Raw genomic sequence first — 57193 nt, forward strand, 5'->3', positions numbered from 1 at the left:
GTAACGTCCTACCTGCATGGAGGCCGCCGGCGAGCGCCGGGGGCCTGCACCATCACGGCACGGTGGCCAGGGTGGGGGAATTTACGTGTCGATCAGTGGGGGAGTTCGGGTGTCGTTCGGGGCCCAGGACACAGGAAGGCTATGTCCGGGCCGTTCGCAAGCTCGCGGCGTTCCTCAAGCGCTCTCCCGACACCGCGACGGTGGAGGACCTGCGCGCCTTCCAACTGCACCTAGTCGACAGCGGCACCTCGCCGTTCACGCTCAACGCCACCCTGACGGCGCTGAAGTTCTTCTTCGACGTCACGGTGCGAAGTCCCAACTTGATGGTCGGGATGCAGTCGGTGCGCCTGCCGCAGAAGTTGCCCGTGGTGCTTAGCCGCGAGGAGGTTGCGAAGCTGATCGCTGCGGCGTCCAACCTGAAGCATCAGACCGCCCTGGCCCTGGCGTACGGCGCGGGCCTGCGCGTCAGCGAGGTCGTCGCGCTGAAGGTCGGCGACATCGACAGCCAGCGCATGACGTTGCGCATCGAGCAGGCCAAGGGGCGCAAGGATCGCTACGCCATGCTCTCGCCACTGCTGCTGCAGCGACTTCGCACATGGTGGCGCGTCGCCCATGCTCAAGGCAAGATGCTGCCGGGTGGCTGGCTCTTTCCGGGCCTGAACCCGGTCGAGCCGCTGACGCCGCGGCAGCTCAACCGTGCAATCCACGACGCCGCCGATGCCGCCCACATCGACAAGCGCGTGACGATGCATTCGCTCAGGCATGCCTTCGCCACGCACCTGCTGGAACAGAAGGTCGATATCCGGGTGATCCAGGTCATGCTGGGTCACAAGAAGCTCGAGACCACGACCGTCTACGCGCACGTCGCCACCGAAGTCCTGCGCGAGGTGGTCAGCCCGTTGGAGGTCCTGCCCGCACCGTAGGTCGCGCTCGTGGGGCGGCTCGCTCTGGAGGTCGCCGACATCTTCCGCATCCACGGCCCCGGTTGGCGTGAGGTCCAGCGCGGCCATTTGAGCCTCGCGCAACTGAAGGTCATGTCGGCCATCACCCAGTGCCGCAGCGCGGCGCTGGGCGGACATGTCTTGCGCTGCATCGGCTGTGGCACCGAACAGATCTCGTACAACTCCTGCCGCAACCGGCATTGCCCGAAGTGCCAGAGCAGCGCGGCCCAGCGTTGGCTCGAGGCGCGACAGGCTGATCTGCTGCCGGTCGAGTACTACCACGTCGTCTTCACGCTGCCGGCGCCGGTGGCGGACATCGCCTATCAGAACAAGACCGCGATGTACGGCCTGCTGTTCGACGTGGCCGCGGAGGTGCTGCAGACCATCGCCGCCGATCCCAGGCATCTGGGCGCACGCATTGGCGCGACGCTGGTCCTCCACACCTGGGGCTCGGCGATGACGCACCATCCGCATGTGCACGGCATCGTGCCCGGCGGCGGGCTGGGGCCGGATGGCACGCGCTGGATCGCCTGCCGACCTGGCTTCTTCCTGCCCGTGCGTGTGCTCTCACGGTTGTTCCGGCGGCGCTTCCTCGAAGAGCTGCAGCGGCTGCACGAGGGTGGCAAGCTGAAGTTCTTCGGCGAGCACGTGAGCCTGGCCGACGCTGGGGCGTTCAGGGCTTGGCTCTCGCCGCTGCGCCGCAGCGAGTGGGTCGTCTACGCCAAGCGGCCTTTCACCGGGCCGCAGGCCGTGCTGGCCTACCTGTCCCGCTACACGCACCGCGTGGCGATCTCCAATAGCCGGCTGCTGGGGATGGACGAGCGCGGCGTCACTTTCCGCTGGAAGGACTACCGCGCCAAGGGCAGAACGCGCCACAAGACGATGACGCTGGCCCCGGAGGAGTTCATGCGTCGGTTCCTGCTCCATGTCCTGCCTTCCGGCTTCCACCGGATTCGGCACTATGGACTGCTGGCCAACAGCAGCCGGAAGGGCAACCTGGCGATGGTGCGCGAGATGCTGCACGTAACGCCGCCAGCACCCGCCGAGGAAGCCGACGAACTCGCGGCGACGCCCACTCCAACCTTCACCTGCGCGCACTGCGGCCACGCGATGGTGGTGCTGCGAGTCTTCTCGCGTGGCGATTCAATTCGTGGGCCGCCTGCATGATGAAGACGCACCATCATCTCCGACTTACGCGACTTCGACTCGGGCGCCGGGTGGAGAAATTCGTGTGCGGCTCAAGTCAACTTCCGCGTCGGTCAAATGCAGGCCTGCACTGCATCGCAACCTTGTGCATTCGCATCCCTCGCGTGGTCTGCGCCCTATCGACCAGGCTTCGCGCGCAGTGCCATCACTGCGACGCCGGGGTCCAATCGCCATAGCCACCGCACCAAAGGGCCACCGTGGCATTCGCCGCGGTTTCCTCCCTAGAGGCTTATGCAACACCTGCCAGGAGGCACCGCGGCTGCGCCATCGCCGGCGCAACGGCAGGTGTCGCACAACCCTAAACTCAAGCGGGCGTTGAAGGACTGCCCATGGTCAATGTCGGGCAGGGGTGGTCTACCGCGCGTCCTTCGCTCCAGAAAACCCCCTCCTCATCTGCTCCGCCCTCCTTCGGTCATCGGTGTGCAGATAGATCGACGTCGTCGACACCGACGAATGCCGCAGGTTGTCCCGCACGGTCGTGAGCTCCACCCCACGCTCAAGCGCGTGCGTCGCGTGGGTGTGCCTCATCCAGTGCGGCGTCGCCCGCCTGAGTTTCTCGGCCAGCGCCGGGTGCACCTCCTGCAGCTCGCCGGCGGCAGTCGCGAAGAACCGCTTGGTGAGCGCCCAGAGCCGCCCGGTGGTGATGCCGCCGGCTTCATCCGCCTCGCCAACCGCAGCCGGGATGTTGCCCAGCAGCCGGGTGGATGAGGCCCACTTCGCTGGTGTCACCGGCAGCCCGCGCTGGGCCAGGTAGCGATCCAGCGCTTCGCGGGCGATCGGCGGCAGAGAGACCTTGCCCGCCTTGGATCCCTTGCCGACGACACGCAGCCAGTGATCTCCGTGCGGATCGAGCTCGATGCGGCCGAGCTTGGCGCCGACCAGCTCGCTGGCGCGCAGGCCCGTCCCGTACCCGAAGTCCAGGATGAACCGCAGCCGCTGCGCGGCCGGCGCCTCCCAGCCGTAGGACCACTCCAGGCCGTCGGCGAGCGTGCGCACCAGGTTCCACTCCGACTCGGTGAAGGCCCGGCCGGCGTCCAGTACGGCAGCCTTGGTGCCCCGCACCTTGAGCCCCGCGAAGGGGTTGGCCAGCATGTAGCGCTGCTCGATGAGCCAGCGGAAGAGGGCGTTCAGCACGGACAGGGCGTAGGCCGTCGACCGCGCCGACAACGCGCCGGAGAACGGCCGCCAGTCCGGCGCCGTGCGAGGGCGGGGCGGTCCGACCCAGCGGCCCCGAGGGCTCGGATGACGCAGGAACGTCCGGTAGGCCACCGCGTCCTCGGTGGCCAGCGACGACAGCGCGCAGCCGCGCTCGACGATGGCCCAGAGGATCAGCCGCTCGGCCTCCTTGCGGTAGGCGCGCTGGGTGGCCGGCGCCTCGTGCATCGACAACCAGGCTTGTACGGCCTCGTAGTCATTGCTGGCCCGCAGGGCACACGACTCGCGTGGCGCCCGATGCAAGCCCCGTGACCCGTCCACCTCTTCCGGAACGACGATCCGTTCCCAGGGTGAGACGTCCGAGGGCGCCGGCAGCACCACCAGCGCACGGGCCCGCTCGGTCAGGTCTGGATGAGCCGCAAAGAATGCCTCGATCTGGCGCGCATGCGCGACGCCGAGCCCGGCGATGGCACTCCACCAACGCCGGCGCCGCGGCACCCGAACCGTCAGGTCTGCGAGCGTGCGGATTCCCGCCGCGTGGAGCGGCTCGATCGTTCGAGGCGGCAGCCAACGCTCGACGTCGTCGCCGATGAGCGGGCGGGGCAGGGCGGTCGTGCGCAGCGCCTCCACCGCCGCGACGACCCGGCGCGCGGCCGCCGCACTGTGCTTCGCCGGCCCCTCGAAGAGGGCGGCCAGGTCGTCGCGGTGTCGCACGCGCGCGAACGCAGCGATCTGGCGACGGATCCTGCCGATCACGCCGCGGGCAGACTCACCGGCCGAGCGCACGCCGGGCAAGAACCGCTCGACGGCGTCGCGTGAGCTGAACCCTTCGTGCCAGGCGCGAAGCGCCGAGATCTGACCGCTATCCGGCAGGGCGTGGCCAGGGGCTTCATCCGTCTGGACGCTCGCTGTTACGGACGGGCGTGTTTTCACGCGAGGCAGTTTACTGCCGTGGCGTTGCTAAGGCGATAAGAAGACTTATCGCAATAGTCGTTTGGAACAGAGAAGGACGTCCCGATCTCCGCCACGGACACAAGCGGACCTATGTTCTTCTAGGTCATCGGCGAGAAGAGCCCTTTGAATCAAGGGCGCTGGAGAAAGGGGCCCCCGCGTCGGCACCCCCTCCGGTCAATCAGAGAGCAAACGCAGGAGATGCACCCGGCCGGTCAAGTCGAACATGAGCAGTCTTTGCCGGTTCACATCGGCGACAACCGCCGTGGACGTTGCGTCCGCGAGATAGACGTCGATGCAGTTGCCTTTGTCGATATCCCACAACCTGCAAGTACGATCGTTCGACCTTGACAGCACCTGCGGTCCCAAGAGCGTGGCACCGATGACCGCGCCCTCATGGCCTGACAGCGTGCGCAGCAGCAGACCACGCTCCAAGTCCCACAGCTTGAGCGTGCGGTCGACCGACCACGACATCGCCTGCCGGCCCTCGGCCAGCAGCATCGCGCCGATGACCCAGTCCTCGTGTCCGGCAAGGTTGCGCAGCAGCTCGCCGCGCTGCAGGTCCCACAGGTCGAGCGCGCCCCTGCTCGACCACGACAGCGCCTGCCGGCCATCGGCCAGCAGCGTCGCGCCAGTGACCGATCCCCGTCCCACGAAGTCGTGCAACTGCTCTCCGCTCTGCAGGTCCCACAGCTTGAGCGTGTGGTCTTCCGACCACGACAGCACTTGCTGGTCCTCGGCCAGCAAAGTCGCGCCTACGAGCGGGGCGCGGTGGCCGCCAAAGCTGCGCAACCGCTCGCCGCGCTCCAGGTCCCACAGCTCGAGGGTGCCGTCGCCCAGCCATGACAGCGCCTGCCGGCTCTCGCCCAGCGGCAAGGCGCCGAAGACGGGGGACTCGTTGGGGAGGTCATGCAGCAGTTCGCCGCGGTCCAAGTCCCACAGCTTGAAGCTGCCGTCGGGGGACCACGACAGTGCCTGCCGGCCACCGGCCAGCAACGTCGCGCCGACCCCGTACTCATGTCCCGGAAGGTTGTGCAGCAATTCGCCACGCTCCAGGTCCCACAGCTTCAGCGTGCCGTCGTCCGACCACGACAGTGCCTGCCGGTCAGCGGCCAGCAGCGTGGCACCCATGACCGACTGCTCGTGACCGGCAAAGTTATGCAGCAACTCGCCTCGCTCCAGATCCCAAAGTTTGAGCGTGCGGTCGTCCGACCAAGACAGCGCCTTTCGGCCCGAGGCAAGTAAAGTGGCACCGATGACCGAGCTTTCGTGACGAGTGAGGTCGTGCGGCGGCTCGCCGCGCTCCAGGTCCCACAACTTGAGCGTGCCATCGTGAGACCACGACAGCGCTTGCCGGCCCTCAGCCAGCAGCTTCGCGCCCGTGATCCACTGCTCGTGGCCGTAGAAGTTGTGCAACAGCTCGCCACGCTCCAGGTCCCACAGCTTGATCGTGAGGTCGTTCGACCACGACAGTGCCTGCCGGCCCCCAGCCCCCAGCGTCGCGCCAATGACCGCGTCTTCGTGGCCAGCGAAGGTGTACAACAATGCGCCGCGCTGCAGGTCCCACAGTTTGATCGTGTAGTCTGCCGACCACGACAGCGCCTGCCGGCCATCGTCTAGCAACGCCGCGCCGTTAACCATGCTCGCGTGGCCGACGAGGTCGCGCAACAACTCGCCGCGCCTCAGGTCCCACGCCTTAAGAAGGTTATCGTACGACCAAGACAGGGCCCTCCGGCCGTCGGCCGTCAAATTGACGCCGCGGACCCAGCTCTCGTGGCCAACGAGGTTGTGCAGCAACACGCCGCGCTCTAGGTCCCATAGCTTGAGCGTGCCGTCCCTCGACCACGACAGCGCCTGCCGGCCTTCCGCCAGCAGCGTGGCACCCCAGACCCAGTCCTCGTGGCCGGCGAGGGTGTGCAGCAGCTTGCCGCACTGGACGTCCCACAGCTTGAGTGTGCCGTCGTGCGACCAAGACAGTGCCTGCCGGCCCTCGGCCAGCAGCGCGGCACCGTTGACAGACTTCTGGTGGCCGGCGAGGGTGCGCAGCAACTTGCCGCGCTGAAGGTCCCACAGCCTGAGCGTGCGGTCGTGCGACCAAGACAGCGCCTGCTGACCCTTCGCCATGAGCGTGCCGCCCAGGACTTCGTTCTCGTGACCGGTGAGGTTGCGCAGCAGCTCGCCGCGCTCTAGGTCCCATAGCTTGAGCGTGCCGTCCTTCGACCACGATAGCGCCTGCCAGCCTTCCGCCAGGATTGTGGCGCCGTCAACCCCGCGGTCGTGGCCGGCGAGGCTGTGCAGCAGCTCGCCGCGCCGAAGGTCCCACAGTTTTAGCGTTCTGTCGGGCGACCACGACAAGGCCTGCCGGCCTTCGTCCAGCAGTACGACTCCTCCGATCGACTCTGTGTGGCCGGTCAATGTCAGCGCTAGCGGTCCTGGTGGTGTCAGGCCGGGACGCAGGGGGAACAAGGCGCGGTGGGAGGCGCGACTGAGAGCTCGATCACACAGCGATTGAAGGGCCTGCGCTGCACTCCTTCCCAAACGACCATACAGCTGCAGAGGCAATTGATCGGGCGACGCAACCAGCACATGCGTCGACATTTGCAGGGCATGTCTGATGAGCGTGAGGTCTGGTTCCGGAGCCGCCTCGTCGAACGCAGACAGGAGTCCGAAGACATCGGACCGCGCGTTGTCCCTCGCACCGCGCGCCGTGAGCCGAACTCGCATCCAATCGGGATCCAGCAGCAAGCTACGAAGGTCGGCATGCCGCCCCGCCGCCGCCAGATGCCGTGCAAGGTGCTGATGGACATAGCCGTCGTCGTCCACCTGGTGCCAAGGCCGCCCCGGCGCCTCATACGACGCGAGCAGCTGGCCATGACGCTGCGCTAGCGACCTTCTTCCAGGCCGTGCGATCAGCCAGGCTCTGATCGCATCGTGCAAACGGACAAAACGCTCGTCCAGATCCACTTGTACCAGCAGTGAATCATCGAACAGGCGCAGACAGGTCTCATCGGTCTGCGTCAAGTCCAACCGACCAGTATGCGACCAGAAGCGCTCCAGGACGTGCAACGGAATATCCATGTCCTCTTCGAACACGGCCAGTTCCAGCAGCCGCTGCCGGTCCGACGAGCCGAGACCTGCGTAGCTCAGCTCCAGCGTCTTCGCCGCAGCATCGTCCCGTTCCTCCGCGATTTGAGGGTCGAACGCCGTCACCCCACGTTTGGTCAAATCCTCCGCGATAGCGCCCAGGGCTTTGACAAAAGACTGGCCGTGGTGAATGCGCTTGCGCAGCAAGGAATTGGCCAGCTTTAGCAGCAGCGGCCACTTTCCCAGCCGAGCAGCCAGGGCGTAGATCGCCTCGTCGTGTCCCACGGGTAGGCCCTTGCGAAGCAGCTCGGCCGCTTCGGTGCCGCTCATCTCGTCGACCGGAACCTTGGTCGCGTCGTTTGGCAGCGTGCCAGCCCGGCGCGTCGTGATCAGCCGAGCGCAACGTGCTCCGCCCTTGAGAAAAGGCCGCAGGTCCGCAGCCCGCCAGACATCGTCAATGACCAAAAGGATGTCGCGGTCGGCCAGCAGTTCGCGCAAACGCGTCGCGGCGGCATCGAGGCCTTCGAAAGTCGGCCGCTCGTCGCTGAGCGTCCTGATCAGGTCGTTGAGTTTGCCGAGCAGTGCCGGTGTGTCGGGCGCTTCTCCCAACGTAACCCAGAGCACGCCGTCATCGAACGCGTTCTGCACGTCCTCGTCGCAGCAGATCGCGCGCGCGAGTGTGGTCTTGCCGTACCCACCGGCGCCTCGAAGCCCCGCTGTGATCGCCACTGGCTCCTGGTTGCCGGGCGCGAGCAGCAGGCGCTTCAAGCGCTCGAAGGGGACGCTGCGCGGAACGTAATCCGCCGGCAGGGGCTCCGTCATGAAGGGCACACGTCGCCGTTCGCAACGCGTGTTGAGGTCGTTGAAGAAGCGGGCCTCCTGGTGCGCCAGGTCGTACCAGTGCACGCTGCTCATCCAGCGCGGCAACCCGGCGATGTCCAGTCCCGGCTGCGCGATCACAGGGTAAACGCAGACGCCCTGCTGGCGGGCGTAGCGCCATTCCTTGCGAACGACGTCCGACTGCAATGCCGCGGGCGTCATCACCAGCACTATGAACTCGACGCGGTTCAGTGCTTGCTTGATCTGCTCCCACCAGTCGCGGCCGCCTTCCATGCCGATGCGGTCGTGCCAAACGACGATGCCCCGTTCCTGCAGCCTCGTTCGCAGGTCATGGGCAAACGCCTCCCCGTCCTTGCGGGAGTAGGAGACGAACACGCCTGACCGAACGCTGTGCTCTTCAACGCTGGACATGGAGCTGCACCAACGCCGCGATTTTCCGATAGATGGCGGTTGATGGTCGAGTAGCTCGGCTACGACCAGATGGTGGGTCGGCGGCGACCGGTGTCAAGGGCCGGCTTTACGTCAGGCGCGGCGCGACCGCTACGCGGTTGTCACCGGCAACCTGGTCCCGGGCTCGCCGGCATGTCTGCACCCCTCCCATCCAAATCGGCGGAGCGGGTCACGCACCGTAAAGGGCGAGGCACCGTTCGTCCGGGCCTCGCGGCCGAGGCTCAGGGCGGGCGAGGCTTGTCCTCGTGAGAAGTCCAACCGTTGGAGAGGGCTCCGCACATCATCAGAATTGATGATGCCGGTCAGCTGTCGCTCGCCGGCATCCGCTCACGGCTCATAGCCGACACCCGAGGTGGCGCTGCGAAGCCGACCTTCAAGTGCACCCGAACCACAAGAATCGTCCGCCGTTCCGATCCCATTGCCGTATAGCCGCCGGTGCGACCCGCACACAGGCATCCGTTGGCGGCCCTGATCGTCGGGCACACATCGGCGGACAACACTTGTGGCGATTGAGGCGCGGAGCAGGGCTTCAGACCATAAGGGCTCACCACCGCGGGCACCATCGTGCGAGCCCTCGGCCGGCAGCACCGGCGGGCGCGGATGGCGACCGGTTCACTATGAGCGCCGCGGAGCAGACGACGCTGTACTGACTGGCCCAGGAGCACCGCGGCCGACTTCATCGCGAACACCGAGGTCAGCGCCCGATCGGATCTGCTCGGGTTCATTTGAGACAAGCTCGATCCCTTCCTTGACTTCGGCATCCTGGCGCACGGCTTCCTGAGGCGCGGACGTGATTGCCTCGCCCTTGGGCGCCCTGTAAGCTGCCGTATCGAGAAGCGGTGAAGAAACGAAGATGGCGAGCTTCGCCGACCGACTGATTTGCGCTTGACGGCATCACTGCCGGCGCGGCGGCCGACGCGCGCGGCAGTCAAGTCTGGTCGCCGTCGCCTGGGGCGGCGTGGCGCGCGATTCGCGGCCTCAGCGGATCGATCAGCGGACTCGTGCTCGCCAGTAGCGACGACGCCAGCGCGCCGCGGCTGGTGTCAGACGTGCCATGCATTACTAGGGTGGTCGCGTTCGACAGCAACTCCCGCGCGGTCGAGTACTTGGTACGACAGCGCGCGCTCGAGCAGGACGACAGGTCCTGCACCGTTCCCAACGCGGTCGACAGCCGCCTGCTCGGCCCGGTGCTGCGCCGGCTGCGCGCCGAACACGGCGCGACTTCGCCGACCTCCGACGCGCACTTGCTGTTCGGCGACGTCAACACCCGCCTCGCCGGCAACGCCGCCGATCCATGAACGACGCTGCTGCCGCGCGCACGACGTCTTCCTCAGCTACCGCAGCAGCGACCGAGAAGCGGTCGCCGAGATCGCTGACGGCCTGCGCGCCGAAGGGTTCGGCGTCTGGTGGGACCAGCAGATCCCCGGCTCGGCCGAGTGGCGGCACACGATCGAGCAGCACCTCGGCGCCGCGCGCTGTGTGGTCGTCGTCTGGTCGGCCGCGGCGGTCGACCCGGTCGAAGGCCGCTGGGTGCAGCAGGAGGCTGACGAGGCCGAGCGGCTCGACCGCTGCGTGCCGGCGCACATTGACGACGTGCTGCCGCCGCTCGGGCTGCGGAGCCGGCAGTCGATCGACCTCATCGACTGGCACGGCGACCGCGCCGACCCGCGCTGGCGCCAGCTCGTCGAGGCGATCCGCGCGGTGCACGAGCAGCGGGCGCCGCAGCCGGTCCCGCCGTCGCCGCCTGTCTCGCCGCTGCGCGGCCGCGGCACGCTGCTCGCGCTGCTTGCCGGCGTCGCGGCGCTGGTCGCCACGATCGCCGCCCGCTTCGGTCTCGCGCCGGCGGCCGGCGTCGCGCTCGCGCTCGTGCTCGGCTACGTCGCGCTCGACGTGCTGCGGGCGCGCCGGCGCGGCGAGCGCGCGGCGTCGAACTTGCTGCGCCGGCTGCTGCGCGGGTCGGCGGTCGCCGGCAGCGCGGCGGCGCTCGTCTGGACCGCGGTGCTGCTGGTCGCCGCCTCGCCGCGGATCGAGTCGGCGCTGTACGCCGAGTTCTTGCTGACGGTGCAGGACGAGGCGCTGCGCCCGCTGCCGCAGGCGGTGGTGACGGTCGGCGCCGGCGACGACGTGCGAACGCTGACCCCTGGCGCCGACGGCCGCCTGCGGATCCGCTGCTGGCGCCTCGGCAGCCGCGGGCTGGTGCTAACGTGCCGATCGACGAGATCCGCTACGCGCTCGCGGTCGGCGCCGGCTTCCGCGCGGCCGACGATGCCGCGCCGGCCGCCGAACGCGACGCAGGCGTCGAGCGTCGGCAACGTGTCGACCTCGATCCGCTGCCTGGCGGCGTGCTCAGGCCCGGCGAGGCGATCGTCGTGCCTCGGCGCTTCTTCTTCAAGGTGCCGAAGCCGGGACCGGAGCCGCCGCCGGCGCTGCCGGGTGACGACGCGGCGCAGCTGCCGTTCGTGCTGTCGAGCAGCAGTACGACGAATCCGGCCAGACCGTCGTCGGCCGTCGCGAGCACCGCTTCTCGATTGCGGCCTCGCGGCTGCGCCGCGCGCCGCCCGGGCCCGAGGAAGAGCCAAAACGCAACCACGCCGACGACCGCTCGTTCGTCGTCGGCACCGTCGTCGAGTCTGTCTCGGTGATGGTCAACGGCGTGCCGGTGCCGACCCGCGACGACAGCGGCCGAGTGCTCGCGCTGCACGCCAGCCAGCCGTGGGGGTCGTGCCCGTTCGTCTTCGCCCGCCACGACGGCCAGCAGGTCTGGCGCAACCACGGGATGACGATCCCGGACCAGATCGGCGCCGCCGCTGAGACGACGCACCGACTCTCGCTCGGCCGCCGCGTACGCGAGATCCAGCTGCGTGAGGTCGAGCCTGAGGTTTCGCACATCAATGCCGTGCGGCTCGTTGTGCGGTCGGCCGACGGTCGCGTCACCGTCCACTCTGCGATCGACCCGCGTCTGGCGCGGCGCGATCGGAACTACGCGGTGCTGCGGCGCGGCGAGGTACTCGACCTGCGCTTCCACGGGTGGAACCGCGCGCGCGGACAGCGACGAGGTGACGATCGAGGTCACCGGCTGGTACGAGCCAACGCCGGCGCGGATTGCTGAGCGGCCGCGGCGGCGGCCGCTGTTCTGACCGAACCGCGCTGCGTCAGCCTCGGGTTGTTCAGCAGCCGGCACAGTGACCGGTTCGGCGGCCGATCCTTGCTGGCGCAGATCAGCATCGCCCGCTCGGCCACTGAGTTGCCGCATTGGCGGTCCGATGCAGCTGGACCGCGCGCAGGTGGAGGAAGCCATCCTCGAGACCCGGCAGCACGGCATTTCGCGCACCATCGGGCAGCCGATTCCCGGCATCAATGCGTTCTGTGCGCCCGTCTTCGACTCTGCGGGCAACCTGGTGCTCGGGATCACCTGCATGGGCCCCGAGGCGACCTTCGACAACGACTGGAATGGCAGGGTCGCGTCGCCGTTGAGAGCCTGCGCGGTCGAGGTGTCCCGTCGATTGGGGTACCTCGAAGCAACATGAGCTTCGAGGCGGGAGCGGCGCCGGCGCCAACGCGTTCGATTGCGGCTGCCCGTGGCAGTGACGTGTTATTAGAGCGTTGCCGCTATACTTAAATCATCGTCAAGAGAACTTATGTAAAGTCGTGGATGATCCTCAGCAGGCGAGTGGAGGAAGCCCACTTCGCCAGCGTCACTGTAAGCCCGCGCCGCGCCAGGTCAGGTGGTCAGGTAGCGATTCTGCGCTTCGCGAACGATGGGAGGAAGGGCCACCCTTGCCACCTTTGAGCTCTTGCCGACGATGTGCAGCCAGTGGTCGCCGTGGGGATTGGCCTCGATCCGTCCGAGCTTGGTGGCGACCAGCTCGCGGGCGCGCAGACCAGTGCCGTAGCCGAAGTCCAGGATGAACCGCAGCCGCTGTGCGGCCGGAGCCTTCCAGCCGTAGGACTACTCCAGGCCGTCGGCGATCGTGCACACCAATCTGCCCGAAAAGCGCGACCACCCGACCAACCCAACGCGGCCGGCATTCCTGGCCGTTATCCCCTCAGTGGTTCAGGTCGGGCAGCTCGGAGCGATATCGGTCCCAGAACCAGCGTGGTCGGACTTCGCCTTTCGGCGACATGCGAATGCTGTGAGCGGCTCGCCGCAGCAAGGGCAGGCCTTCGGCCCTGCGACCCAGTTGCACAAGGGCCAGCGCATGTTCGGCCTGGGCCATGTGAAGCATGATTCCTTCGCCTTTGGCAAGATCGTCGTGTCGCTCAGCGAGCAGCGTCGCCATGAGGTCGAGCGCGTCGCTGCTCCGGCCGGTCCGGTTCCAGGCAGCGGCCAAGTGGATGTCGAGCGGTGGATATCGACCGCCCGTGGCGTTGGCGTTAAACCACGTGCGGTTGCTTTCGTACAAGTGGCGCGCCTGTTCGAAGCGGCCCTCTCCCAATGCAGCATCCCCCTGGTTCTTCAGCGTGACACGCGTCCACTGGTGATCGAGCCCCAGCGTAGCGCCAAAGCCGTGCGCAGCCTTCTGGTACTGTTCGAGCGCGCTCTGCATCTGCTCCTCCCCCTTGAAGACATGTCCTCGGTCGGAGTCGATGTAAGCGATGTGCAGCAAGCTGGGCACCGGTACCTGCGTCAATCGCTCCCGCGCTTGCACCAGGATGGCATGCGCAGGCGCCCAGCGTTTCGCGTCACGGTGCTGCGCGGCGCGGAAGATCGCGGCGCGCGCCATGGCGATGGCGGCTTCGTTGGCGGCGACTGCGGAATCGGCAATGTTTTCCTTCAGCAAGGTTTCAGCGGCTTCAGGTTGATCCGTCAACCACAGTATCTGCGCGAGCAGCCTCCACGCCGTGTTGCGAAGCTCGGCGTCAAGGTGCGGCGTGCGGTCGGCACGCGCTTTCAGTCCGCGCGCCTCGACCAGTGCTTCGTCCCAACGAGTTTCGGCCAGGGCTCGCGACACCCTTGCACGCTGGACAAGAAATGACAACTCCGCGCCGGACTCCAGGTCGGCACCACCGACCAAACCTTGGATCCGATCCAGTTCACGCCGAGCGTCGTCATGCTCGTTCATTTCAAACAGCAACTCCGCTCGTTCCAACCGCATCTCGAGCACCTTCGCCCGATCGCGCGCGGTTCGCGCGCTTGCGTTCAGCAACTCGATCGCACGATCGAACTGTCTCAACGCGTCATTGGTGCTGAGCATGCGCTGATACAGGCGCGCCACGTGACGGCGCAGCTCGGCTTCGGCCCGCGGGTCGTCCTTGAATCGGTCGCCCGCTGCCGTGGCCGTGTGGTGAAGTACTTCGAACATCGATCGAGGCCGACCCTGCGCGCTCTTGAACAGGTCTGGCGTTGTGAGCACATCCTGGACTAGGAACTCGGTGACGCGGTGGGCTTGGCGCTGAGATAGCTCCGCTGCATGCAGAGCTGTCCTTTCCCGCTGCAATTGCCAAAGGCTCAGCCCCAGACCCAGAAGCAACAGGATCGCACCACCCAGTGCCCAGGGACGCTGCAGCGCCCGGCGCTGCTCGCGTAGCTTCAGCGTCTGCAGCACGGAAGCTTCATGGGCAGCAGCCTCGGCGGCCGCTCTGCGCTCATCCATCGTGGACAACCGGTGCACGAGATCGATTGCGCTGGCGAGGCGATGCTCGGGTTCGCCCTGGGTGGCGGAATCGATGTCCTGAACCAGCAGCGGATCGACGATGTGCCGCTGCCAGCCGCTGGCCATCGGTCGCCGCAGGTCACCTGCAACCACCTGGTACAGCAGTATGCCCATGGCAAAGATGTCGCTGCGCGTCGTCGGCGGCTCACCGGAGAGCAGTTCGGGCGCAAGGTAGAGTGGTGTACCGCTGAGCACCTCGGGGTCGATGCCCTGCGTGACGGTCAGTCCCATCGCGGTGAGCCCCATGGCCCTCAGACGTTCTGCATCCAGGGCGCGCGCGCTGCCGAAGTCGGTCAACCGGGCTCGCCACGCGTCACCGTCACGGTCGATGAGCACATTGCGCGGTTTGATGTCCTTGTGCAGGACACCCACACGGTGCGCAGCTGCCACGGCGCCGGCGATCTGCACGAAGAGCGCCAGACGCTCCTTGAGTGGCATCTCGGTCAGGCGGGCGCCACCGTCCGACCAGGCGAGGAGGTCTTCGCCGCCGTAGACGCACTCCAGGAAGTAGGGCTGGTCCGAGAAGTTGTAGTCGACGACCGCGGCAAAACCGGGATGCTCGCCGAGCTCGCGCTGAAGCAGCCGGTACAGCATGTACTCCCGCTTCAGCGCGCGCAGGGACTGCGCATCGACGGCGAACTTGAACACCCGTCGATGGCCCAGCTTGCCATGTTCGGCCAGCCATACGCGGGACGACGACGCATCGCCCAGCGGCCGACGGAGGGACCAGCCGGACCGGCCTGGAACGGCCATGCCGGCCTCCAAGGGGAGAGGGGATAGCGGCACCGAACCCACGGCGACGCGCTCGACCCGCCCCGTAAGCCGGTAGCCGATCCGGGGCACGCTTCGCAGACAGCCGGCGGCCACGCCGCCCAAGGCTTTGCGCAACTTGGTGATCGCGTTGGCGAGCACGTTGTCGACGGTGATGCGCTTGTCCCACACGGACTCGAACAGCTCGTCCTTGGTCACGACCTCGTTCGGATGCTGCAGCAGCATGAGCAGGACCCGCGCCGGCAGCGGTTCGATCGCAACCGGCCTTCCGTCGACGAGCAGCTCGCCGGTGGCTTCGTTGAACTCGGCGCCGGCGAAGCGGTAGAGAAACTGGCTGCTGGGTACTTTCATGGACGCAATCGGCCTGGTGGACAGCGCAGCGTCCGCCTTTCCCGAATCGACCGACCGATCCTAACCACGGTTAGGACGCTCGGGAGGCACGAGTGCAATCGTGAAGGTTTCGTTAGGGGCCCGTTAGCCGCAAGGCGGGGGCCTTCCGAATACTGGTGGCGCGTGGATCAACCCACAACCGGCCCCCGCCGATCCACGCTGGCGGCGGGCTCCGGGAAGGAAGATCCGCCTTGAATACCTCCGCGCTTGCGCCGAATTGTGTCCCCACTGCTTCGCTGCTGCTGATGGCCCTGGCCTTCAGCGGACTGAGCGGCTGCATCGCGAGCGCGCCGCGATCGAGCAGCCTGGCCTCGGCCGGGCAGACCAGCGTCGGCGCGGACGAGCAGCTTCAGCGCTGCCAGCGTCCCCTCGGAACCCTCACGGTGGACGACGGCCGTCGCAGCACCTGGTGGGGGGGCTTCGTGCAGACCTCCAAGATCACGACGATCGAGCCGCTCGTGCGCACCCTTGTGCAGCAGTCGAACTGCTTCGTGCTGACGTCCGTCGGCAATCTCGACCGTTCGGCCGTGCTCGACGCCGTCGCCAATCGGCAGACGAAGGACGGCGTGCGACCCGGCTCGAACCTCCATGGCGGACAGGTCGTGGCAACCGACTACTTCATGACGCCGTCGATCATGTTCTCTGAAGGAGAGAAGACGAACGTCAATCTCACTGGCGTGCTAGGCAAGGTGTTCGGGAACCCGGTGCGGGCGTTCAAGCAGGACTCGAGCGTGTCGGTCGTGCTCAGCATCGACGACATCCGCAGCCGGGTGCAGGTTGCCTCCGGGCTGGGCAACGGCACTGCGACGTCCTGGGGAACCGGCCTGACCGGAACGCTCTCGACCGATGGCGGTGGCCCGCTGGCGGCCTACAGCCAGACGCCAGCCGGAAAGGCCACGGTCGCTGCCTTTGCGGAAGCCTACAACGCCATGGTCGTCTCGCTGCGTAACTATCGGCCGCAAAACGTCGATGGCGGGCTCGGCACTGGGGGCCGGCTGAAAGTGGGGAGCTGACGATGATCCGCCCCGAACATTCTTGCGGTCGCCTGCATACGATTCTGATCGCGCTCCTGCTCGCGCTCGGAGCGCCTGGCGCGGCCATCGGTGCCGACGGGCCGGGCAGGATCCGCCTCTGCGACGAGACAGGCTGCCGCCTGGTTTCGTCGGACCACGCACAGCGCGACGCCGGGGCGGTCACAGGCGGCGCCGAAGCCACCGCCGATGCGGACCTGTGGCGAGGCGAATCGCTGGGCGACCTCGCGCCAGCAGCGGACCAGCTCGATCCGGCGGCGCTCTACAAGATGGGCCAGATCCACCTCTTCGGCCTGGCCGGTGTGCCCCGAAACCCGGCCGCGGCGCGGCGCCACTTCGCGGCCGCCGCCGAACGAGGCCATGCGTGGGCGAGCTTCCGTCTTGCCGAGATGGTCCGGGATCGCACGCTGCCTCCTGATCCGGCCTTGCAGGCGCGACTGCTGTTCGCTGCGGCTTCAGGCGGCGTCGCCCCGGCGGCCTACAACGTCGGCATGGCGTACGTCAACGGGACCGGCGCGCCGCAGGATGCCGCGGAAGGAGCCCGCTGGCTCGAGAAGGCTGCGAACGGCAGCGTTGCCGAGGCCCGATACGCCCTAGCGCTGCTGCACATGCGCGGCGCGGGCATCCCGCGGCAGCCGTTCGCTGCCCTGCGCCTGATGCGCGAGGCCGCCGCAGGCGGACACGTTCCGGCGCAGGCGGCGCTCGGGCGCATGTATGCGACGGGATTCGACTCCATGCGTCAGGACATCGCGCAAGCGAAGACGTGGCTCCGGCTGGCGTCGGACGCGGGCGACGCCGAGTCGGCAAAGCTGCTGCGTTCGATCGAACACGAGGAGCGCGTGAATCTCGAACACCAGCGGGAGCTTCAGCGCCAGCAGCCCCAGATGATGGGCGCCCTGATGCAGTCGGTGGTCGCGGCATGGCTCTCGCCGCCGCCGGTGCGCGTGATCGTTTACTGACACGTCACGTCCGATTGGTTGTCGACGAATCTACGAGCGCCAAGGAAGGAATCTCAAACATGAAGCCGTTTACCCGCAGCCGCCCTGATCGATCCGCTGCATGCGTTAGGACCGCTCTTGCCAGTGGGCTGCTCGGTATCGCGCTCACCTTTTCGTCCCCTGTTCATACTGCCGACAACTCTATAGCGGCACTCACCCCACAGAGGCTGTTTGACTGGGCGGAGGCTGCGCATCCGCATCTCCTGCCGTCACGTCAGTCCAATATCGCCTATCCCCCGTATGTCTACCGGTACTACCCGGAGACCCAGAGCTACCTCGCGGTCGACGGGAACAACGTCCTATTTCTGGGCCCGGCCACGGGCCATCAGATCCTGCCAGTCGGCAAGATGTCAGACTTTGCCTGCCTCGTATCGAGCGAGACGTGTTCCGCAAGCCCGCTGGCCAACCGAACCTGGGAACCGGGGCGCAAGATCGCATCAGGCGAAGCCGACATCGAGGACTTGTCGGCCGGGTTGGCAGACAATGGCGACGCTCACGTGATTTTCGTCCGGATGGCCAACGGCAGGCCGGTGCTGCATGCCGTCCAGGGTAGTCCGGGTCCCACCGCGGGCGCATCCTCATTCGGTCCGGTGGTAGCCATCGATGGCGGCTTAAGCCCGTTGGGCGCCCCTCGCCTTGCGGTCGCTCCCAATGGCGATGCAGTGGTGGTCTGGCGCGCCTCCGCTGCATGCAACGCGACCACCTACAAGACCTCTGGCAGCTGCAACTACCTGCACTTCGCGCGCTACTCCAGTGCCACGGGCTCCTGGGGCGGTGTCGTGCGGGGCCCGGACTCGCCCGCCGATCCGGGCTCAATCGTCCTGAGCAGCCGTGGGGATCTTGCCTTTCTGATGACTGGTTGGACGCGCCGCGGGACGTCGTTACATGATGCGCACGAGACGGTTGCCTGGCAGGCGAGCGGAAGCGCGACCATTCGGCAACGCCTCTTCAGCGACGTCCGCCTGTCCAAGCTCACTCTGGCCATCGATGGCGCAGGCGACTGGATACTGGCAGCCGAGGCGTCGCAGAATGCGACGAAGGACATCGTGGTCTATCGCGGGACCTCAGCTTCAGTCGGGCCGCAGGAAGTGTTGGATACGCGCGGTGCGGAAGCCGGACTCGGGTCGGTGGCACGGGGCCTGCGTGGCGAAACCCTGGTGATCTGGCGCCAGAACAATGGAACGCGCCCGGCGAACTACGCCGCCTCCAGCGCGACGTCGCAAGGACCGTTTCAGGTCCAGGAACTCGCCTTCAGATTGACGGGGGGGCTCACGAAGGCGGTGGTGACAGACTATGGCGCAATGTATGCGTACGAGTTCTCAACCCGCCAAGTTCAACGCATGTCCGAAGGTGTGTGGTCGTCGGTCGAGGCGTTGCCCACGAGCCTGGCTGATGGGGCCAGCTACAACAACACCTTCACGCGAAACGGCCAGTTGTTGACCGTCAAGGACTTTCAAGGCTTCTGCCACAAGGGACTATGGAGCGCCTACGACCCGGAGTTCGCGGGCATGGTTCGCCCGATGAACTCGAGTGGCGGTTCGGACAACTGGGTGCTGAAGTTCAACACATGCACGAAGGGCATCGGAGAACAGGCTCCCCTGGTGTCGACGAGCGGCGTGGGTCTGCAACTCATGCGCAACAGCTTCGATACCCTGCCCTCGCCCGCAGAGCCGAACGGAGATCTTCGAACTGGCATTCGGAACCTCTGGGGCGTATTCTTCCGGTGAGGAGAATGGTGGCATGGCTGACGCTCGCTCGGCCAGACGCTCCGCGAGTGGTCGATGCATTTCTCTCACCGCTGGTGAGAGTTTTGCGCGACGGCTCTCAGCCATCTGAAGCCGCTCGAGGTGCCTTCAGTCGGCCGCTCGTCGATCGCCTGGTGCGACGCGTCTGCGCGGACTCGACAACGAATGTCTGCGCCGCGCCTGCCGTTCAAAGCGCTCCCGCTTCGCAAATCGCCGGTTGGTCACGAAGGCATGTGCACTACCAAAGCGGTCGGCTGCTCCCCTGGTAAGACGTTCAAACCCTTGCCTCTCGCCGAGCGTGGGCAGAGCGGCGATGCCGAGCGCGCGATCAGTTACTACGAGCGCAGTCTCGAAGCATGCGAAGTGCTGCTTCGCGCGAACCCCAGCTCCGGCCAAGCTGCCCGCCATGTCTCGTTCAGCCTAGAGAGGTTGGCGGCGTTTCTTGCCACGCGCGGCCAGAGCGGTGCTCTCGAGCGTGCGCTCAGCTACTTCGAGCGCAGCCTCGAACTCCGCGAAGCACTGGTTCAGGCGAACCCAGGCTCCGCACAGGCCGCGCGCGATGTTACCGTCAGCCTCATCAATCTCGCGGGCCTTCTTTCTTCGCGTGGCCAGCGCGATGCGGAGCGCGCGCTCATCTACTATGAGCGCAGCCTCGAAGTCGACGAAGCGCTCCTTGACGCTAACTCCCGGTCTGCCCAGGCCGCGCGCGGGCAGGCTGGAGACGCTGAACGCGCGATCCGCTATTACGAGTGCAGTCTCGAAGCCGGCGAAGTGCTGCTCGGTGCCAATCCCCAATCCGCTCAAGCCGTGCATGATGTCTGGGTCAGCCTCGTCAAGCTTGCGGAGCTTTTCACCGCGAGAGGCCAGGCCGGAGACGCTGAATCCGCACTCGGTCGGCGAAGCCAGCGAGTCCGCCGAGCGCCTGAGCGAGCTGACGGACGTGCTCGCTGGTTGGCAACAGCGCGGTGGCGTGCTTGACCTGGCGTTGGCGCAGCTGGTGGAGCATCGCGGACCCGGCTGAGCAGCAGCGAGGTTCAGACAGCTGATCACTCCAGCTCCCGTTGGAAGGATTCGGGACCGAGCGGTGCAGGAGACAGCACGAGTCGCCGGTGCACCGGTGCAGAAAGGATCTCCCCTGGGTCGATGCCCGAAGGCGTCAAAACCGGCACGCAGAAGGTGACTAGGATGCGCTCGGTAGTCGGTCCTGAACGACCCGTTTAGGGTCTCGCGGTGGTCCATCAGCTTCCCAGAAGCTGAACCAGGTCCGCCGCATGGCCGGAGAGGTCCATCCCCCGCTTGGGAAAATACCCGTTCGCCAGCGTCCACCACATCATGTATCGCCTGAGCTGCCGGCGCGTTGACAATTTGGCAAATCCCTGGTCCTTCGGATCGTTGGCGGAACGCTTGCGGAGCTCTGCCAGTGCCGCTCGTGCGTCGGCCAGGCCTGTAGGTCCCGTCGTAAGCGACTCCAGCATGATCGCCTCTGCCAGCGTTCCGCAGGCCCAATACTCCTTCGGGTCCAGGTCGATGGCGTTTCTTGCCGCGTGCCGAACGAACATCAACTCGACGGGATTGGCCAGCTGCCCCGTCAAGGCCATCTCGAGCGCGAGCTTCTGCATGCCTTGCCAATGCCGCGACAGGTCCTGCAGATACGCTTGTCCGTACCACTTCACCGCCTCCTGGAGGGCCTCACGGCTGAGGCGCTGAAGCTCCTCCCGGTCTGCGGGAAAGCAGGCCGCCTGCATGAAGCGCAACTCGGCGAGGCTCTTGTTGGCGGATGCCAGAAGCCCGACACACTCGGCCCGCACCGCCCTCTGCTGAGGGTCGTTCATTCCAGCAAACTGAGCCTGGAGCTGCGCGATCCGCTCCTGAAGACGGTCGCCGATTCGATCGAGGTCGTCTCGGACAGGCGAACTGTTCCCGGAAAAGAGAGCCTCGGCGTCATTCCGCGCAGCTTCCAGCATGCGGAGTTGGACCCTCAAGCTGAACGCCTCCAGGTAATGAGAATAACCCTCTGGCGGCAAACGCACATAGCCGACAAGACTCAGCCAATCGTGTTCTGCCTCTTTCGCTTCGCGTGCCTTCTGCCGAAGTGCGACGCGGGCAGCGTGGAGGGCAATACGAACGTCACCGCCGGACAGCAGTTCTCGATAGAACACCTCGGCCAGCGTCACCGAGCCTGGCTTGGTCAAAGGAAACTGCGATCCGATGACCACCGGAATGCCGTTGCGGTGCAGCGTCTCGACGAGGCTGGAGTTTCCGAGCTCCGTGCGATCCGCGTTTCCACTGTCGCAGGCTGCGAGCGTGACGACCAGCGGATGCTGATCCTGAGGCTGCAGCGCACGAGCAATCTCCTCCGCGGAGACTGCCTGGGATCCGGGCTGGCCCAGACGCAGTCCCCACTCGCATTCGGACTCGTCCAAGCCCTCGTCGTCCACTCGGGCTCCGTGAGCGAGCACATGGATGTAGCTGAACTTGCCGCGCGCGCGTGCCGTCCCCAACTTCGCAATCGAATCGATCGCTTGAACGACCAGCAGGGATTTCTTTTCCAGGGTGCTGGCGTTTCCCCACGGCGCCAGCGCCTGCGTCAAGGCCCGCACATGCTTGTCGACGAGGTCCTGCGACAGGTCGTGCGCCAGTTCCGCATGGACGAACAGGACGGAGGGCATCTCCGGCCAGGGCGGCACCTCTTCGGAGAAGTTCGACCGGATGCGGCGCGTGAGGATGACGCCGCTTTCGGCTGAAGCCAGCACGCTGTCGGGTAGGGTCGCGTAGAGGGCCTCGAAGGGATAGGCGCGCAACTCGGACGCGTGCGTCACGATGTCCAGCTGATGCAGGGCCTCAGCCCGCCCTGGAACCCGTTGCGACTGCGCCAGGAAGTAGTCTGCTTCCTTGCCGAGCGATGTCTTCGCCGCGGCCACGGTTTCTGGCGTCCGGTCGATGTCATACCGCAGCCGGTTCAGGTTGCGCCGGAACTCCTTTGGATCGATGCGAACAGCGACCTCTTCGGCAGCCTTCTGATAGCCACAGGTGCGGATGTACTTCTTGTCCTTCAGCAGGACGTCGCCCTCGCCACCGAAGCGGTGAAACTCGATCGTGGTGGAGGTCAGTTTCGCCGGCATGTCAGGACCGGGTCGGCGTAGCGCCGAGGTTCAGCACGAGCGGACCGGTTTCGGCCTTGTTGTAGAACGCCTGGTAGTTGCGTTGCTTCTGCAGGTCCGCATCCTCCCACCGCTTGTTGAAGTCGGTGTGGTAGTTGAAATGCAGCTCAAGCTGCCGGCCGCCGGCCTTGTCCAGGACACGCGCGACGGTCTCTTCGTCGGGATGCTGGAATTGGGCACCGTTGCTGCTGAACAGGTATCGCGGGCTGTCGATGAGGCCCAGGAGCTCTTCGCTGGTGTTGTTCTTGCTGCCGTGGTGAGCGACCTTCACCGCATCGACCACGAGTCGATCGATGCGCCGCTCCTGCAGCAGGCGCTTCAGGGATGCCACGATGGCGTCGGGGTGAGCGTCGGCTAGGAACAGGCAGCTGCCCGCGGCATGCTCGGCAAGGAACGCGATGCTCGCGCCGTTTGCGGCGGCCTTGTCGGGCTTGAACTGCGCCTTGAGCAGGTTGGCGATGTCGGAGTCGCTGCTGCTCATCAGACCTTCGTCCGGCAGGTACCGCTTCTGGCCGCTGAGCTCTTCCCAGGCGGCGTCGATGTCACCGGGCTTGATGCCGGACTTCTTGAGATCCTTGCGCCAGGCGTCCCGCATCTTCTCGAGCTTCGAGGGCGTCGGCGACAGCAGCGTGAGCTTCATGTCGCCGCGCAGCACCGCGAACGGCAACGGACCTTCCGGCGGCACGACGACGGCTTCGGAACCGAACGCGTTGTTCCAGGCCCCCACGGGAAGCCGGTGCGTCAGCAGGGCACTGAAGAATTCGCCCTGCCGACCGCCCAGCACGCCGTTCATGTGGTGCCAGCCGTTGAACCAGACGTCCTTCACGCGGAAGGGCCACCGATCCCGCGGTTCCGCCAGAAGGCGCACGGCGCCTTCGATGTGATCCGTATCCACGTGGGTGAGCGCGATCAGCTCGAACTGCCGCTCTTCATCGGACAGCTCGGCCATGCGCCGGGACAACTCCTCGTAGGCGCCGATCGGGCCGCCGTCGATCAGCATGCGATGCCGTTCGGCCGGTCCACCCCATTCGACGAACAGGCAATCGCCGTGCAGCGCCTTGCCCATCTCGATCCGAAGGAATTGAGAGCTCATTCCATGCTCCGCAAAGAATTTAGTCGAGCGGAAACTTTGGGTAGGGCAGCTGTGGAGCCGATTCCCTGGCGATGACCTGTGGCGAGTGGGCACGAACGGCCGCATCGCACACGGCGTAGCCCCAGTTGATCAATTCGCACTGCTCCTGCTCCTTGAATCGATCCAGGCGCGTGCGAATGGCGCTCAAGTCGGCGATCTTTTCGGGCGAGACGCGCAGAGCGGGCGGACTCGGCGAATAGTCCGAGATCGGGGTATCGATGGCCCAGAAGCTACCCTTCAGCCGACCGGACTGGTACTCGTTGATCAGCATGCGCTTGCGCAGCGCCAACGCCTGGTTGAGCGCGATGTCCATGACACGGAAGATCTGCTTCGGCGCCAACGAACTGACGCCCGCGTCGAGCTCGAAGGGCTTGCCGGCGTCGCTGACCAGCACCGTGTCATAGCGCCCCCAGACCGTTTCCAGGCCCAGGTTGTCATAGACGCCGCCATCGGCCAGCTGCAGCCGTTGACGGAAGCCCGGGCGATCCCACAGATCGGCACCCTTGACATGCTTGAAATCTTCCGGATCGACATCCACTTCGACGGGGGCCAGCACCGGCGGGAACGCGCTGGAGCAACAGACCGCGGTGGCGACATCGAAGGTCGGGTTCTCGATCAGGCCGATGCGATAGTCGCCGGCATACGGCTTCGAGAACCGGAAGCTCACGCCGGAGGCGTAGTTCGTCGAATTGAACACGAAGCGCGGCGAGTCGGACAGGCTCTGCAGGGATGCGCCCATCTCCAGATGCTTGCGATAGGCATCCGCCACCTCCTCGCCTGCCGACTTGAAGGGATTCAGCGCACCCGACAGCACGGAGGCCACGTCGATGTTCCTGGTGCAGAAGCTGCGCAGGGGATCGACGACCCGGTCCTCGAAGTTCGACGCGAGGCCGGTGGAGTCGAATTGCAGGGACTTCCATCGGATGGCGAGGAGCCCGCTGGTGATGGAACCTCCCGATACGCTCGAGATCCGCGCAAGCCGCCCAAGAACGCCCATCTGGTTGAGGCGCCACAGCACGCCGACGTGGAACAGGACCGCCCGAAAGCCACCGCCCGACAGGGCCAGGGCAATGCCGCCTTCCTTGCCTTCAGTTCCGAATGGCATATCGCCTCCCTGCGAGACCGGTGCGGCGCAGTATCTTCCTAGTGAAACCGGTTGCCAAGGTCGACCGGGTCGTTTGGCTGAGGTCTCGTCCCCACTTTTGATCAGGCCCTCCTCCGCCGGAGTCCTTCTTTTCCCCAAACCCTCGAATCACGAAACAATCCATCGCGCGCCTCCCTTGGCTTGCTCGACCTTGTCACTCGTCCAGTTCGTACGACTCCTCGAACTTCTTCCCGCTGACGGCGTAGGCATCGGACCCATCCTCTTCGTTGGACACAAGCCAGTCGCCCGACGCGTAGTTCGTGCCGCCTTCCTTCGTCGCCACGGAACCGCCTTCAGTCGCCTGTTCGGCCCAGACCTTGCCGGACTTCACATACGTGCCCTGGCCTTCGGCCGTGTAGGTGCGCGCGAAGGAGTCAGCGTCCACCGTGTACACCTCGCCGTCGTTGTCCACCAGCCAGTCGTTGGCCTTGCAGCGCTGCTCTTCGCCCCATTTCTGGTACCTGAAGCCTTCCGTGTCCAGCTTGAGCTGCACCGCGACCACCGGCTGGCCCGGCCGGCGGCGGTAGCGTAGTCGTTCACCCATGAGAGATCCTTTGATCCGCTTGAAAGCTTAGTGAGTTTGCGCCTTCCGCACCTCCTACGGATTGCGGAGCCGGCGCTTGACACGCCCGGTGGGCTTGGCCCGTGGGAATTAGCGCGCCCCCACTTCCGCCAAGGCCGGTCCAGCGGGTCCGCGCCCATGGCCTGGGTGGTCACCGACTCGCCGACCGTTCAGCGGTAGGAGTTAGATTCGCCAGTCTCCCGATGCCTTTGCGCACTGGCTGCCGCCCAACGGCTTCACGGCCGCGTGCATTCGATGGAAGCGACCGTCGGCGGCCGCTAGCGCATGTCGTTTACCAACTTCACGTCGGGCAACAACCACGCCTTCGGCGGCCAGTACCTCGAGCTGGTGCCCAGCGAGCGCGTGCGCTACGACTGCCGCTTCGAGGATGCTGGCCTGCCCGGCCTGATGCAGACCACCGTCACGCTGAAGGCGGTGTCGGTCGGTACCGAGGTGCACATCGCGCAGGAAAGCGTCCTGGAGATGCACCCGCTGGAGGCTTGCTACCTCGGCTGGCAGGAGTCGTGCGCCACCCTCGCAGATGGACAGTCCGCCACAGCGAAGCTACGCGGGTGCCCACCAAGCAACCGCGCCTTCGGCGATGGCCCTTTCCGGTGACGAGTCCGCGTTCCGCGTCTACCTTTCGTCCACGGTGGACGACTTGAGCGATGAACGCGTGCTCGCCGCGCGCATCATCGGTTGCCACGCGCGCGTCGTCGACAGCTACGCCGCCGGCGTGCACTCGACGGTGGTCAACTGCCTGCGCGATGCCCGGCATTGCCACTTACATGTCGTGCGTACTCTGCGATAGCTGGCCCACTCAACCGCCGAAATCACCTTCACGTTGGCCCGAGGCTCAGAAACAGCGCGAGGCCGTGGCACATCGCGCAGCGCCTGGTCGGAAGCCGCGACGCTTACGTGGGTGATCCGACGCACAGCCTGAAGAGCAATTTTCGCCGGCTCGGCTCTCTTCGCGCGTACCGACATCGGTGCAGGGCTCAGTCATCGGCCGCTACGCCGGCCGGCACTTCGACGGCACCGTGCTGACCGCTGTCGCGCACATCGATGGCGCGGGAAGCGCTCCCCGTCCTGCCGACTCCCCTCATCACAGCGTGGTCAGCGCCGGCGGCTGGGGCAGGTCGCCATCGATGTTCAGCAGGACGCCGGCCAACTCGAGCTTGCGCCACAGGGACGGCGGCACCGCCATGTCCCCTTCTGGAGTGCGCGCTCGGGCGATCCAGGCGCCAATCTGGGCGTGGTGGTCGGCGGTCAGGAGCATGCGGTCCCGCATCTCGTCAAGCGTCGGCATGGTTGTCGTTCCCTCGAGGAAGTCGAGCTGGACCCGTCTTGCCACCCACCTTGGATGCTGCCACGACAGGCGGTCTGGGCGCTGCACCTGGGCATGAAGGATGCGGTTCTAGGCGACGATGTGTGCGGCAATGCGCACTGACTGGCAGCCCGCACGAGAGACACCGGCCTTCCGAACGCGCCGAAGGCGCGAAGATCACCGAAGCCACGGCTACCCGTCAAGCGCCTGTTCGGCACGATCGTGCGCGACATATATGACAAATGCGCGCTCGGCGCACGCAAGGACCGTGCCTCACTGGCTGCGACGACATGTCGGGGGGGCCGAACGGGCGTGGGCGGAATGGTCGCTGGATACGCAGGGATGTACGTCAGCAGGCTGAAGCAAGGTTGACGGAGTCGAACTTCAAAGGTCACCTGCCGGTCACTAGCTGTTTCGTTGATCAATGGCAGCTTTGCGCCCATGTTCGCCGCAACCGGCATTGGCGAGTGGGTCCTGAAGTCGAGACGTGCAGCAAGGCTTCCCTGATGCATCACATGCCAGCTGCCGTCCGGCGGAGGGCTGGCCGCACGGTTCGCAGGCCTGCGGGTTGGAATGCTGCGTGGCATCGTAGGCGCGTGGGCGCCGCCTCACGAACCGCCTCGCATGCCACCTTTTATCGCGACGTCACTTCGCCGGATGCCCTCTACCCTAACGATCGACCTTCGTGTAATCTCGTCAGCACCTCCAGCCTGATGTTTTGTACTGCGCAAGGGGCCGACGGCCATCCGGACGATGGCCTTAAAGACCTTTCGAATCCCATGGCAGATCCTTATGCATTGGCCGCCGCAAGAAAGGGCGGGAACGCACTCATGAAGTGGCAGTTTGCCGAGTCGGTCGAACACGTGGACTTGTCCGGCGCTGACTTGCAGGGCCTGGACTTCAGGTGGACCAACTTCGCAGGCGCCGACCTCAGCGGCGTGAACCTTCAGGGCGCCGACCTCACCGGGGCCTACTTCGGACCGGGCTCGTTCAGTGACAGGCCCCCCTTCGTCTCGCAGATTAACTACCCGGCGCGATTGGAGCAAGCCCGGCTGGCGAAGGCAAACCTGCTGGCTGCAACCTTCAATTTTGCGGAGTTGCGCTCGGCGTCGTTGTCGGACACTTACCTTGGCCTGGCCACGTTTCGCGATTGCGAACTAGCGAAGGTCGACATGCGGGGCGCGACGCTCATACGAACCGCCTTCTTGAACTGCGATCTATCTTCGACCATCGACTTGCCCACCGCGAGACACCACGGCCCCTCGCACCTAGACATCGCAACGCTCAGCCGATCCGGGACACTGCCCCGAGAGTTTCTGCGGCAGGTCGGCCTGTCAGAGCTGCAGATCGACTACCTGCCTGAATTAGTACGAGACACCGCTCCCATCTCTTTTCATTCATGCTTCATCAGCCATTCAAGCCGCGACCGGGAATTCTGCGACATGCTCTACGAGCATCTCGTCCAAAACGGCGTTCGCACCTGGTATGCGCCTGAAGACATTCGGGGCGGCGAGAAGCTTATTCCGCAGCTGACCAAGGCAATCAACCTATATGACAAGCTCATCCTCGTCTTGTCGGAGACGTCGATTGCAAGTCCGTGGGTCTTGAATGAAGCCTCGTGGGCGCTGGCGCGCGAGGCAACCACGGGGCGCCAAACCCTGTTTCCCATATCGTTGCTTCCCTTCGATGTGCTTTTGCGATGGTCATTGGTCGATCCGGATACCGGACAGGATATTGCAAAAGCGGTTCGCAGCTACTTTATTCCAGACTTCTCACGGTGGAAGGTGGACAAATCCCTCTTTGCAAGTCCCTCACGACTGCTTAGGGACCTTCAAGCCACGGAGCCCGTGCCCACGGTCACGAAGGCCTAATCTTGCTGTGTCATGAAGTGCGCGGCACTCGTTTCCGCATCCCCAGCATGGACACTGGCGTAACCGAGTGGATGAGTTCATGCGCGAGACGGTGGCGCAGCGAGGGGATCGAGGTATGCAATGGGATGGACGCTCCCACCTCGATCTGGCCAGGAACGTCTTCCAGGTACACGGCGTCAACGCGCACGGCAAGGTCGTGCTGCGCAAGCAACTGCGACGCGGCCAGGTTGCGGCGTTCTGCCAACCTTCCCCCTTGCATGATTGGCATGGAGGCCTGCTCGAGTGCCATCGCTGGGCGCGCAAGCTGGGTCGATGGGCCACACGCCGCGGTTGATGGCTCCGCAATTCGTCAAGCCGTACGTCAAGAGCAACAAGAACGATGCGGCTGACGACCTCGACAAGCGACTTCCAACACGGCCCAACCCCTTTCCCCGCAGGAATGTAGGTACGCTTTGGCATCGGCGGTAAACGCCTGCGATAGCCCGTCACACCTATGACAACGGGTCCAGCCACGGGACCAACCGCTTGCGAAAAGGCCGGACCAGGCCGCAGAATCGGCATCCGACGAGAACGATACAACAAGACATGCCTCAGTTGCGCAACTATGACATCTTCATCAGTCACGCTTGGCGGTACGGCGATGCGTATTACCGACTTGTCGACCTGCTTGACGCTGCGCCGTACTTTCAGTACCGCAATTACTCAGCACCTGAGCATGATCCACTGGCCGATCCGAACACCACAGTCGGGCAGCGCAAGTTGGAGGCCATGATCAATGCGCAGGTCCGGCCGGTGCAATGCGTACTCGTCATCGCTGGGATGTATGCGGCACATCGCTTCTGGATTGACAAGGAGATCGCATACGCCAACTACTACAGCAAGCCCATAATCGGTGTCATCCCTTGGGGACAACAACGAGTTCCCCAATCAGTTCAGTTCTCTTCTCACGAGATGGTGCACTGGAACACCGACTCCATTGTTAGCGCCATCCGCCGCCAAGCGCTGTGAGCGCTGCGTCCCAGCCTTGTACAGAGGAAGGATCGAAGCGCCCTGTTTGCCTTGCGAGAGGTGATTTCCCAATCCCATTTGTTTGTCTCGAACGACCCGCTTAAATTTGCCAGCCATCTAACGTCACTGGAGCACTCGAATGCCCGCCTTCATCAGTCACAGCTTCCAAGACGCGGCGATCTATTCCACGCTGTGTCTGGCGTTGGATGCGGCTGGAATCGACAGATGGGATCCTGAAACGATGGCTGGTGGCGAATCGTTGGCCGAGCAACTTCGAACAGCGATCAATTCTTGCGAGGTTTGCGTGAGCATCGCAACACGGCGCTCGATCGAGTCGCCGTGGTGTCTGGCAGAGCTTGGCGCGTTTTGGGGAGCTGGGAAGCGCGTTCTTCTGTTCATTGTTGACCCTGACCTGTCCGATGCCGTCCTACCTCCGCAGTTCAAAGGAAACCTGCGCTCCCACACCGCACAAGAGCTGATCGCATCTATTCTTGAAGCTCAATCCGCGGATAGCGCGCACGGGCGCACAGCCGTGGAGTTCTTTGAATCGTCCGCAGTCTTCGGCGCTGACTCTCAATGGAGACGGATCGTGGAGCAGGCAAACAGATCGGTTTGCATGATGGGGGTCTCCTTGAACGCTTGGGTAAGAACTCAGGACTTCGCTAGCCTTATTCGACGCCGCGCGGAGAAGGACGGGATTCAGTTTCGCTTCTTAACGTTGCACCCCGAAAATCCGTCGATTGACGACTTGGAGCGCAGCGCGCAAGCGAATGAAGCGGCCATGGTCGTTCGCGCCCAGATTGCCTTTTCTTCCAAGTCCTTTAGTGAACTAGCTTTGTCAAGCGACCTGATCGAGTACCGTCAACTTCGAACTCGCACTCCCAACTTTGCCCTGACGCTTACCGATCATTCGGCCGTACTGGTTCAGTACCTTCACGCCCTCAACTGGGGTGCTGGACCCGTGATGCGCTGCCTCACAAGCTCGCCATTCTTCTCGATTCTCCACCGGGAATTCGACGAGCTATGGCGTCAGGCCAGTCCTCCAATTTCTGCCGGTGTTCAATAGGGGCCCCTCGTTGTTCTGCGCGGAACAGGCCAAGCGCGGACGCGCGCGGGTTTCGCAGTCGGCGCCGAAACCGGCCAGGCGCCCAGAAAGAGCCGCTCCCCATGGGCTCCGATGCGGCAATTCTACTTGGCGAAAACCCGACATTGCCAATCGGCGCCTACATTGTGTGTGTCAAGGCCAAGTTGAAGTGTCGCCCTGCTGGCCAAGTTCAAATGTCGCATCGGTGCATTCGCAGGTGAGGGCGGTGCGGCGCTGCAGATAACTTGTCCACCGGCGGCGTGGCGCCTCGCGCACGCAAGACGCCGACGGGGGGCAAGTCGTTCAGCGCTCGGCGGTGGCCAGGGCTTTTGCCCGGCGTGCTTTCAAGGCGAACGGTGGCTTCTTCGGGACGACAGGGATACAGACCTGCTCGTTTCCCATCCGCCGCGCCGCGTGGCCCACACCCAGCATCCACGACCGCCTGGATCGTCTTCAGCCGATCCGCTTCGCGCATGCTCATTGTGATGGTTCCGTCGTAGCCATCGCTCCTTCCCCCTCGGACAGGGGCCACGATGCGACATTTCTACTTAGCCAAAACCGGACATTACTATAATAATCAGCCGCACAGAATCATGAGCGACAAGGTTCTATGTTGAACGGCCGGGGAGCAGCACGACCTCGCGTGTTCTGCGCCTCAATCAAGTTCTTGGCTCTTGATGCCTGTCGAGTCGAGACCTTGGTCACGGAGTGATTCTGATCAGCACGTTGTCGCGACTGGACCGCTGAGCCTCCAGAAGCAATTTCCCCGCGAGCTGCGCCTTTTCCCTGTCTCCAAGATACCTGTACAACAGCCCCAGGTTTCCGAGGAGCTCGACATTCAGCGGGTCGTCCTGCAGGGCCTGTGCAGCTCTGACGGTGATTTCACGTATGCGGCGGGGGTCAAACCTCTGCTCGTCATAGGGGGTTCTAGTGCGAACGAAGCTCCTATCAGCCAGCCCGGCCACCTTCACTATCAAGTCCAGGTTGAAGCTTCCAGCACCGAACGAAGGAGCGACACCGCCAGGGCCGGGCGCGGCAGCAGCCCACCGATCTAATTGGTTGGACATTGCTCGGTCGCCATACATTGCGAATTGATCGAGGGTCTGCGCCTGGTCGACAAACTCACGGACCGCGCTGCTTAGGCCTGGTGTGAACTTCGGGATTTGTCGCGCGGCACGCTCAAAGTCGAGGACCTTCCAATCCATGTAGCGGACGAGCGATCCGAGAAACGCTCCGACTTCCAAGATCGATGCACACGAGTCCTCGCATCCGGTGCGCATCGGAACCCAGCCTCGCGCGTTCCCCTTGCGGAGCAAGACCCATCCCGGACGGGATTTCTTGTCGAGAACCGACCAACTGCCATCCGTTGCGCCCAAAGCGCGCGCGTCTGCGTCAGGTTGCGACCGCGCGTGGGTAAGCACTTCGGCGCCAGTCAGCAGTTGATTCACAGCCTCTTTGCTCAAGACTAGTCGTTGGAGCAGCATTCGATCGGAACCAAGGCGGCCTATCAGTGTCCCGCGGCCCATTGCATCCGGCAGGCGGAACCTCGCTCTGAGATACGTAGACGCAACGTTCGCTGGAATCTGGAGATAGGATTCGATGGCCAGCTCTTCTCCGATCGCGCGGATCGTCCCCCAAACCGTCAGCGTCGCCCTCTGCGCGTTCGCAAGCAACTCGACTTGCTCAAAGTAGTCGCCAACGTCGCGAGTATCAGCGCTACCCAGGCGTCCAAATCGGATCACGCCGAAGCTCAGGTCGCTATTGGCAATCACCAACTCCCGACCAAGCAAGCGCGCTATCACTTCGCCAAGTCCAGTCTCGTCAGGATCCTCGTAGCTGAACAGAGCGACCCTGTATTTTGCATGGTCGAGATACCGCGGGATTGGCTTACCTTCTCGCACCAACTCGAACGTCTTCGCCATCGGTGGTTCCGTATGTGCACTGGCGAACTGCCAAGCCATAAGAATCGCAAGCACCAGCGCAATCCTGCCCAGTACGCGAGTCATTTCAGATCTCCCGCAATGAGCCTGGACGAGCCCTGGCTCGCTTTGCATTTCTCAGATACGGCCTCTACTTCCCGCGGAAGACCTTTCGGGAACAGCTGCCGGGCGGCGCGTGATATCTCCACGCACTCTGCAAACTCGCCGGCTTCCAGATAGCCAGACACGAGCCCGAGGACCACACCCGACAGTAGTTCGTTCGACAGCCGAGCGGCGGTAGGTCGGTCCAGGTTCACATTGGAACTGCTGACTCTGCGCCTTTGAGCATTGTCCGGCTCATGCTGGGATCCGAGTGATACTTCGAGGTCGAACTTTGGCGGTTGGCTTGCTTTCGCCACACTTCCCGCAACTACCGCATCTGCCTTGAGCACCTTCGCGTAGCGTGGCAAGAGTTCCAACTTCTTGATTTCGGAGCACGCGACGTAGTCGGGGCTGGCACTGCGCCGAATGCGCGACAGGTTCAGATCCTTCAGTGCGAAGCTCAATGCGTCCAACACTTGGGCGTTGAAGTCGCCTGACCCAGGCAGGTCCGCAGGGGGGCGGAAGCTGCCCACGACGACGCGTCTTGCGCGCTTTGAGGTGCAATCCGCCAAGGCTTTCGGCTGCAGAACGAAGTTGTAGCGAGAATCAATGGTCTTTCCGGCAACCACGGTCACGACCTGCGCCGAGTCGATGTACCCTTCCTTGCTGACTGCCAACTGAAGATTGGTCGTCCTGGTGCCAGATGCTATCGGGACTATCAGTTCGAAGTTGCCACTTGCATCGGAAGGAACGGATGCAATTTCTTGGGTGTCGCGCCTGACATCGATGCGAGCGCCCTCGAGCGGGGCGTCCGTCAACCTGTCCATGACGGTTCCCATGATCGCCGTTTGTGAATGTACTGCAGTTGCTTGCGCGATGAGTAGGCACAAGAGAATCACCCGACGCGCTGCCGTCCATAGGAAGATCGAGGCCCTCATCCGCCACCTCGCGAAAGTTGAATGTGTACTCCATCGACGCTGCGATAGTCCCTCGATTCGTAGGGGCACCCTTCAATGTCAAACGACGCGATAGGATCTCCCCCGGCGGCTCTGAGCAACAGATTCCAATTCCGCGACCGCTGCGAATCCTGACTGATTTCGAACACTGCTTGTAGCCGCTGAGAGAACCGATGCGCGCGCGTCTCTCCCGACATCGTGACTTCGGCGACAACGGGTTCGACCGGTGCCTCGACGACTTTCAGCCTAAGCATACAGGACGACTGAGCTAGGGGCCACGCCCAAGTGAATGCTCCTATGGCTGCCACCGCGGCAGACAAACCCAGTGCAATACGCCGGTCCCGACGTGAGCGATCGGCGCTGGAGTTCTGTTGAGGCTCCGTTTGATGGTGAAGGCTTCCGCCGCAAGTCAATGTCTTCGCCCATTCAGCTATGCGGGCAAAGTCTCGGTCTGCGCGGAAGTATGGGTATTGCCTCAGACCTTGTGATATGTGCGCAGCATCGGCGTCGTCGAAAATGACGACGCGGATTCCCTCTGCCCGGCCGCCGGCCTCGTAGATCCGGGTGCGGATGTCATCTGCCTCGCACGCCGAGCCCAGACCCGCGCCGGCCAGGCGAGGCATCTTGTCGAAGCTGTCGAACCATCCGACCGTGCCGATGATCAGAACGCAGGCAGATTTCGACGCGTGGTCGCTGCTCCACTTCGGCCAGCCTTCGTCAGGCCCTGTGTGATGCTCGTCAAGAAAAAACTGGTCGAGTGCTACATCGACGCCAGCATCACGGAGTCGCAAGGCGAAGGCCCTGACGCGCGTCCCATGTTGTGCGTCGAGATGGCGATAGCTGATGAAGGCCTTCGGAATTCTGCGTGGCATGTGATTTCCGGCCGTGCGCACCACGAAGGTGAACCAGCGCACTTGACAAGTCATTATCTGGCAAGAGGGCGCCCTCGGAATCGAAGTAGAGCAGGCGCAGGGACGGAAGCAAGCCCTCCAAGGGTTTTCCCCTTCCACGCATCGGTTCGTACTTTACATAACAGTATTACCGACAATTTGAGTGAGACTTGATCAGCATGTGGCGACGCCTTTCCTGAGGAGCGCAGCAACCGAGCGGCATGCTGCTCATGGCGACAATGCCAGACCCCTTCGAGCGCACCTCAATCGCGTGAGCTTCGCCCTTGTTAGCCATGCCGCCCCCGACAAGCGCGACCGCGTAAGGCCGCCGGTGCAGCCCTTGCGCTCGAAGGTGTGCGGCTTTGGCTGGATCGCCCCGGGCCGGGACCTGACGACTGCCAGCTGTCCGAGGACTTCGTCCGCACACACGGCATCCAGAGTCTGAGGCTCGGCCAAGCATGGGATGAGGGCATTCGCCATGCGCTGCGCGAGGCCAGTGCGGTGCTGGTCTGCCCGTCGAAGGCCGCTCTGGATCCGGCGCGCGACGTGCTCCTGGTCGAATATCCGTGTCGAAGTAAATCCGGCGCTGCTGTAGGCGGCGGGCAAGTTTCGTGATCGCGATTACCGGAATGAAGCCGGTTCAACGCTGAGACATCCCATACGCCATGGTGACGGACAGCCCGTCCTCGCGCTCGAGCAACTCACACACCTTTGGCGGCCCGTATCGCGTCAAGTACCCGAGTTTGACGTCGGAGGTGGGCGTAACGCACCGACGCTCAGGCGTGCCATTCGGTGCCTCAGCCCGCACGGCGTCGCCAGGCAAAGGCTCGATCCGCTGCACGGGTCAACCCGATGCGTTCATCGGCTTGCCGCAGCAGCATCACGGCGCCGTCGCTGACGATGTCCCCACCGTCTAACGCCTCCACTGCGCGGCGTCCAGCCTTGCCGAGCCGCATTGACCCGTCGGTACACTAGGGCAGTGAGCGCCCCCCTCGACTGCCCTAGAACGCCTATGACCACGTGCTGCCGGATTGGGCCGCCTACCTCGTTGCTCGCGAAAGATGCAGGCTAGGTAGGGCCTGTCTCAACGCGATGGGAAGGCTTGCATGGTTACCGCAATTGAGACCGTCAGTGTGTTCGTGTCATACGCTCGTGAAGATGAGCAGATCGCCAGACGTCTGGAGGCCGCGCTGCGGGAGCGGCAGGTGGAAGCGACCGGCGATTGGAACCTGGTGCGTGGAGACGACTACCGTGCTCAGCTACAACTGCTAATCGCGACAAGCGACGTCTTCGTGTTCCTGTTGTCGCCGGATTCCGTACGATCTGAGCCCTGCCGCGAAGAGGTCGCTCTTGCAGCGACGCTCGGCAAGCGCATCGTGCCCGTGTCGATACGCGACCACGGCGACGACGAGCTCGTGCCCGCACCGCTGCGGTCACCGCAATGGATCCTCATGCGCTCTCACGCGAATTTCGACGAAGCCGTGGCGGGGCTCGATACGGCGGTTCGCACCGATTTCCCGTTGGCGCGCGAACATCGGCGGCTGTTGATCGCTGCAGACAACTGGCAGTTCAACCAACGTCGCAGGGGCTACCTGCTCCGCGGCGAAGCGCTGCGGGCTGCCGAGCATTGGCTGGCTCAGGTGAGCTCGCAGATCGGGCGATTTCCGAAGCCGACGGTATTGCAGTCGGAGTTCATCGTCCAAAGCCAGCGCCATCGTCGAACCAGCGTACAACAGCTCATCGGTGCCGTCTCATTTGCGGCCATCGTGCTTGCCGTGCTTGCGGTATTCGCCTATCTCAAGCAGCTCGAGGCGCAGAAGCAAGCGCGGCTCGCCACCTCGCGCCGGCTCGCTGCGGAAGGCACCAGCCTGATCAGCACACAGCCCGACCTGGCACTGGCGCTTGCGGCGGCAGCGTGGCAGACAGATCCAACGGGGAATGGACGCACTGCTCTGCTGCAGACGCTGCAGGCTTCGCCTCACCTTGCGCGCTTCCTGCATGAACATGGGAGCACAGTGCGCGCGGTCGCCGTCAGTGCGGACGGCCGGACCATCGTCGCGGGCGACGAGGCAGGTGCGATGACCTGGCACGATGCCGCCACCGGGCGCTTGCTCGATCGGCAGCTGTCCGATCGGGGAGCGATCCATGCGCTTGCCTTCAGCCGCGACGGCCAATGGCTGGCGACTGGCTACTGGAGTGGCTCGATAACGATTCGGGACTCGGCAACGCGCGCAGTTCGGCGTTCGATCGAGGCCGGCAGCAACGTGTTGGCGCTTGACTGGAATCCAGACGACACGCAACTCGCTTGCGGCCTCATCAACGGCAACGTCCGAATCATTGACATAGCCTCCGGCGCGTTGACGTCGCAGAGCATGTACGCGCACGGCAACGGTGTATGGGCCGTCCGGTTTTTGAACGACGGCCACCTGGTCTCGGGCGGATGGGACGCGACGATTGCCGTGTGGGATCCTGCAAACGGCAGCGAAGTCGGTCCGCGACTGACAGGACATCGACTCGGCATTCGCTCTCTGGCCCTCGGACCTGACGGCAAGACGCTGGCGTCCGCAGCGCTCGACGGTACCGTGCGCTTGTGGAGCGTGGACGCGCGGCAGGCGATCGGACCAGCGTTGGAGGGCCATGCCGGGTACGTGGAATCGGTGGCCTTCAGCCCGGATGGTCGCTACCTGGCGTCCGCGAGCGGCGACTCGACGATCCGCCTGTGGGATGTGCAGAAGCAAGTCGCCGCCGCGCCGCCGCTGCAAGGACATCGGGGCGCGGTGTGGTCGGTGGCGTTCGCTCCATCCGGCACCGGACTCGTCAGCGGAGGCAGCGATCACAAGATCCTGATGTGGGACCTGTCGATCCGCCACCCACTTGCGCGACCACTGCAGGGTCCCTTGTCGAAGGGAATCGGACAGTTGGCCTTCAGCAGGAACGGGGAGTGGCTCGCGGGAGCCGGCGCCGCCGGCAACGTGCTGCTCTGGCACTGTTTGACGCGGTGCGAGGTACCTCGCGTGCTGACCGGCCACACATCGAGTGTCTGGCGCGTGGCCATCGATCCGAGCGATACAGTGGTGGCATCGGGCGGGACGGATCGCACCGTGCGGCTGTGGGATCTCCAGAGCGGGCGGGCGCTCGAACCCGCCTTGTCGGTACCCGGAGCAGACGTGTACGGACTGGCATTCACTCCCGATGGCCGCACCCTGGTCGCGTCAACCTTCGACGGCGCACTCCACTTCTGGGACTGGCGCGGCCGGTCCGGGAAGCGCCTGGACACCGGCCGACGAACTCAGGTCGGCCAGTTGGTAATCACCCCTAACAGCCGGATGTTGCTGGCGTCGGCTAATGACGAGCTCATCCTCGTTGACATGACCCTGCGCACACTCGCCGGCCGCATCGCCGTGCCGGGCACGCGCATCAACGCCATCGCGATCACGCCGGATGGCCGCCGTGTGGCCGCAGGCGGGACCGACAAGACGATTAGGCTCTTCGATCTGCCCGGCGGGCGCGAGAGCGGCTTGCCCCTGGTCGGCCACAAGTCGACCGTGCAAGCGCTCGCGTTCGATTCAGGCGGCAACGTGCTGGCATCGGCAGGCGAGAGCCAGGAGCTATTCCTGTGGGATCTTGCAACGCGCCGGCCGATCGGGCCGCCGTTGAGCGGGCATACGTCCACTATTGGCGGTCTAGCGCTGCATCCCACTAAGCCACTGCTGGCTACCGGCGACTGGGACGGTCATGTGCTGGCGTGGGAACTAGACGGAGACAGATGGGCCGCCGTAGCCTGTCGCGTGGCAGGCCGGATGCTTTCGGAGGGCGAGCGGGCGCAGTACCTGGGCGACCGCGACAGCGCACAGACCTGCAACGGCGGCTCGTTGCTGGAATCATGGGCGTTGCCGGGCAGCACGCTGGCCTTGCGAAGGGTGGAACGGGCCACGCTGCCGCCGGAACAAGGGGTGACGGTATCGGTGATTGATGTCCTCAAGGCGGCGGTCAATCGCCTCGCACAGGAGAAGGCGCGAGCTTCGGCGGCATCAGCGGTCTCAGGTAATCGATGAGCCCGGATCTCGCGTAAACCGGTCCGCCGACCAGCGTTCCCGCTCACCCCGTGGTGCACGATGCCCCCACTGGGTCGGAGCGGTCCTCACGGCGGACTGGCAGGAGGCGTATTGGGCGAGAACCATCCGCGCTTGCTGGCCGTGAAGGAATCGCTTTCCGCGACGTAGGCGCCCACCACGCGCACGAAACTGCAAGAAAGGTACGACTACCCCATCAATCGGCTCGTCGCATCGTCGACGAACACCAGCAGTCGTGCACGCCGGCGCACGGTCCTCGAACCAATGATGATCGCTGCCGTCGATCTGGATCAGTTCGCCCACACACGCTCGGCGGTTGCGCAGTTGGTGGATCTGCGGTGCGCGTTGCCGGCGTGGCGTCCACTAGCCCGCTTCGGTCATGATATCGAACCGTCTCCGCTGCCATGAACTCATCGTGGCATTCCGCGAGCTTCTCGCGCGCCAGCGTCGGTCCGAAGTCCGCATAGCGACCGCTGATCAGTCGCATGGCCCGTTCGGCCAGACCGGGCGCGAGCTGGTGGTTGCTGCGCTGGCCAGGGTTGTGCGACACCAGCCCGAAGGCGCGCTCGGCTCGGTAGCGATCCAGCAGCCGCTCCGACCTGGCGCCTGCTCAACCCCAGCCGCCGCGCCGCCTGGCCCACACGCAGCATCCGGTCCACCACCGCCTGGATGGTCTCCAGTCGATCGGCCTCGCGTATGCCCATCGTGATCGTCGCCAGGGTCGCCATCGCCGTACCCCAGGGGGTCAGAATGCGACATTTCTACTTGGCCAAAACCCGACATTACGAGCTTCTCTGGCGTCGCGATGCTCGGCCGTCCCACCCTTGACGTCGGCTTCGTACAATCGCCGAGAAGCTCGCATCCATCTTCGCCAGCGCCTCGTTAACCCAATTGCGAATCGGTCCGCAGCGGATGCTTGGCCGGCACGAAGTCCTCAAGCTTGATCGTCGAGAACAGACTCTGGCAGTAGCTATCGGTTCCTCGCATCGCTGGCTCGTCCCTCGTCACCCGGCGCCATCCTTGCTCAGGCGAGGGCGACCGTCGATTGGTATTTCAACGGCCTGTTAGAGTACCTCGAATCGATGTAACCTTGTCGCACAATTCTGGGCTCCTGCCCATTACGAAAGACACGCATGATTGTTGCCTTCCACTCCTTCAAAGGCGGCGTGGGTAGGTCGTTTGCGCTTGCCAATGTTGCCCTGACCATGGCACGCAGGGGCAGGCGTGTCCTAGTTGTCGACTTTGATCTGATGGCGCCCGGACTGGAGCAGTATCTTTGCGACGATTCACGACGTCGGCAGGTTCGCAGCTCGCCCGGTTTGCTCGACCTAATCATGGCCTACGAACGCGCCACGACCAACCTTGAAGAGAACAGGCGCGCAGAATTCAAGAACTGGCGCTCGTACGTGTGCTCCCTCGCTATCACGACTGGCTCTCGTCTCGACTTGATGACCTGCGGCTCGCGTGAGAACTTTGAACAGTATGCTCAGTCAGCTGCGCGCTTTGATGCGAAGCGCTTCTTCGAAACCCACGATGGCGAACGATTCTTTGCGTGGCTCACTACGCAATGGCTTGCTGGAGAAGTCGGCTACGACATCGTCCTACTCGACAGTCCAAGCGGTTTTGACGATCTAGTCGAGATCGCCACGTGCCAACTGGCCGATGTCGTTGTGTTAATGAGCGCACTGAATCTCCGAAACATCGACCTAGCCAGGGAGAGGTTGTACCACTTTCATTCTGACGCTGTTCACCACAAGCGATGCGGTCGCCCGTTGCAAACGATCGTCGTCCCCGCAAATGTCGATCGAACCGAACGCATGGAAGTGGAGTATGCACTGACGCAGCTAAGGGAAACGGTCGGAGATTTCGCAGCTCCCCTCAAGCTCGTTGAGAAGGGGTTCGACATCACCCAGGTCGCCGTTCCCTATGTTCGGCAGTTTGCCTATTTCAGCGATTTCCTGGATGCCGACCGCCCTGTCGATCCTGACTTTGCCGCTGCTATCGACCGGCTCTCCGACTCGCTACTGCTGCTTGAAGAGCCTTGTGAGATCGAGGCATCTGATGAACCTTTCGAAGACTTTCCGCGACTCCTCAGACGACCGCTCACAGTATTCCTATGCCATGCGCGAGAAGACAAACCAGCCGCGCGAAGACTACATCAGCTACTGAGCCGGGATGGCTTCAAGCCGTGGCTCGATGACATAGATCTGCTTCCTGGGCAGGACTGGAAGACGGAGATCGCCAAGGCCGTTCGAGGATCGGATGTCGTCGTGGTTTGTCTCTCTCAAACGTCAATCCAGAAGGATGGCTTCGTGCAAAGGGAGATTGGCTATGCGCTTGATCGCGCTGAGGAGAAGCCCCCCGGGCGGCTATACATCGTGCCGGCCCGGCTGCATGCGTGTGAAGTTCCTGAGCGCCTTGGCCGGTGGCAGTGGGTGGATCTCTTTGAAGCCGACGGTCATCAGCGCCTTGTGGCCGGTCTGGAAGCTGCGGTCCAGAGCGCTGGGTAGCTCATACTTCTCGTTTAACAGGCTGTTGAAATCCCTATCGACTTCTCGCCTAGCGCGAGAGACGGTCGGCGCGCAACAGGAACTCTCTAGCATCATGAACGTTCGTCTGTTTTCGCTCATCGCCATTGCGTCTGGCATGTTTGCCACCAGCGCCCAAGCCGCTGAAACTGTCGCTGAAAAGACGTCCGCTGCTTCAGGCCCCTCCGCCGAGCGCAAGGCCGCTCGCGCGGCGAAGCGTGCCGAGAACAAGGAAGCCGTGAAGAGGGGCGAGATTTCGAAGACCATCGAAGCCGATACGGACAAGGCCTCAGCCGCGTCGGGCACCTCTGCCGAGCGCAAGGCCGTTCGCGCCTCGAAGCGCGCCGAGAACAAGGAAGCCGTGAAAAGGGGCGAGACCCCGAAGTCAGTGCCCTGATCTTTGGTTCGTCCGGGCGAGCGGGCCGTGGCCCGCGTGCTCGGTGCCCCGAGTCGACGGTATGTCAGGAGGCGCAAGGCGAGCGGATAGCAGATAGCGGAGCAAGTCATGCATGGTCCGGTATCGTCACAAGACCGGCATGCCGATAGCTATGGACGACAATGATAATTCTGTCTATCGGTTGAGCGGCCCGGGTTGCTGCTGGAGATTTCAGACTTGTCACGATAGACGCAGCAGGTGCAAGCCAAGGGGCCTGGCAACTACCGAAGGGCGTATTAGGCTTAGAAGCAAGTCGAAGTCCGCGATGGGTCAACTGGCGTGCGAGGTCGCCGCCTCGCACAGAATCTCGCCCCCTCCTCATCGGCACCTGGGAAGCGACGCGCGAGGTGTCCACGATCGCGAACTGCACCGCAGTGCAGTGGGCCATAGCCACCCCCGCAGCAGTCAGCGTCCAAGGTCCTTCGCACTGACCCCGGCGATGCCCCAGTTTTCCTTCGGCACGTCGTGAATCCACACCCGCACGTTTTCCTTCGGGGCACCGACGGCCTCGACCAGCGCCTGGGTCACCTTTTCGATCACGGCCTGCTTCTGCTCGGCAGTGCGGCCCTCGATCATGTAGATCTGGGCGAACGGCATCGTGGTCTCCTTTCAGGCGGCCCGGGCCGGCATCAGGCCTCGCGCGCGGGCCAAGGTCAGTGCGGTGTCCTCGATCATGTCCTCCTGGCCCCCGACCATGCCCCGTCGGCCCAGTTCGACCAGCAGGTCCCGCGCCGGCACGCCGTACTTCTTCTCCGCGCGCTTGGCGAACAGCAGGAAGCTGCCGTAGACGCCGGCGTAGCCCAGCGTCAGGGCGTCGCGATCGATGCGGATCGGAAAGTCCATCAGCGGAACGACGATGTCTTCGGCCACATCCTGGATCTTCCAGACGTCGATGCCGGTCTCGATACCCATGCGGTCGCACACTGCCACCAGCACCTCCATCGGCGTGTTGCCGGCACCAGCGCCGAGGCCTGCGGCGGCGGCGTCGATGCGGGTCGCGCCGGCCTCGATGGCGGCAATGCTGTTGGCCACGCCCATCGCCAGGTTGTGGTGGCCGTGGAAGCCGAGCTCGGTCTCGGGCTTCAGCGCGGCGCGCACGGCGGCGAGGCGGGACTTCACGTCGTCGGGCAGCATGTGGCCGGCCGAGTCGGTGACGTAGACGCAATTCGCCCCATAGCCTTCCATCAGCCGCGCCTGCGTGGCCAGGCCTTCGGGGCTGTTCATGTGCGCCATCATCAGGAAGCCCACCGTGTCCAGGCCCAGCTTGCGCGCGGCGACGATGTGCTGTTCGGAGACATCAGCCTCGGTGCAGTGCGTGGCGACCCGGATCGTGTGCACGCCCAGTTCGTGCGCCATCTTCAGGTGGTCGACGGTGCCGATGCCGGGCAGCAGCAGCGCCGACACCTTGGCGTGCCGCATCAGCGGAATGACCGTCGACAGGTACTCCTCGTCGGTGTGCGCCGGGAAGCCGTAGTTCACGCTGCTGCCACCCAGGCCGTCGCCGTGCGTGACCTCGATCAGCGGCACGCCGGCCGCGTCCAGGCCGCAGGCCACGGCCTTCATCTGCTCCAGCGTCATCTGGTGGCGCTTCGGGTGCATGCCGTCGCGCAGTGTCATGTCGTGCAGCGTGACGCGCTTGCCTTCGAGTGGGCTCTTCATGGTCGATTCTCCTGTCAGGCTGCGACAGCAGCGGGTTCGAGTACCAGCCGGCCGGCCAGCATTTCCTCGGCAAACAGCTCCGCGGTTCGTGCCGCGGCGGCGGTCATGATGTCGAGGTTGCCTGCGTACTTCGGAAGGTAGTCACCCAGGCCTTCGACTTCCATGAAGATCGAAACGCGGCGGCCGTCGAACACGGGGCCGTTGACGAGCCTGTAGCCCGGCACGTATTTCTGCACCTCGCGGACCATCGCGTGCACCGACTCCTCGATCTGCGCGACCTTCGGCTCGTCCACCGTCAGGCAGTGGATGGTGTCGCGCATGATCAGCGGCGGGTCGGCCGGGTTGATGACGATGATGGCCTTGCCGCGCTTGGCGCCGCCCACTCGCTCGACGGCGCCGGCGGTGGTGCGGGTGAACTCGTCGATGTTCCTGCGTGTGCCCGGGCCGACCGAGCGGCTCGACACGGTGGCGACGATCTCGCCGTAGTCCACGGGCTGCACGCGGCTGACCGCGTAGACCATCGGGATGGTGGCCTGGCCGCCGCAGGTGACCATGTTGACGTTCATCGCGCGCCGGCCGACCTGTTCCTTCAGGTTCACCGGCGGCACGCAGTACGGGCCGATCGCGGCCGGCGTCAGGTCGATCATCATCACACCCAGCTCGTTGAGCTTGCGCGAGTTCTCGGCGTGCACATAGGCGCTGGTGGCATCGAACGCGATCTGAACGCCATCGGCGAGCACGTGCGGAAGCAGGCCGTCGACGCCCTCGGCGGTGGTCTTGATGCCCATCTCGCGGGCCCGCTTCAGGCCGTCGGATTCGGGGTCGATGCCGACCATCCACACGGGTTCCAGCAGCGGGCTGCGCTGCAGCTTGGCGAGCAGGTCGGTGCCGATGTTGCCCGGCCCGATGAGCGCGCATCTGATCTTCTTCGTCATGAGTGACTCCTGGAGTTGGTCCGTTGGGGTGCGCTGTGAATCAGCGCGACGCGGTGGTGGTGAGCACGGGGGCGACCGTGCGAAAGCCGATGTGCGAGGTGCCCAGGCCCGCCTCGGCGGGCTGCCGTGCGGAGGGGCGGTAGCGCATGCAGACGCTAGGGGCGCACAGGTGCGAGCCGCCCTTGATCACGCGGGCGGGCGCTGTGCCGGCCGCCGCGGCGCGTTGCGCCAGCGTGTCGGCCGGCCGGCCCGGGTTGAAGCCGGTGCCGCGCTCGCGGGCCGATGCGTACACGGTCGCCGTCCACTGCCAGACATTGCCGGCCATGTCGAACAGGCCGTAGCCGTTGGCCGGAAAGCAGCCCACCGGCGACGTGCCCGCAAAGCCGTCGTCAGCGCTGTTGACCAGCGGAAACGCTCCCTGCCAGGTGTTGGCCATGGCGCGGCCTTCGGGCGCGAAGCGATCGCCCCAGACGTAGGGCTGCGCCTGCAGGCCGCCGCGGGCGGCGAATTCCCATTGCGCTTCGGTCGGCAGCTCGCGGCCGAGCCAGCGCGCATACGCCAGAGCGTCGTCGTAGGCCACTTGCACCACCGGGTGGTTGTCAAGTCCTTCGATGCTGCTGGCGGGCCCCTGCGGATGGCGCCAGTCGGCGCCGGGCACGAGCCGCCAGGTGCCGGCCTGGCGACCTTGGGGCATCACGAACACTGCGGAGGTGGCGACGCTCTGGTGCACGCCCATGGCGGTGGCAGCGCGCTCGGCCACGGTCACGTGGCCGGTGGCGGCGACGAAGCGCGCGAACTGCGCATTCGTCACATCGTGCCGATCGATCCAGAAGGGTTCGACCACGGCTTCCTGCGCCGGCGCCTCATCCGCGTAGTGGTGGTCCGAGCCCATGCTGAAGCGGCCGCCCGCCACACGGACCATGCCGCCCTGCGGACCGCTCTCCGTGGGCAGGCCGCTGTAGCGTTCGCACAGCCCCGACGAAGCGGCCCGCGAGGCGACGGGTGCGCGCAACTCGGCCGCCGCTGCCATCAGCGATGCACCGACGGTGGCCGCGGCCACCACTACGCCGGCCAGGCCGAGCAGGTTGCGGGTTATGGTCCTGCCCATGGCGTCACTTCGCCCGCGGCTGCTGCGCCGCTTCGATGCTCAGGTCGTCGTAGTACTTCGCGCCGTTGCTGTAGCCCGCACGCGTGGCCAGGCCCGGGATCTCCAGCACGCCGTTGTCGGCGACGTAGCGGCGCCAGTCGGCCAGCAGTTCGGCCAGCTTGGCCGGGTGCCGGGCCGCCAGGTCGTTCTGCTCGGTGCGGTCTTCGGCCAAGTTGTAGAGCTCCCAGGTGTCCTTGCCCCAGGGCGAATTGGCGTAGACGATCTTCCAGTCGCCCTTGCGCAGCGCCTTGCGGCCGCCCAGCTCCCAGCCGATGGCGTCGTCGGGCGCGTAGGCCGAGGTTGACTTGCCCTGCAGGAAGGCCAGCAGCGAGCGACCCTTGACCGGCAGCACGCCGGCCCCCGGCCCCTTCGCCGCCGGATGGGTGGCACCGGCCAGCTCGTACAGCGTGGGCGCGATGTCCATCACGTGGCCCACCTGCGGCCGCTGCTGCGCCAGCACGCCCTGGCCGGGGGCCCACACGATCGCCGGCACGCTGATGCCGCCCTCGTACATGAACGACTTGTACATGTTGAAGGGCGTCATGCCGACCTGGGCCCAGCCGGGGCCGTACTCGACGAAGGAGCCCGGCCGGCCGACGTTGGCGGTGCTGTTGTCCATGTCCTTGTGGACCCACTCCCGCGTGCGCGCCACGTCGTAGACCGAGTTGCCATCGGCGCCGTTGTCCGACAGGAACACGATCACGGTGTTGTCGAGCTCGCCGGTCTTCGCCAGGTGCGCCAGCACGCGGCCGATCTGCCGGTCCATGTTGTCCACCATGGCCGCATAAACCGCCATGCGCCGCGCCTCGGACCGCTGCTGCTCGGGCGTGAGCCGCGCCCAGCCGGGCCACTTCGGGTTGCCGGTGTACAGCTTCGATTCGGAGGGGATCAGGCCCAGCTTCTTCTGGCGCTCGAAACGCTCGGCGCGCAGGGCGTCGTAGCCTTGGTCGTAGCGGCCTTCATAGCGCGCGATGTCCTCGTCCTTGGCATGCAGAGGCCAGTGCGGCGCGGTGAACGCCAGGTAGGCGAAGAAGGGCTGGCGGCCGTCGCCGCGGGTCTCGTCCAGGTACTGCACGAGCCGGTCGGCGAAGGCTTCGGACGAATAGAAGTGCTGGCGCGGCGTGTCCACCAGCTTGCCGTTCTCACGGTACAGGGCCTTGGGCGGCTTGCTCGGGTCGGTGGCGACGATGCCGAACTGGTCGCCGAAGTGGCTCGCGCCGCCCATCGTCATCGCGTACGAACGGTCGAAGCCGCGCGCCGCCGGGCTTTGCTCCTCGGCATTGCCCAGGTGCCACTTGCCGGCCATCACCGTGCGGTAGCCGTGGGCGCGCAGCACTTCGGGAACGGCCGCCACCCTGGTGCTGAGGTAACCCTCGTAGCCGGGCTTGCCGCGCTGTTCGGGCAGCATCAGTTCGGCCATGTCACCGAAGCCGGCCAGGTGGTTGTCGGTGCCCGACATCAGCATCGCCCGCGTGGGCGAGCAGAAGGGCGAGGCGTAGAAGTTGGTCAGCGTGGCGCCGCCCTTGGCGAGCCGGTCGATGTGGGGCGTGGCGATCTCGCCGCCATAGGCGCCGAGGTCGGCATAGCCCAGGTCGTCGGCCAGGATCAGCAGGATGTTGGGCTTGGCTGCCTTGGGCGCCTTGGGCTCGGGGGGTGGTGTCGCGGAGCAGGCGGCGAGCGATGCGGCGGCGACAAGCACGCTCAGGCGCCGCCACGCACGGTAGTGCAAATGGGTCACGGTGGTCTCCGGAAGCGGTGGTCAGACGAAGCGCATGCCGACGCTGCCCAGGTCCTGGAAGCGCGCGATGACGCTGTCTCCGGCCTGGACGGCAATTGCCTCGGTCACGCCGCCGGTCATCACGAAGCTGCCCGCCGGGATCTCCTGGCCGCGTGCACCCAGGTGGTTGGCGAGCATCGCCACGGCGGTCAGCGGATGGCCGAGCACGGCGGCGCCGGCGGCCATCGCGACGATCTTTCCGTTCTTCTCCAGCACCACGCCGAGTGTGCGCAGGTCGAGCCCGTCGACCGCCCGCATGCGCGAGCCGACGACGAATCGCGAAGCCGAGGTGTTGTCGGCAATCACGCTCTTCAGGTCGAACTTGAAGTCGCGGTAGCGGCTGTCGATGATCTCGACCGCGGGCACCACGAAGTCGATGGCGGCCAGCACCGCGCCCACATGGCAGCCCGGGCCGCGCAGCGGCGCCTTGGTCACGACGCAGATCTCGGCCTCGACCCTCGGATGGATCAGCTCCGATGTCTTGATCTCGCCGCCCTCGGGCCGCGCCATGTAGTCGGAGACGAAGCCGAAGACCGGCGTGTCCACGCCCATCTGCTTCATCTTCGCGAACGAGGTTAGGCCCGCCTTGAGTCCCACGGTGCGCTGGCCTCGGGCTTCCTTGCGGCGGCGGATCAGGTCCTGGATGGCATAGGCATCGTCCCAATCCATCTCCGGGTGTTCGTCGGTGATCTTGGTGACGTCGCGCGCGTTCAGCTCGGCGGATTCGAGGTGCGCGGCCAGGCCGGCAATCGTCTGGGGAGTGAGTTTCATCGCATGCTTTCGTTCAGATGAAGCGGACGCTGGTGCTGCCCAGCCCGCCGACGCTGCAATGCAGGCTGTCGCCGGCCTTGACCGGCACCAGCGGCGACTGCGATCCGGACAGGATCACCTCGCCGGCCTTCAGCGCGATGCCCAGCCGTCCCAGCGTGTTGGCGAGCCACGCCACCGCATTGACCGGCGAGCCCTGCACCGCGGCGCCGGTCGAGGTGCTGATCACCTCGCCGTTCTTCTCCAGCACCATGCCGGCCAGCGCCAGGTCCACTTCTCGCGGGTCGCGCCGCGTGCCGCCCAGCACCAGCACGCCGCAGGAGGCGTTGTCGGCCACGGTGTCCTGGATCTTGATCTTCCAGTCGCGGATGCGCGAGTCGACGATCTCGAAGCACGGCATCACGAAGGCGGTGGCGCGCAGCACGTCGGCCGCGGTGACGCCCGGGCCCTGCAGGTCGCTCTTCAGCACGAAGGCGACCTCGGCCTCGGCCTTGGGCGCGATCATGGTGTCGACCCGGATCGCCTCGCCTTCATGCACCACCATGCCCGAGAGCAGCTGGCCGAAGTCGGGCTGGTCTACCTTCAGCATGTCCATCACGACCTGGCTGGTCACGCCGATCTTCTTGCCGACCACGGTCTCGCCGGCGTCGAGGCGGCGCTGGATCATGCGCAGCTGGATGCGATAGGCATCGTCCAGCGTGATCGAGGGCTCGCGGTCGGTCAGCGGCTCGACGGGCTGGCGGTCGAGCAGCGCCTGGTACAGCTCGTCGCCGTACTGCTGGATCTTGTCGGGGTTCATCGTTTCGTCCTCATTCAAAGTTTGACCATCACGTTGCGGAGTTCGGTATAGAACTCGAGCGAATGCACGCCACCCTCTCGGCCGATGCCCGAGGCCTTGCTGCCGCCGAAGGCGGTGCGCAGGTCGCGCAGGAACCAGCTGTTGATCCAGCACAGGCCCACGTGCACTTCGCGCGCCATGCGGTGCGCGGTCGACAGGTCCTGTGTCCACACCGTGGTCGCGAGGCCGTAGTCGGTGTCGTTGGCGAGCGCGATCGCCTCGTCGACGGTGTCGAAAGGGGCGATGTGGCAGCAGGGGCCGAAGATCTCCTCGCGCACGACGCTCGCGGTCTCCGGCAGGCCGGTCCAGATCGTGGGCTGCACCCAGCAGCCTTCGGCCAGCGCCCCGGTCATCGCCGGCACGCCGCCGCCGGTCACCAACGTAGCGCCTTCGGCCGCGGCTTTTGCGTAATAGCCAAGCACTTTTTGCTGGTGCTCGCGCGAGATCAGCGGGCCTAAGCCCACGCCGGGCTCTTCGGACGGGCCAATCTTCAGCGCCTCGGCCCGGGCCTTCAGCGCGGCGACGAAGCGATCGAAGATCGGCCGCTGCACGTAGACGCGTTCGGTGCCCAGGCACACCTGGCCGCAGTTCTCGAACGCGCTGCGTGTGATGCCGGCAACCGCCTTGTCGAAGTCGGCATCGGCGAACACGATGCCGGCGTTCTTGCCGCCGAGCTCGAAGCTGACCGGGCGCACGCCCTTGGCGGCGGCCGCCATGATGACCTCGCCGGTGCGTGTCTCGCCGGTGAAGGTGATCGCGTCGACATCCGGGTGCTGGGTCAGGAAGGCGCCCGCCGAGCCGGGTCCGAAGCCGTGCACGACGTTGTAGACGCCGTCGGGAATGCCCACCGCTTTCATCACCTCGCCGAGCAGCGTCGCGGTGGCGGGCGTCTCTTCGGAAGGCTTGACGACCACCGTGTTGCCGCAGGCCAGCGCCGGGCCGACCTTCCAGGTCATCAGCAGCAGCGGCAGGTTCCAGGGGCAGACCACGCCGACCACGCCCACCGGCGTACGCAGCGCATAGCTCAAAGCCGTGCCGCCGTCGGGCGTCGTCATCTCGAAGCTCTCGGTCGGCACGTTCTTGACGATGTCGGCGAAGACCTTGAAGTTGGCCGCGCCGCGCGGGATGTCGATGTGCGAAGCCAGCGACTTCGGCTTGCCGGTGTCGGCCATCTCGGCAGCGAGGAAGTCATTGAAGCGTCGGTTGATCTCGTCGGCCACCGCGTGCAGCAGCTCGACGCGCCTGGCCACGCTCATGCGGCCCCAGTCGCCCTTCAGCGCCGCGCGAGCGGCGCGCACCGCGGCGTTCACTTCGGTCTGGCCGGCCTCGTGCACGAGGCCGATCAGCCGGTTGTCGACCGGCGCGCGGTTCTCGAAGGTCTTGCCGGTGGCGACGAATTCGCCGCCGATGAAGTTGAGGAACTGTTTCATGCCTGTCTCGTCGTGGCGGAGGACGCCGCCGCGTCGGCTTCGGCGAAGAAGTCGCCGACGAGCCGGTTGAAGCGCGCCGCATGCTCGATCTGCGTCCAGTGGCCGCAATGGCCGAACACATGCAGCTGGCTGTTGGGAATCCACCGCGCCAGCGTCAGCGAGTTGGCAAGCGGAATCACGCGGTCCTCGCGGCCATGCAGCACCAGCGTTTCATGGGGCAGGGCGCGGATGTCGGCCTCGGCGCTGCACATGGCATCCACCCACCGCTGGCGCGGCGCCGGGAACATGGCGGAGAAGGACTCGTGGAAGCCCGGGCGGATGCTGGCCTCGTAGCGCAGGCGGGCCAGTTCGTCGGTGGCGAGCTTCGAGTCGTGCGCGAAGACGTCGAGCAGCGCACGCATCGTCGTCAGCGACGGCTCGTAGCCCCACACCGCGTCCAGGCCCGGCGTGATCGCGAACGGCACGCCCACCGAGCCCATCAGCACCAGGCGGCGCACCCTCTGCGGATGACGGATGGCCAGCGCCAGCGCCAATGCGCCGCCGAACGAATTGCCGACCAGGTCGGCGCGTTCGACATCGAGCGCATCGAGCACGCCAACCGCCTGCGCGACCCAGTTCTCCATCGAGTAGCGCTGGCCGGCCGGTCGATCGCTGAAGCCGAAGCCGACCATGTCGGGCGCGATCACGCGGGCTCGCTGCGCCAGCACCGGAATGCTCAGCCGCCAGTTGGCCCAGGCCGAGACGCCGGGGCCCGAGCCGTGGATCATCAGGATAGGCGATCCCTGGCCGACGTCGTGCAGGTTGGTGCGGATGCCGGCCGCGGTCACCGACCGGCCGATCTCGGGGTTCGTCATGGTCACTGCCTCAGTCTTTTGTCATGGCCGCGTACTTCAGGTGTAAACCTCAGTGAACGAGGGCACCAGGTCGCCGGTGTGGAAGAAGATTCCGCTGCCCAGGCGCTCTTCGCTCCAGGTGGTCACGGGCCGGTCACGCTGCGCCAGATAGCCCAGCCCGGCGAAGGTCTCGTTGCGGTTGCCGCTCGGGTCGAAGAAATAGATCGTCTCGCCGCGTGTGATGCCGTGGCGCGTGGGCGCGACGTCGATGCGCGTCTTGGTCTTCGCCATGACGTCCGCCGCCTTCAGCACGTCGTGCCACGAGTCCAGGAAGAACGCGATGTGGTGCAGACCGCTGGTCGGCGCGCCGACGAAGGCGATGTCGTGCGGCGTGGTGGTGCGCGACATCCAGGTCGCGGCCTGGATGCTGCCGTCGGGGCCGACCATCACCTGCTCGGTGAGGAAGAAGTCCAGCACCTCGGTCATGAAGCGGGTGTTGTCGGCCACGGTATTGACGCCGGCGGCCGGGTTCATCTCGCACATCAGCAGCAGGTGGTCGAGCCAGTGCGCGCCGGCGCCCTTGAGGCCGTCCGGCCAGGGGTCGGGGCAATAGGTGCCCACGTCGGTGCCGACGTACTCCTTCATCGCGTACAGCCGCATCTCGTGGCCGCTGGGCAGCTTGAACTGCAGCATGCGGCCGGTGGCGGGCAGCGTGCCCTCGGGCAGCGTGGTGGTCGCGATGCCCCAGGCCTCGATCTTCTGCTTCAGCAGCTCGAGGTCGGCTTCCTTCTCGACCTTGTAGGCCACGTGGTTCAGGCCGGCGCGGTCCGACGGCGTCAGGATGAGCGAGAACTTGTCCCACTCGTCCCAGCACTTCAGGTAGACATTGCCGGCCTTGTCGACCATCGTCGTCTTCAGGCCCAGCACGTTCTCGTAGTGCCGCACGGCGGCATCGATGTCCATCACCCGCAGGCTGGCATGCCCGATTCGCAGTACACCCATCATTCGTCTCCTGGTTGATTCACAGCGTGGATTGGGGGCTCGCCACCGCGGCGGCAGGCCCACTTGAAAACGATCGCGAAAGCGCTCGCGAAAACGGTCGTACCAGGCGGCCGGCTACTTCGAGCGTTAAGGCGCAACTCGGCGCCACGCGGCAGGCCAGCGTCATCCCGGCACCTTCCTCGTCGGCGCTCACATGCGCGCGGCTCACCGGGCCGAGTGCGTGCACGCAGCCCTCGACGATGCGCACCTTACACACGCCGCAGCCGCCGTTGACGCAGCCCACCGGGATGCCCCGGCGGCCCAGCCGCAACATGCCGCGCAACAGGCTCTCGTCGGTGGCGCAGGCGTAGGTCTCGCCGGTCTGCACAACGCAGACGCTGACCGTGGGTCTGGTGTCGACATTCATGGTCACGACCTGCTCACAAGCGCTGGAACAGCGGGCTGCGTGCGCCCTGCGCATCGGCCGCTGAGAGGAACTTCTCGGTGAAGATGTCGCGCTCGAACAATCGCCCCTGCATCAGGGTGGCGATGCAGGCCTCCACCATCGGCGGCGGGCCGCACAGGTAGGCCTGGTGACCAGCGAACGTGCCGCCGAAGTGCGCCTTGGCCGCGTCGTGCGCGAAGCCGCGCGCGCCGCCCCAGTCGGTCCCCTCGGCCTCGTTCGACAGCGTCGGCACGTAGCTGAAGTTGGCGTGCTGCTCGGCAAGCGCCCGGAACTCGGCGTCGTAGTACAGCTCGTCGCGCACGCGCTGGCCATAGACCAGCGTGATCGGCAGCGTGCAGCCGCCATCGAGCAGGTCCAGGATCATCGAGCGCGGGCTCGACAGCCCCGAGCCGCCGGCCATGAAGACCATCGGGCGCTGCGCGGAACGCCGCACGAAGAAGCGGCCGTACGGGCCGGCCAGGCGCAGGCGGTCGCCCATCTTCAATTGCTGGTGCAGGTAGCCGGTGCCCTGGCCGCCGGGCACGATGCGCACGTTGAGCTCGATCTCGCCGCTGCGCTCGACGTCCGCCGGTGAATTGGCGATGGAGAAGGCCCTGCTCTGTCCCAGCCGCGGAATCTCCAGTTGCACGTACTGGCCGGCCTGGAATCCGATCGGCTTGTCGATGGCGAGGTGCAGCGCCTTGATCGTGGGCGTCAGGTCGACGATGCGGCGCACGGTGGCGGCGAAGTCGCGTACCGGAATCACCTGCGCATCGGGCTCGTCCTCGATGTCGGCCTCGATCGTCGCGTCGCACTGCAGCGTGGCGCAGCAGGCCAGAGTCTTTCCTTCGTCGCGCTCCACTTCCATCAGCGCGAAGGGGTTGGCGTGACCATGGTCCACCTCGCCATCGCAGACCTGCACCTTGCACGTGCCGCACAGGCCGTGGCCGCAGGCATGCGGGATGTAGATGCCCTGGCGCAGCGCGGCGTCGAGCACGCTCTGGCCTTCTTCCACCGCAATGGTGGCGCCCAGCGGTTCGATGGTGAGTTGAAAGCTCATGGCACGGCCCCCTTCAGCTGCACGAGCCCTGGATGCCGGTTAGGCCCGGCGTGCGGAAACGGATGACGTCCTTGTGCGTCAGGCCGTTGTCCGCCAGCGACTTCGCCGGATCCGGCGTCCACGGCTGGCCCGATTTCAGCCACTGCACTTGGCGCCAGTCGATGCGCGCGAAGTCCGGGTGCTCGCCATAGACCCCCGGCAGCACCGCGGTCGCCAGCGCGCCGAACGGCATGTCCGGCGGCAGCGGCAAGCACACCGGCGAGCAGATCATCAGGTGGTCTTCCCAGCCGATGTAGAGCAGCGGGGCGGGAAAGTTCTCGCGAAGGTCGCGCGCGGCAATGTCGTAACGCTCAAGTGCAACGACGCTCATGACTTTTCTCCTTGCACGACATCACCGCGCCATGCGGCGAAGTTCTTCTGGTCTTCCGAGCCTTCGAAGTCGAGGTTGTCCCGGCCGATCTCCAGCTGGTAGTGCTTCAGCACCGCGAGCAGCGGGTCGAAGCCTTCGGCCGTCGGGTCGGTGCCGGGGTCGAAGCAGTGGCCCTGGTAGATCTGGTGCACCGGCAGCCAGCTCTGCACGTACTTCTCCGGCTCGTCGTCGAAGATCTCCTTGCAGTGGTCGCTGCAGAAGTGGTGCTTGTTGCCGCGCCAGTCGCTCTCGCGGTAACTGATCTTGGTGGCGTCGCCGGGCTCGGTGAACAGCATCGGGATCTGGCAGGTGTTGCACAGCATCGGCAGCGTCTTGTTGTAGAAGCGCTGGCCGGCCTGCTGCCGTTCGCGGTAGAACTCGAGCCGCGGGCGATAGAGCTGGTCGAAGCTCGTCGGGTACTTCTCCGCCAGCCAGTCCATCTCCTCGTCGGTCGGCACCCAGGTGTGGAAGGCCGCGGCGCCGCTGTAGTTGTAGAAGGTGTTCCAGGCTTGGTGGCTGATGTGGTCCTTGCCTTCGCAGGCGTCCTTCCAGCCTTTGGGCTCGCGAATCCCGTAGCGGGCCAGGTCCTTGAACAGCGCGCCGCCGTTCTGCTCGGCGTACATCTCCCAGGCTTCCTTCCAGCTCATCACGCGCTTGGGCAGCATGTAGTCCTGCATCATGGCCACCAGCGTCAACAGCCGGTAGCCGCGCCAGAACCACTTGTCGATCCACTTCTGCACGATCGGCACGTTGGCCGGGTCCTGTTCCAGCAGGAACTTGATGCACTCGATGCCCAGCGTCATGTGGCGGCTCTCGTCGCTCTGCGCGCTGAAGCCGAAGGTCACGGTGGACATGTCGCCGTTGTGCGCCGCGCCACTCATGAAGGGTACGAACAGCAGGTTGGTCAGCACGTACTCGAACGAGAAACTGACGGCGACCAGGAACTCGAACGGCCCGCCGGTGATCGCGTCCTCGAAGAAGGACTTCGGCACCGACAGGTACCAGACGCGGTCGAACCAGTGGTTCGAGTGGTGCAGGCCGTTGAAGTACTTGTTGTAGTGCGAGAGCGCGTGGGTCTCGGTCTGGTAGTGGCGCAGCTCGTCGATCGACTGCATCTGCGCGGCCACGCGAGCCCCTTCGCCGGTGAACTGGCGGCCGATGTGCGCGAAGCCCCGGTGCGCGTAGTACTCCAGCGGCGTCACGCCCTGGATGAAGAGCTTCAGCGCGTTGACGTAGCGGGCATCGCTGATGCCGAGCTGGCCGTTGTTCTGCGCGAAGGCCTCGATCACCGCGTAGAGCTTCTTCTCCTTCTCGCCCTGGTACTTCCAGTACGCGTCCATGGTCAGGCGGAACGGGTCCTGCCACTGGTCCCAGTCATGGACCTTGATGCCCTCGTACTTGTCGTACGGGAACACCTTGTCCATCGCCTGGTAGGTGGTCTCCCAGCCCAGGCCGCGAGTCATCGCCGCGTAGCGATCCTTCAGACCGAGCTTCTTCTTGACGACACGGGTGTCCATTGCTTGTCTCCTGTTCAGTGCTTCCAGCTCAACGTGAGCTGGTCGTCGTCTTCATCGATGTGGCCCGACAGGGTCACGAGATTCACGTGCAGCGCCTGCAGGTCGTAGGGGCGGCCCGTCAGTTCCTCGATCGTTGCGCGGCGGATCTGCAGGCTGTTCGGCGCGTCGATCTTCACGAGGCCGGGCGAGTGCACGACCACGGCGGCGGGGTTGTCAGCGACGATGGCCTCGACCACGGGCCGCGACTCCTCGTTGTGCTGGAAGGCGATGAACACGTTGGACATGAAGGGGGCTCCTTGAGGCGATTCAGGCGACTCGGTCAGTGGATTCAGCCGCGCAGGCCTGCCTTGCGGCAGCGTTCGGCGAGCTGCGTGGCGGCGTCGTCGAGCGCCTGGCTGCCGGCATCACCCAGGGCGAGGCGGGCGACCGGCGCCAGCGCGGCCTGCGCACGCTCGGTCCAGGCCTGCACCCAGGCCGAGATCTGCAGCGCATTGGCTTCGGATTCGGCGGCAGCGACCTTGATCACCGCATCGACCCAGCGCGCGCTCTCGTCGTGCCATTCGGGCATGAAGGCGGTCAGCATGGCCACCGCGGTGCCGCCCTGCAGCGCGAGGTGGTCGTCGACGAAGCTGCCGTAGACCAGCGGGTACAGCAGGCCGTCCAGCGCCAGGTTCTGCGCGACGAACAGCTCGAACGGGTCTTGCACGACCAGCGTGTCTTCGACGCAGCGGCGCAGCACCTGCCAGTGCGCATCGTCCAGCCAAGCCGCCTTGCCCGCATCGAGCACCGACGGATCGTCGAGCGCGAGCCCCAGTCGCGTCAGGTACTGCGCCACGCCCAGGTTGTCCATCGCGTGGAACATCGCCGGCGCGGTGAACGCCGTGCCGTAGCCGTAGGCGCAGATGCTCGCGTTGTTCATGTTCGCGCCCCAGGCGGCGTGGCGCAGCGGCATCAGCACCTGCAGGGCTTTCTGGCGCAGCGCATCGGGGATCTTGTCGACCATGCCGCGCGACTCGACGAACTGGAAGTTGGACTCGATCGCGTCCTGCTGGCGCGCGCGCGCCATGGCCCAGGCCGCGTAGTAGAACTGGCGCGGATCCTTCAGGACGTACCAGTCGGCGAGCACGATCTTGCTGCGCGAGGCATCGAAGATCTCGTGCGACGGGTCCCAGGTCGGGCGGTAGTGGAAATTGGCCGAGGGCTGCGCGCCGTAGGTGGCCTCCTGGTAGCGCGAGGCCGGCTTGTCGTCGCCGACATAACTGGCCACGTGAGCGTATGTGTTGCGCAGCGGCTTGATCTCGCGCGCTTGCAGGTCGATGTTCATCGTGCGGGTCTCCTGGGCTTGTCGTGCGGGAAGTGATCGGGGCCCGGCGCTCAAGCGTCGAGCCGCTGCACGCGGTTGGCGGTGCAGAACGCGGTGAAGGCGGGAACGGGCAGCAGCAGTTCGACCGCCAGCTCGGGCCAGCCGATCGCGAACTCGAAGGCCACCAGGCCGTCCGGCCGTTGCTCGATCACGCGCACGAAGCGCTGCGTGGTGTCGACGGTGGGCAGCTGTTGGGGCTGCGCTGCGAAGGGGGCGAAGCGTTGGGCGGACATGCCAAGCACAACGCAGAGAGCGTGCCAGTTCGGCCCGGCGTCGCCCGGAATCTCGATAATCTAAGGGTTACCCCCAAGATGTCATGCCGTGACAGCGCAATCAGCCCCGGCCGGGACGACACGCCCCATCGTCCGCCCGGAACTTTGCGCTGCGCAGCATGAGCTTTTGGTCATGCCTCGCGGCGGGAAAGTGATGATTTGATGACCTCGGTGGGCGGATCCCCGCTGGACAAAGAGTGGCTGTTATCGATAATTCACCCATGACTGGGCAAACCCCGCCACCGCTCCCTCCCGACGCCGACCTGCGCCGCATGGTCCATTTCTCGGCCGGCGACGGGCGCATCTGGCTCGCCGGCCAACGCATGCTTCTGGTCCATGCCGCCGCGCTC

General features: G+C 65.3%; 47 protein-coding genes and 5 pseudogenes (1 of these 52 cut by a window edge). 19 read left to right on the forward strand and 33 right to left on the reverse strand.

The annotated features are described in order from the left end of the window. The first annotated feature begins 71 nt into the window (after positions 1 to 71). Complete coding sequence (locus tag HLB44_RS29845; RefSeq protein ID WP_343051663.1) at positions 72 to 923, forward strand: tyrosine-type recombinase/integrase; 852 nt, start codon at positions 72 to 74, stop codon at positions 921 to 923. Positions 924 to 932: 9 nt separating this feature from the next. Then, positions 933 to 2108: an IS91 family transposase gene (locus tag HLB44_RS29850; protein WP_173131946.1), complete on the forward strand. Its 1176-nt coding sequence runs from the start codon at positions 933 to 935 to the stop codon at positions 2106 to 2108. A 393-nt stretch (positions 2109 to 2501) separates the two neighbouring features. Here HLB44_RS29850 and HLB44_RS29855 read toward each other — a convergent pair whose 3' ends face one another. After that, positions 2502 to 4175, reverse strand: a complete 1674-nt coding sequence (locus tag HLB44_RS29855; protein ID WP_217283866.1) for a phage integrase family protein — start codon at positions 4173 to 4175, stop codon at positions 2502 to 2504. 255 nt (positions 4176 to 4430) lie between these two features. Beyond that, the gene (locus HLB44_RS29860) at positions 4431 to 8588 is read right to left on the reverse strand and encodes a TIR domain-containing protein (protein WP_173131952.1); all 4158 of its coding nucleotides are present in this window, start codon (positions 8586 to 8588) and stop codon (positions 4431 to 4433) included. Positions 8589 to 9694: 1106 nt separating this feature from the next. On the opposite strand from HLB44_RS29860, the gene HLB44_RS37520 reads away from it, so the two are divergent. Together HLB44_RS37520 and HLB44_RS38410 are read left to right on the forward strand one after the other, a co-directional pair. Then, positions 9695 to 9925 carry a hypothetical protein gene (locus HLB44_RS37520; protein ID WP_246312549.1) on the forward strand — a complete coding sequence of 77 codons (231 nt, stop codon included), beginning with the start codon at positions 9695 to 9697 and terminating at the stop codon, positions 9923 to 9925. A gap of 82 nt (positions 9926 to 10007) precedes the next feature. Further along, positions 10008 to 10250 (forward strand): annotated as a pseudogene (locus HLB44_RS38410) (TIR domain-containing protein); the annotation flags it as partial. Positions 10251 to 10501: 251 nt separating this feature from the next. Here HLB44_RS38410 and HLB44_RS37530 read toward each other — a convergent pair. Continuing rightward, positions 10502 to 10939 carry a hypothetical protein gene (locus HLB44_RS37530; protein ID WP_246312551.1) on the reverse strand — a complete coding sequence of 146 codons (438 nt, stop codon included), beginning with the start codon at positions 10937 to 10939 and terminating at the stop codon, positions 10502 to 10504. Further along, positions 10852 to 11880, reverse strand: a complete 1029-nt coding sequence (locus tag HLB44_RS37535) for a hypothetical protein (RefSeq protein WP_246312552.1) — start codon at positions 11878 to 11880, stop codon at positions 10852 to 10854. The genes HLB44_RS37530 and HLB44_RS37535 overlap by 88 nt, the downstream gene beginning before the upstream one ends. Positions 11881 to 11890: 10 nt before the next feature. Here HLB44_RS37535 and HLB44_RS29875 point away from each other — a divergent pair, with 10 nt between their 5' ends. Further along, a complete protein-coding gene (locus HLB44_RS29875; RefSeq protein WP_173131961.1) occupies positions 11891 to 12154 on the forward strand; it encodes an IclR family transcriptional regulator domain-containing protein in 264 nt (87 codons plus the stop codon). A 519-nt stretch (positions 12155 to 12673) separates the two neighbouring features. On the opposite strand, the gene HLB44_RS29880 is transcribed toward HLB44_RS29875, so the two are convergent. Next, positions 12674 to 15403, reverse strand: coding sequence for a protein kinase domain-containing protein (locus HLB44_RS29880; RefSeq protein WP_173131965.1), 2730 nt, complete (start codon positions 15401 to 15403; stop codon positions 12674 to 12676). Positions 15404 to 15633: 230 nt separating this feature from the next. Between HLB44_RS29880 and HLB44_RS29885 the strand changes: the two genes are divergently transcribed. The 4 genes from HLB44_RS29885 to HLB44_RS29900 all read left to right on the forward strand — a co-directional run bounded on the left by HLB44_RS29885 (position 15634) and on the right by HLB44_RS29900 (position 20194). Then, the gene (locus tag HLB44_RS29885; RefSeq protein ID WP_173131967.1) at positions 15634 to 16455 is read left to right on the forward strand and encodes a hypothetical protein; all 822 of its coding nucleotides are present in this window, start codon (positions 15634 to 15636) and stop codon (positions 16453 to 16455) included. Positions 16456 to 16457: 2 nt separating this feature from the next. Beyond that, positions 16458 to 17432, forward strand: coding sequence for a tetratricopeptide repeat protein (locus tag HLB44_RS29890; RefSeq protein ID WP_173131970.1), 975 nt, complete (start codon positions 16458 to 16460; stop codon positions 17430 to 17432). A gap of 59 nt (positions 17433 to 17491) precedes the next feature. Further along, positions 17492 to 19198 carry a hypothetical protein gene (locus tag HLB44_RS29895; protein ID WP_173131973.1) on the forward strand — a complete coding sequence of 569 codons (1707 nt, stop codon included), beginning with the start codon at positions 17492 to 17494 and terminating at the stop codon, positions 19196 to 19198. A 183-nt stretch (positions 19199 to 19381) separates the two neighbouring features. After that, complete coding sequence (locus HLB44_RS29900) at positions 19382 to 20194, forward strand: tetratricopeptide repeat protein (RefSeq protein WP_173131976.1); 813 nt, start codon at positions 19382 to 19384, stop codon at positions 20192 to 20194. 260 nt (positions 20195 to 20454) lie between these two features. Here HLB44_RS29900 and HLB44_RS29905 read toward each other — a convergent pair whose 3' ends face one another. From HLB44_RS29905 to HLB44_RS29920, 4 genes are all read right to left on the reverse strand, one after another. Further along, positions 20455 to 22338 (reverse strand): CHAT domain-containing protein, encoded by a 1884-nt coding sequence (locus tag HLB44_RS29905; RefSeq protein ID WP_173131979.1) that lies wholly within the window; start codon positions 22336 to 22338, stop codon positions 20455 to 20457. Between the two features lies 1 nt (position 22339). Continuing rightward, positions 22340 to 23443 (reverse strand): ComEC/Rec2 family competence protein, encoded by a 1104-nt coding sequence (locus tag HLB44_RS29910; RefSeq protein WP_217283854.1) that lies wholly within the window; start codon positions 23441 to 23443, stop codon positions 22340 to 22342. Between the two features lie 46 nt (positions 23444 to 23489). After that, a complete protein-coding gene (locus tag HLB44_RS29915; RefSeq protein ID WP_173131982.1) occupies positions 23490 to 24614 on the reverse strand; it encodes a patatin-like phospholipase family protein in 1125 nt (374 codons plus the stop codon). Positions 24615 to 24807: 193 nt separating this feature from the next. After that, the gene (locus HLB44_RS29920; protein ID WP_173131985.1) at positions 24808 to 25197 is read right to left on the reverse strand and encodes a hypothetical protein; all 390 of its coding nucleotides are present in this window, start codon (positions 25195 to 25197) and stop codon (positions 24808 to 24810) included. 303 nt (positions 25198 to 25500) lie between these two features. On the opposite strand from HLB44_RS29920, the gene HLB44_RS29925 reads away from it, so the two are divergent. Beyond that, entirely contained in the window at positions 25501 to 25833 is a 333-nt protein-coding gene (locus tag HLB44_RS29925) for an SRPBCC domain-containing protein (RefSeq protein WP_425500880.1), read from the forward strand. After that, positions 25817 to 26026, forward strand: coding sequence for a hypothetical protein (locus tag HLB44_RS29930; RefSeq protein ID WP_173131988.1), 210 nt, complete (start codon positions 25817 to 25819; stop codon positions 26024 to 26026). Before HLB44_RS29925 ends, HLB44_RS29930 begins: the two co-directional genes overlap by 17 nt. Before the next feature lie 294 nt (positions 26027 to 26320). Here the strand turns inward: HLB44_RS29930 and HLB44_RS29935 are convergent, their stop codons facing one another. Next, entirely contained in the window at positions 26321 to 26524 is a 204-nt protein-coding gene (locus HLB44_RS29935) for a hypothetical protein (RefSeq protein ID WP_173131991.1), read from the reverse strand. 614 nt (positions 26525 to 27138) lie between these two features. On the opposite strand from HLB44_RS29935, the gene HLB44_RS37545 reads away from it, so the two are divergent. The 4 genes and pseudogenes from HLB44_RS37545 to HLB44_RS29955 all read left to right on the forward strand — a co-directional run bounded on the left by HLB44_RS37545 (position 27139) and on the right by HLB44_RS29955 (position 30487). After that, positions 27139 to 28413, forward strand: coding sequence for a toll/interleukin-1 receptor domain-containing protein (locus tag HLB44_RS37545; RefSeq protein WP_343051636.1), 1275 nt, complete (start codon positions 27139 to 27141; stop codon positions 28411 to 28413). A gap of 115 nt (positions 28414 to 28528) precedes the next feature. Beyond that, positions 28529 to 28803, forward strand: a pseudogene (locus tag HLB44_RS29945) (IS110 family transposase); the annotation flags it as partial. 195 nt (positions 28804 to 28998) lie between these two features. Continuing rightward, positions 28999 to 29421, forward strand: a complete 423-nt coding sequence (locus HLB44_RS29950; protein ID WP_173131997.1) for a TIR domain-containing protein — start codon at positions 28999 to 29001, stop codon at positions 29419 to 29421. Positions 29422 to 29560: 139 nt separating this feature from the next. Then, positions 29561 to 30487 carry a toll/interleukin-1 receptor domain-containing protein gene (locus tag HLB44_RS29955; RefSeq protein ID WP_173132000.1) on the forward strand — a complete coding sequence of 309 codons (927 nt, stop codon included), beginning with the start codon at positions 29561 to 29563 and terminating at the stop codon, positions 30485 to 30487. Between the two features lie 719 nt (positions 30488 to 31206). Here HLB44_RS29955 and HLB44_RS29960 read toward each other — a convergent pair. The 4 genes and pseudogenes from HLB44_RS29960 to HLB44_RS37550 all read right to left on the reverse strand — a co-directional run. Next, a complete protein-coding gene (locus HLB44_RS29960) occupies positions 31207 to 32427 on the reverse strand; it encodes a hypothetical protein (RefSeq protein ID WP_173132003.1) in 1221 nt (406 codons plus the stop codon). An 80-nt stretch (positions 32428 to 32507) separates the two neighbouring features. Next, positions 32508 to 33365, reverse strand: coding sequence for a carboxypeptidase-like regulatory domain-containing protein (locus HLB44_RS29965; RefSeq protein ID WP_173132006.1), 858 nt, complete (start codon positions 33363 to 33365; stop codon positions 32508 to 32510). A 95-nt stretch (positions 33366 to 33460) separates the two neighbouring features. After that, positions 33461 to 34396 (reverse strand): SEFIR domain-containing protein, encoded by a 936-nt coding sequence (locus HLB44_RS29970; RefSeq protein WP_173132009.1) that lies wholly within the window; start codon positions 34394 to 34396, stop codon positions 33461 to 33463. A 779-nt stretch (positions 34397 to 35175) separates the two neighbouring features. Next, positions 35176 to 35328 (reverse strand): annotated as a pseudogene (locus HLB44_RS37550) (IS1380 family transposase); the annotation flags it as partial. 150 nt (positions 35329 to 35478) lie between these two features. Between HLB44_RS37550 and HLB44_RS29975 the strand changes: the two are divergent. Further along, a complete protein-coding gene (locus HLB44_RS29975; RefSeq protein WP_173132012.1) occupies positions 35479 to 38427 on the forward strand; it encodes a WD40 domain-containing protein in 2949 nt (982 codons plus the stop codon). Between the two features lie 212 nt (positions 38428 to 38639). Here the strand turns inward: HLB44_RS29975 and HLB44_RS37555 are convergent. Beyond that, a pseudogene (locus tag HLB44_RS37555) lies at positions 38640 to 39173 on the reverse strand (helix-turn-helix domain-containing protein); the annotation flags it as partial. A 34-nt stretch (positions 39174 to 39207) separates the two neighbouring features. After that, a pseudogene (locus HLB44_RS29980) lies at positions 39208 to 39432 on the reverse strand (transposase); the annotation flags it as partial. Positions 39433 to 39578: 146 nt separating this feature from the next. Between HLB44_RS29980 and HLB44_RS29985 the strand changes: the two are divergent. Continuing rightward, positions 39579 to 40955, forward strand: a complete 1377-nt coding sequence (locus HLB44_RS29985; protein WP_173132015.1) for a KGGVGR-motif variant AAA ATPase — start codon at positions 39579 to 39581, stop codon at positions 40953 to 40955. 94 nt (positions 40956 to 41049) lie between these two features. Beyond that, complete coding sequence (locus HLB44_RS29990; protein WP_173132018.1) at positions 41050 to 41370, forward strand: hypothetical protein; 321 nt, start codon at positions 41050 to 41052, stop codon at positions 41368 to 41370. Positions 41371 to 41814: 444 nt separating this feature from the next. Here the strand turns inward: HLB44_RS29990 and HLB44_RS29995 are convergent, their stop codons facing one another. Genes HLB44_RS29995 through HLB44_RS30075 form a run of 17 tightly spaced genes read right to left on the reverse strand, consistent with a single transcriptional unit; the run spans position 41815 to position 56804 of the window. Beyond that, positions 41815 to 42006, reverse strand: a complete 192-nt coding sequence (locus tag HLB44_RS29995; RefSeq protein ID WP_173132021.1) for a 2-hydroxymuconate tautomerase — start codon at positions 42004 to 42006, stop codon at positions 41815 to 41817. A 12-nt stretch (positions 42007 to 42018) separates the two neighbouring features. Continuing rightward, the gene (gene dmpG, locus HLB44_RS30000) at positions 42019 to 43068 is read right to left on the reverse strand and encodes a 4-hydroxy-2-oxovalerate aldolase (RefSeq protein ID WP_173132023.1); all 1050 of its coding nucleotides are present in this window, start codon (positions 43066 to 43068) and stop codon (positions 42019 to 42021) included. 14 nt (positions 43069 to 43082) lie between these two features. Then, positions 43083 to 44003, reverse strand: coding sequence for an acetaldehyde dehydrogenase (acetylating) (locus tag HLB44_RS30005; RefSeq protein WP_173132026.1), 921 nt, complete (start codon positions 44001 to 44003; stop codon positions 43083 to 43085). Positions 44004 to 44043: 40 nt separating this feature from the next. After that, a complete protein-coding gene (locus tag HLB44_RS30010; RefSeq protein ID WP_217283856.1) occupies positions 44044 to 45111 on the reverse strand; it encodes a formylglycine-generating enzyme family protein in 1068 nt (355 codons plus the stop codon). A 4-nt stretch (positions 45112 to 45115) separates the two neighbouring features. Then, the gene (locus HLB44_RS30015) at positions 45116 to 46888 is read right to left on the reverse strand and encodes an arylsulfatase (protein ID WP_343051637.1); all 1773 of its coding nucleotides are present in this window, start codon (positions 46886 to 46888) and stop codon (positions 45116 to 45118) included. A 21-nt stretch (positions 46889 to 46909) separates the two neighbouring features. Beyond that, entirely contained in the window at positions 46910 to 47698 is a 789-nt protein-coding gene (gene dmpH / locus HLB44_RS30020) for a 2-oxo-3-hexenedioate decarboxylase (RefSeq protein ID WP_173132029.1), read from the reverse strand. A 13-nt stretch (positions 47699 to 47711) separates the two neighbouring features. Further along, positions 47712 to 48494, reverse strand: a complete 783-nt coding sequence (gene dmpE, locus HLB44_RS30025; RefSeq protein WP_173132032.1) for a 2-oxopent-4-enoate hydratase — start codon at positions 48492 to 48494, stop codon at positions 47712 to 47714. A 14-nt stretch (positions 48495 to 48508) separates the two neighbouring features. Continuing rightward, entirely contained in the window at positions 48509 to 49963 is a 1455-nt protein-coding gene (locus HLB44_RS30030) for a 2-hydroxymuconic semialdehyde dehydrogenase (RefSeq protein ID WP_173132035.1), read from the reverse strand. After that, complete coding sequence (locus tag HLB44_RS30035) at positions 49960 to 50817, reverse strand: alpha/beta fold hydrolase (RefSeq protein ID WP_173132038.1); 858 nt, start codon at positions 50815 to 50817, stop codon at positions 49960 to 49962. The genes HLB44_RS30030 and HLB44_RS30035 overlap by 4 nt, the downstream gene beginning before the upstream one ends. Positions 50818 to 50853: 36 nt before the next feature. Beyond that, positions 50854 to 51798: a catechol 2,3-dioxygenase gene (locus tag HLB44_RS30040; protein WP_173132042.1), complete on the reverse strand. Its 945-nt coding sequence runs from the start codon at positions 51796 to 51798 to the stop codon at positions 50854 to 50856. A 19-nt stretch (positions 51799 to 51817) separates the two neighbouring features. After that, entirely contained in the window at positions 51818 to 52204 is a 387-nt protein-coding gene (locus HLB44_RS30045; protein WP_173132045.1) for a 2Fe-2S iron-sulfur cluster-binding protein, read from the reverse strand. A 13-nt stretch (positions 52205 to 52217) separates the two neighbouring features. Beyond that, the gene (locus HLB44_RS30050) at positions 52218 to 53282 is read right to left on the reverse strand and encodes an NADH:ubiquinone reductase (Na(+)-transporting) subunit F (RefSeq protein ID WP_173132048.1); all 1065 of its coding nucleotides are present in this window, start codon (positions 53280 to 53282) and stop codon (positions 52218 to 52220) included. Between the two features lie 13 nt (positions 53283 to 53295). Further along, positions 53296 to 53652 (reverse strand): phenol hydroxylase subunit P4, encoded by a 357-nt coding sequence (locus tag HLB44_RS30055; RefSeq protein WP_173132050.1) that lies wholly within the window; start codon positions 53650 to 53652, stop codon positions 53296 to 53298. Further along, a complete protein-coding gene (locus HLB44_RS30060; RefSeq protein WP_173132053.1) occupies positions 53649 to 55208 on the reverse strand; it encodes an aromatic/alkene/methane monooxygenase hydroxylase/oxygenase subunit alpha in 1560 nt (519 codons plus the stop codon). The genes HLB44_RS30055 and HLB44_RS30060 overlap by 4 nt, the downstream gene beginning before the upstream one ends. A gap of 14 nt (positions 55209 to 55222) precedes the next feature. Then, positions 55223 to 55492: an MmoB/DmpM family protein gene (locus HLB44_RS30065; RefSeq protein WP_173132056.1), complete on the reverse strand. Its 270-nt coding sequence runs from the start codon at positions 55490 to 55492 to the stop codon at positions 55223 to 55225. 44 nt (positions 55493 to 55536) lie between these two features. Continuing rightward, complete coding sequence (locus HLB44_RS30070; protein WP_173132059.1) at positions 55537 to 56532, reverse strand: aromatic/alkene monooxygenase hydroxylase subunit beta; 996 nt, start codon at positions 56530 to 56532, stop codon at positions 55537 to 55539. A gap of 50 nt (positions 56533 to 56582) precedes the next feature. Then, positions 56583 to 56804: a phenol hydroxylase subunit gene (locus tag HLB44_RS30075; protein WP_173132062.1), complete on the reverse strand. Its 222-nt coding sequence runs from the start codon at positions 56802 to 56804 to the stop codon at positions 56583 to 56585. A 260-nt stretch (positions 56805 to 57064) separates the two neighbouring features. Here HLB44_RS30075 and HLB44_RS30080 point away from each other — a divergent pair, with 260 nt between their 5' ends. Continuing rightward, positions 57065 to 57193 carry the start of a sigma-54-dependent Fis family transcriptional regulator gene (locus HLB44_RS30080; RefSeq protein ID WP_173132065.1) on the forward strand. The gene runs 1557 nt beyond the window's last position, so only the first 129 of its 1686 coding nucleotides appear in the window; the start codon lies at positions 57065 to 57067; the stop codon falls past the right edge of the window.

This window comes from Pseudaquabacterium terrae (genome assembly GCF_013266755.1).
Taxonomy (GTDB): Bacteria; Pseudomonadota; Gammaproteobacteria; order Burkholderiales; family Burkholderiaceae_C; genus Pseudaquabacterium; species Pseudaquabacterium terrae.

What these genes read in the sequence shown, in the direction of transcription:
- HLB44_RS29975 (WP_173132012.1), top strand. Translation starts at nt 35,479, where the DNA reads ATGGTTACCGCAATTGAGACCGTCAGTGTGTTCGTGTCATACGCTCGT.
- HLB44_RS30065 (WP_173132056.1), bottom strand. Translation starts at nt 55,492, where the DNA reads ATGTCCAACGTGTTCATCGCCTTCCAGCACAACGAGGAGTCGCGGCCC.
- dmpG (WP_173132023.1), bottom strand. Translation starts at nt 43,068, where the DNA reads ATGAAGAGCCCACTCGAAGGCAAGCGCGTCACGCTGCACGACATGACA.
- HLB44_RS30075 (WP_173132062.1), bottom strand. Translation starts at nt 56,804, where the DNA reads ATGTCCGCCCAACGCTTCGCCCCCTTCGCAGCGCAGCCCCAACAGCTG.
- HLB44_RS30045 (WP_173132045.1), bottom strand. Translation starts at nt 52,204, where the DNA reads ATGAATGTCGACACCAGACCCACGGTCAGCGTCTGCGTTGTGCAGACC.
- HLB44_RS29950 (WP_173131997.1), top strand. Translation starts at nt 28,999, where the DNA reads ATGCCTCAGTTGCGCAACTATGACATCTTCATCAGTCACGCTTGGCGG.
- HLB44_RS37535 (WP_246312552.1), bottom strand. Translation starts at nt 11,880, where the DNA reads ATGCGGCAACTCAGTGGCCGAGCGGGCGATGCTGATCTGCGCCAGCAA.
- HLB44_RS29960 (WP_173132003.1), bottom strand. Translation starts at nt 32,427, where the DNA reads ATGGCGAAGACGTTCGAGTTGGTGCGAGAAGGTAAGCCAATCCCGCGG.
- HLB44_RS29930 (WP_173131988.1), top strand. Translation starts at nt 25,817, where the DNA reads ATGGCCCTTTCCGGTGACGAGTCCGCGTTCCGCGTCTACCTTTCGTCC.
- HLB44_RS29990 (WP_173132018.1), top strand. Translation starts at nt 41,050, where the DNA reads ATGAACGTTCGTCTGTTTTCGCTCATCGCCATTGCGTCTGGCATGTTT.
- HLB44_RS30050 (WP_173132048.1), bottom strand. Translation starts at nt 53,282, where the DNA reads ATGAGCTTTCAACTCACCATCGAACCGCTGGGCGCCACCATTGCGGTG.
- HLB44_RS29905 (WP_173131979.1), bottom strand. Translation starts at nt 22,338, where the DNA reads ATGCCGGCGAAACTGACCTCCACCACGATCGAGTTTCACCGCTTCGGT.
- HLB44_RS29895 (WP_173131973.1), top strand. Translation starts at nt 17,492, where the DNA reads ATGAAGCCGTTTACCCGCAGCCGCCCTGATCGATCCGCTGCATGCGTT.
- HLB44_RS29890 (WP_173131970.1), top strand. Translation starts at nt 16,458, where the DNA reads ATGATCCGCCCCGAACATTCTTGCGGTCGCCTGCATACGATTCTGATC.
- HLB44_RS30070 (WP_173132059.1), bottom strand. Translation starts at nt 56,532, where the DNA reads ATGAACATCGACCTGCAAGCGCGCGAGATCAAGCCGCTGCGCAACACA.
- HLB44_RS30010 (WP_217283856.1), bottom strand. Translation starts at nt 45,111, where the DNA reads ATGGGCAGGACCATAACCCGCAACCTGCTCGGCCTGGCCGGCGTAGTG.
- HLB44_RS29925 (WP_425500880.1), top strand. Translation starts at nt 25,501, where the DNA reads ATGTCGTTTACCAACTTCACGTCGGGCAACAACCACGCCTTCGGCGGC.
- HLB44_RS29985 (WP_173132015.1), top strand. Translation starts at nt 39,579, where the DNA reads ATGATTGTTGCCTTCCACTCCTTCAAAGGCGGCGTGGGTAGGTCGTTT.
- HLB44_RS30040 (WP_173132042.1), bottom strand. Translation starts at nt 51,798, where the DNA reads ATGGGTGTACTGCGAATCGGGCATGCCAGCCTGCGGGTGATGGACATC.
- HLB44_RS29915 (WP_173131982.1), bottom strand. Translation starts at nt 24,614, where the DNA reads ATGCCATTCGGAACTGAAGGCAAGGAAGGCGGCATTGCCCTGGCCCTG.
- HLB44_RS29920 (WP_173131985.1), bottom strand. Translation starts at nt 25,197, where the DNA reads ATGGGTGAACGACTACGCTACCGCCGCCGGCCGGGCCAGCCGGTGGTC.
- HLB44_RS29935 (WP_173131991.1), bottom strand. Translation starts at nt 26,524, where the DNA reads ATGCCGACGCTTGACGAGATGCGGGACCGCATGCTCCTGACCGCCGAC.
- HLB44_RS29900 (WP_173131976.1), top strand. Translation starts at nt 19,382, where the DNA reads ATGTCTGCGCCGCGCCTGCCGTTCAAAGCGCTCCCGCTTCGCAAATCG.
- HLB44_RS30055 (WP_173132050.1), bottom strand. Translation starts at nt 53,652, where the DNA reads ATGAGCGTCGTTGCACTTGAGCGTTACGACATTGCCGCGCGCGACCTT.
- HLB44_RS29955 (WP_173132000.1), top strand. Translation starts at nt 29,561, where the DNA reads ATGCCCGCCTTCATCAGTCACAGCTTCCAAGACGCGGCGATCTATTCC.
- dmpE (WP_173132032.1), bottom strand. Translation starts at nt 48,494, where the DNA reads ATGAACCCCGACAAGATCCAGCAGTACGGCGACGAGCTGTACCAGGCG.
- HLB44_RS29875 (WP_173131961.1), top strand. Translation starts at nt 11,891, where the DNA reads ATGCAGCTGGACCGCGCGCAGGTGGAGGAAGCCATCCTCGAGACCCGG.
- HLB44_RS29880 (WP_173131965.1), bottom strand. Translation starts at nt 15,403, where the DNA reads ATGAAAGTACCCAGCAGCCAGTTTCTCTACCGCTTCGCCGGCGCCGAG.
- HLB44_RS30060 (WP_173132053.1), bottom strand. Translation starts at nt 55,208, where the DNA reads ATGGACACCCGTGTCGTCAAGAAGAAGCTCGGTCTGAAGGATCGCTAC.
- dmpH (WP_173132029.1), bottom strand. Translation starts at nt 47,698, where the DNA reads ATGAAACTCACTCCCCAGACGATTGCCGGCCTGGCCGCGCACCTCGAA.
- HLB44_RS29995 (WP_173132021.1), bottom strand. Translation starts at nt 42,006, where the DNA reads ATGCCGTTCGCCCAGATCTACATGATCGAGGGCCGCACTGCCGAGCAG.
- HLB44_RS30035 (WP_173132038.1), bottom strand. Translation starts at nt 50,817, where the DNA reads ATGACGAACCCCGAGATCGGCCGGTCGGTGACCGCGGCCGGCATCCGC.
- HLB44_RS29910 (WP_217283854.1), bottom strand. Translation starts at nt 23,443, where the DNA reads ATGGGCAAGGCGCTGCACGGCGATTGCCTGTTCGTCGAATGGGGTGGA.
- HLB44_RS30005 (WP_173132026.1), bottom strand. Translation starts at nt 44,003, where the DNA reads ATGACGAAGAAGATCAGATGCGCGCTCATCGGGCCGGGCAACATCGGC.
- HLB44_RS29860 (WP_173131952.1), bottom strand. Translation starts at nt 8,588, where the DNA reads ATGTCCAGCGTTGAAGAGCACAGCGTTCGGTCAGGCGTGTTCGTCTCC.
- HLB44_RS29965 (WP_173132006.1), bottom strand. Translation starts at nt 33,365, where the DNA reads ATGGGAACCGTCATGGACAGGTTGACGGACGCCCCGCTCGAGGGCGCT.
- HLB44_RS30030 (WP_173132035.1), bottom strand. Translation starts at nt 49,963, where the DNA reads ATGAAACAGTTCCTCAACTTCATCGGCGGCGAATTCGTCGCCACCGGC.